This is a genomic window from Bacillus sp. DX4.1 (assembly GCF_030348195.1).
Lineage (GTDB): Bacteria > Bacillota > Bacilli > Bacillales > Bacillaceae_G > Bacillus_A.
The window spans coordinates 1-57264 of the sequence record NZ_JAUCFT010000007.1; the positions used below are offsets into that span (position 1 = coordinate 1).

The window sequence follows — 57264 nt, forward strand, 5'->3', positions numbered from 1 at the left end:
GTGAATATGTATTATGCGCGTCAAAAAAAGGAACGTGCTTTAGTAAATGATATTTGTGCAATTATTGTTTTCTGTATGGGTGGTATGATTAGTTATTATTTCTCCATGAAAACAATTGATGGAATAGCTTGGAGTATTGCAATTGTATCCTTTCTCTATTTTTTAGGTAGTACTTTTTATGTGAAAACAATGATTCGTGAAAAGCATAATCCGACTTATCGCTATGTTTCATGGGGTTACCATGCCTTTTTAATCGCGGCGTCCTTTATCGTACATCCATGGCTTTCGTTAGTTTTTATACCAAGCCTAATTCGAGCAATTGTATTGTATGGGAAGAAAATTTCAATATTAAAAGTAGGTATTTTAGAAATTGTGAATACTGTATATTTTCTAATCACAACGGCAATACTATTTCAGTATGCCATGTAAAAACACCCATTTGGGTGTTTTTTTATCAAAAAACCCACCTGTAAGAAGAAGGCGGGGAGCATTTATTCTTGTTCTAACATATTTACGGTACTGTCACATTGCTCTAGTGCACTTTCTACAGTTTGTAGCGATTGTTTAATTTGTTTTCGGTTATCGCTTTTTTCGACTGTTTGTAAGGCATTTTCTAAAGATTGCTTTGCCTCATGTAAAGAATGGTAAGAATCTTGAACATATCCACGCGCATTTTTTTGCATTTTGCGTACCTCCTTTTGTATATACATTTGTAGTATGAGCGATAAGAAAGAAAATATAACTTGTTTTGAAAGGTCCAAGTGCATGATTCTTATATAATTTGACAATTTAAATAAAAAAGACTATTATAAGCTATAAAGTGAATATTTTCTTATCCAGAGAGGTGGAGGGACTGGCCCGATGAAACCCAGCAACCGCGATGCAGGTGCTAATTCCAGCAGAACAAATTTGTTCTGGGAGATAAGATGAAGATATATACATATGTAGCTTCTTCTTATCGAAGAGGTTTTTTTTATTGCAAAAAAAACCGAAAACGAGATGAACAGAATGAGAAGAAAGGAGTTGCAATATAACTGTGACACTTGAAAAGTATATAAAACTGCGTAGTGCAGTGTATGAATACATGATTGAACAGGATAAACCGATTTCGCTTATAGATATTCAAGAACATATTGTTTCCCATCATGAGGGGAAATTCACAAAAAAAATGTTGCATCAATTTTATTTATCACGGTTGCTAGATGAACTGAAACTGGATGGGAAAATTACTTTAGCTGAAGCTGAGCACCTCTTTGGAGAAAAAGGTGTATATTATAAAGCGAGAAAAGGGAGCTAGACTTCCTTTTTTTTATGTTATAATTTATTTGAAAATTCTGTTTGAAAAGAAGGTATGTAGCGTAAAAGACTGCAAGAGCAGCCTATTTACAAGGGAATGGTGTTGAGTGTGTAGTGTCAAAAGAATATGCCCTGAAAGAGGGACTTTTTTCGGCTAGAAATGAAAAGAGACACCTTCGCCGAGTAGGTGTCAGTTGTTTTGTCAAATGGGCTTGCCAGTTGACAAGTATTAGAATAGCATGCGATAGGAATGAAAGTCAAAAGGGAATTTAAGGAAAGGTGTTGCTTCGTAATGAATCTATTAATCATATATGCACATCCCAATCCATCTAGTTTCAACGCAGCTATTTTAGAGAAGGTGCAAAAAGGACTACAGGAAACGAATCATTCTGTTACAACACTTGATTTATATGAAGAGCAATTTAATCCAGTCCTTATTTTTAATGAAGAAAAAAGAAGGCGTGATTTAGTGTATGAAGACGAGACAGAGAAATATAGAAAGTTAGTTAAAGAAGCGGATTCATTTATTTTCATTTATCCAATATGGTGGTGGGGGATGCCAGCCATTTTGAAAGGATTTATTGATCGGGTGTTTGTTACTGGATTTGCTTATAAATATGAGGGACTAATACCAAAAGGTTTGCTTATAGGGAAATCAGCATGGGTTATCAATACACTAGATTCTCCGCTATGGTATGCTGCATTACTGTATCGTTCGGCTGACTGGGTTGTTATGAAAAAAGGAATTTTACATTTTTGCGGGATACGACATATAAGGCGTTCAGTTTTTCAATCTGTTCAAAAAAGTGAACTAAAAAAGCGAGAAAAGTGGCTTGAAAAAATTCAGCAAACAGCAAAGAACATATGAACGATGTAATAAATAAAATTATGAGATGCTGTCACCGTAGTGATGATTTGTTTCAGTCCTATATCTCTTGTTTACTACAAATTAAACAGCATAGTGAAACGTTTCAGAAGGTCCAGCGAGAACTAAGATGCGACTATTTAATAAGAGGGATTTGCGAACGAGAAGTGAAGGGGCTCATCCAAGAAAGTGAACAATATGAGGCGTACTACGTCCCGAAAGTATTACATTGGGATTTTCTTCGGAGAAATCCGTCATATATAGAAAATATCTGTACGAATATATTTACATATGAAGCGTTACATTTCTCAACTAGAGAATGGGAGAATGTAATGGCATGCATAGAGAAAGAGTTATTGACGTGATGTGTATACAGAGAAATAGACGTAATTAGATGATTCTGTTTAATAAAGGGTGGCTTTGTGTTATAGGCAGTAAATGAACATAAATTATTTGGAAAGATAATGAACTATTTTTATACATGGTACAGTGGTGAAGAACTTTAGCCGAGTGCGTATTTCTTTACTATGGATAACGGTAATGATGAGACAAAAAGCAGGCCTTGCAAGGCCTGCTTTTTTCAATATTTGTATTCGAACGATTTAATAACAGAGGGTTATATAAAAAGAAAACATAATCCAATCACAGCGCCTGCATAAAGTAAATTAATGACACAAAATCCCATAATATCACGTGCACCTAAACCAGCGATTGCTAAAGCGGGTAATGCCCAAAACGGTTGAATTAAGTTGGTCCAAGCATCGCCCCAGGCAATTGCCATAGCTGTTTTCGCAGCATGTACGCCGAGTTCAGCGCCAGCTGGTATCATAATCGGAGTACGATGGAAAATAAGGCCTGCAATTAAAAGCATAAAAATGACAATATCGAGCGTAAGATTAAAGCCTTTCGTACTAAAATAATGAACAATATATATGAGACCTAACAGTCCAATACAAATTGTAATCCAAATACTGTTTTCGATTTTCTCGGCAAATGTATGATGATGAACTTCTTGCGCTGCAGCTTCTTCTTGAAAAACATTTGGATTAACGGTGATCGTATGATCTGCATCAGGATGCATTGCTTTGTTAATGAAAGGCATCGTTATGAAGAAAATAATAACAGGAACAATTGCATAAGGGGAAAATAAAGTTTCTGTAATTGGAATTGCTTCCGTAATACTCCCAGCTGTTGTTTTTATTAATGTTTCACCGCCGGTTGCCAACGTAAGTGGAATCGAAGCTGATAGGCCAGCGTGCCATATAAGAAAGCCAGAATAGGAAGAAGCAATTGCAAGTCGATAATCTAGCCCTTGTATATGTTTCGCGACTTCTTTTGCATATAAGACGGAAATAATAATGCCAAACCCCCAGTTTATGTAGGCACCTAATAAGCTAACGAGAGAAATAGCAATAATTCCTTGTCCACTTGTTTTTGGTAGTTGTGCAGCTTTAGCCAATCCTTTCCGAACGAGGGGAGCATTGGCTAAAGCAGAACCTGTCACAAGCACGAGTGCCATTTGCATGGAGAAGGCTAAAAGCCCCCAAATTCCATCTCCCCAATGAACGATCATTGCAACTGGTGATTGCTGCGTAGCGATAGTACCAAAGAAGATAACAAAGATGGTAAGAAAGCAGGATAAAATAAAGGGATCTGGTAAAAAGCGTTGTACAAGAGCGACACATCCATTTGTAAAAGTTCGAAACAAAGTTATCAACCTCCTTAATTTTGTTTATTAAAATATTCGATATCATTAAGGAATAACCTTAAGGAGTCAGAAAATTCAGATATATAAACAAAAAGACCTCTCACTCATGCGAAAGGTTTTTCAGGTGTTTTGCGATTTCTAAATACATATTTGAATAAGTAGAATGAATGTCACCACTAGGCTCAGCATTTGATGAAAAATGTACAATGACCATATTTGCTTTTGGATCAATATATAGCCTTTGCCCATAACTTCCTAATACTTCAAAAGCACCGTGCTCATTATGTGGAATCCACCACTGATTATGATAAGAAATGGATGAGCCTTCTCCAATAGAGAGTTCATCTTGTTGTACGCTTTTTATGTCTTCTGTAATAGAAGAGGGAAGAATCTGTTTTCCATTATAATAGCCATTGTCTAATATCATTTGACCAAAGCGTGCCATATCTCGTGCTGTTGCATTTAAACCTGCACTTGCTTGTTCAACTCCTGTTTCATCGACAACATAATAGGCATTTTCTTCAGCACCGATTTTTGTCCAAATTCGTTCACTCACATTGTCTGCTAATGATTTCCCAGTTACTGTCCGAATAATCCATCCAAGTGTTTCAGCTGAGCCGTTATTATAGGAAAACTGAGTACCCGGCTGAGCTGTTTCAGTTGCTTCAAGTAACATGTCATAAATTTTCATTGGGCCATCATAATTTTTACCACGAGGAAGGATATTACTAGCTAAATAGAGCTGTGCATCTTGATTTTCTAATCCTCGTTGTACATATCCATGGGTAGGATAGTTAGTGGAAATTTGCATGTCCATTAACTGCTGAATCGTCGCTTTACCGAATGGTGTGTTATGTAATTCTTTCACATATGTTTCAGCTGTTGTATTTTTATCAAGGATACTTTCTTCCGTTAAAGACTGAATGATTGCGCCTGTAAAGACTTTTGCTAAGGAAGCCATGCCATGTGGTTCGTTTTGTTTGTAGCCATTGAAATAATTTTCATAGACAAGTTTTCCATTTTGTACAACAACAAATGCATCTGTTTTATTTTGATCTAATAGTTCTTTTAAAGAAATATTATTCCCATTTTCCTGCTCAACAGAAAAATCATCTAAATTTTGCTGAGCAATAGGGAATGTTGAAACGTGATGAGCATCTTTTTTTACTTCTTTTGTTAAGGCAAGTTCTTTCATATGTGTATACGACCATCGTAAGTATGGATCTTGTAGCCAATTTGCTTTTGTTACCGATTGTTTTGAAGGTGGAACTTTATTTTGCTTAAAAAATGCAAAACCAAGCCCTGTTATAACAAATATAAGTGTAAGCATAAGTAATAAAAGGGGAGATTTTCTTACATTCATTCATGGACCTCCTTATTATTTCTAAAATAAGTATACGCTCGTTTTCTTAGAAAAACAAAAAAAGGAAAGTAAACAGAGCTGTTTACTTTCCTAATTGACATTATGCTGATAATTTTTCATCCGTATGATGCTTTTTGAATTTTTGCTTTCTACCGTGTAACCCATAATAGATTACAAGTGTGAATGCCACGATAATGGCCGCGATAAAATACATATTATGATAGCTGGATTGAGCAGCGATAATACCGAGTACGAAAGAACCGATACCGATACCACTATCAAAGAATGAAAAATAAGTAGCTGTTGCTGATCCGCGGCGATGATTTGGCGCGGCAGAAACTGCAATTGTTTGGAAACTTGGAATAAGGGTTCCATACCCTAAGCCAATTAGCATCCCGGAACCAAGGAACCAAAATGAAGTTTGGGCCTGACTTAAAACGAACATGCCGATTGTAAAAATAATGATAGAAGGATAAATAAGAACATTTTCACCGAAACGATCAAATATCTTTCCTGTAAATGGACGAGAAAGTACAACAACTAGTGCATATACGATAAAGAAGTAACTTGCAACATCTGCTAAGCCAATCTCTTTTGCATAAATAGGAATAAAGGATAGAATGCCACTATAAGAAAAAGCAAGTACAAAGCCTGTAAGAGCAATTGGTATAGTAGAAGGCTCGATTAATTCTTTCCACTTCATTCGTTCCCCTTGTTTTTTACTTGCCTTTTTCTCATGTGGGATATTTACAAATAGACCACAGACAAATGCAAGTAATGAAAAAATAGAACAAACGATAAAGAGTACAGTAAATGAATAACGAGAAATAATAGTTAAACCTAAAAAAGGTCCGATTACCATTGGTAGGCTCATAAACACTCCGAAATATCCAAGTGCTTCTCCGCGGCGATGTGGTGGTGTTACATCTGTAACAATTGTACCAGTAGCCGTTGTTGCCATTCCAAAACCAATTCCGTGAAGGAAGCGAAGAGCAAGTAATAAAAATAAGCTCTGTGCCCCAAAATACATAACGGTGGCTGCTAAAAATAAGGAAAGAGAAATAAATAAGATTTTCTTTCTTCCTAAATCATCAAGCCACTTTCCAGTAAACGGGCGGCATAAGACGGAAGAAATAAGGAAGACTGTCGCAACAAGTCCTATTTCCTCGGGTCTACCCTTTAAACCTTCAATTACGTAGACTGGTAAAGTGGTCATAAGCATGTAAAACGTTAAAAAGAGAAACAGACTACTAAAACATGTTCCAAGGAAGTCCTTCGTCCAAAGTCTCTCACTTTGCATCGTCATCCCTCCAATTAATTATCTAGATTTTTAATCACAGTTTGTAACACTTGAAAAGCACGATGTAGTTCTTCTTCACTTACATTCTGCAACGTTTTTTCTTCAAATGTATCTACTTCTTCTTGCCATACTGGAATCATTTCCATCGCTGTATGTGATAAGGAAATCAGCTTTTCACGGCGATCTTTTCCTTCTGTTCGAATAATCCATCCCATTGTTTCCATACGTGTTAACGTACGAGTCATAGTAGGAGATTCAACATTTAAATATTGACATAATTCAGTTTGTGTACATGGCCCAGTTTGATGAACCTGAAAAATAACGGCCCATTGTGCACTAAATAAACCTGTTGGTGACACGCGTTCATTAAACTTTTTGGTGAATTTCCTAGAAGTCTGGCTGACAATGTGGAAAAAATGCTGTTTTTCGGTCATGTATTTGATCCTTTCTAATTAGTTACCTAGCTAACTATATATCTTTTTAACATGATTGTCTATATAAATACAAATTAAAAAACCGGCATAAAACCCTTCTTTTAGGTGGGAGAGAGCATCCGGCCATGCATAGAAGCGGTCAGATCCTTTTCCTGCCCCATACCAAGTGAAAACAAAGAGAGAAAACGAGTGCAGGTCACCTTTTGTTATCCATAGCCGCGACTTATATGTCGAAAAATCAAAATGGATTTATATAGTGATAGACATGTTGTCTTATGTAAAAATTTTGTATAGGTTTTATATTGAGAACATACATTCTACATGGTATTCTAGAAGTAGGTTCTGAATTTTCTTTCTACTAAATTCGAATGGGGGAACGTGTGATGATTAAGCCTGCAACAATGGAGTTTGTTTCGTTATCAAATGGAGAAACAATTGCATATCAAGAAGTTGGAGAGCAAAATACAGAAATAATTGTACTCATTCATGGGAATATGACATCTTCACAGCACTGGGATTTAGTCATTGAGAGATTAGAGAAGAAATATCATATTTATGCTCTTGATTTACGTGGATTCGGTCAGTCAACCTATCATAAGTCAATAGATTCGTTGCAAGACTTCGCAGGTGATGTGAAATTAGTTGTAGATGCATTACAGTTAAAGAAATTTTCATTGATGGGCTGGTCCATGGGCGGGGGCGTTGCAATGGAATTTACAGCTTCTTATCCAGCGCTTGTGGAAAAATTGATATTGGTTGAATCAGTAGGAATGAAAGGGTACCCTATTTTTAAAAAGGATATAAATGGTCAGCCAATTCTTTCTACACTATTAAAAACAAAAGAAGAAATTGCACAGGATCCTGTTCAGATTGCTCCTGTATTAGATGCTATAAGAAATATGAACAAGTTGTATTATCGAACAGTATGGAATTTGCTCATTTACACGCATAATAAACCTGATGATGAGCGCTATGAAAAGTATTTAGATGATATGCTCACGCAGCGTAATTTTGTGGATGTAAACTATGCCCTGGTTACATTTAATATTTCAGATGAACATAATGGCATCGTGTCTGGAAACGGTGATATTCATCGTATTCAAGTACCGACGCTTGTCGTACAAGGAGATCGCGATTATGTTGTACCACAAGTTGTTGGAGAAGAGTTAGCAAAGAATCTCCCAAATGCAAAACTGGTTATTTTAGATGATTGTGGGCATTCACCTTTTATTGATTGTTTAGATGTGTTTACTCAGCACGTTCTTGCTTGGTTAGAAAATAAAGTGAAACTTTAATCATTGGTGGGTTTCCCTATGATTATTAGTTGAACCAATCGGGCTTTTACGGGCAGTTTATCCCCACCAAGCTTCTTTGGTTTCTTTAGAATCTTTAGGTGGGGATCTTACTGCCCGTTAATGCGGGATAAATAAATTGGTCACATAAAAAGAAGTTAGAAGACTATTCTTCTAACTTCTTTTTATGTTATTTCTCATGCGTGATTGTTGAAAAAAAGATTATAATGAAGATTGGTGAGCATGTAAAGGGAGAGGGAAGATGATGTCAAAAAGGTATACATTTTGGATTATGGTCGGAATTGTTGCAATTTCTGGATTATCTCAAGGAATGCTCTTACCAGCAATTGCCATGATTTTTGAGCAAGAAGGAATTCGTTCTAGTTTTAATGGCATGCATGCAACGGCATTATATATTGGGATTTTATTTATTTCGCCTTGGCTAGAAAAACCGATGCAGCGATTTGGAATGAAACCGATTATAGTAGTTGGAGGATTTATTGTTGTCGTTTCGCTATTTTTCTTTACACAAACATTTTCATTTTGGGTATGGCTTCTGCTTCGCTTCTTCGTGGGAGTTGGGGATCATATGCTCCATGTAGGAACGCAGACATGGATTACAACGACGGCCAGCCCGAATAAAATTGGCAGACAAGTGTCCATTTATGGAGCATTCTTTGGAATTGGGTTTGCACTCGGCCCATATTTGGCAAGCACGGTTCAGTACGGCATTGCAACGCCATTTATCGTGTCTACTATTCTTTGTTTATTAGGTTGGTTACTATTACTTCCAACTCAAAATGCATTTCCAGAGCAAGATGAAATGCAAAAGGAAAATGAATCATCATTTTCTCGTTATAAACAAGTAGTAGGAATGGCTTGGATTGCACTCATTGGACCTTTAGCATATGGTGTATTAGAAGCAATGCTAAATAGTAATTTACCTGTGTATGCGATGCGGAAAGGCTGGTCTGTTGCAGACGTTTCCTTTTTATTACCAGCGTTTGCAATAGGCGGAATCATCACGCAAATTCCGCTTGGTATATTAAGTGATCGCTTAGGAAGAGAGCGAATTTTGACATGGACATTTAGTGCAAGTACAATCGTTTTCTTACTTGCGGCGGTGTTTGATCAATATTATTGGATTGTGTTTGCGTGTATGTTAGTAGCCGGTATGGTCATCGGTTCATGCTTTTCATTAGGGCTTGGATTTATGGCAGATTTATTACCGAGACACTTATTACCTGCGGGGAATATATTATCGGGAATCGCCTTTAGCATAGGAAGTATAATCGGACCTGTATTAGGCGGGGTATTTATAGAGAAAATACAGTATACAAGCTTTTTTCTAGCAGTTATGATTATAATGGCAATTATTGCACTTCTTTATATCACGTATATGAAAAGTCAATCCGCAACAAGAAAAATAGAAAGTAGGTTTGGACATGACGAAACAACCTAATAAGAAGAAATTCGAAGTATTACATAATGAAACGATTACAGAGTGTATAGAGCGCATGGAAAAGGAAGGGTATGCCCCTTCACGTCGTATGGAAGAGCCTATTTTTCATGAGGTAAAGAAAGATGGACAAACAGTTGTAGAACCGTGTGGTAGGAAAATTGTTTTTGAGGGGAAATTGAAGTAGGAAGGAGAGGTGCTTGTACTGAACCCCAAAAGTTAGACTTTTTTCGGAGTGATTCCTCACTCCGATTTTTCTTTTAGTTATTATCCAGTTTCGATACTATTTCAAGTATGATTTTTGAAAATTTACTAAATCATAGTTCTATCCAGTAACGCTGAACAATTTCGCCAGTATCAGGGGAAATTACTTCATTTTCTAAGATACCTCCAACTTTTTGAATGGTTTTGGCAGAGCCGATATTTGCTTTGTCACAAGTTATCAACACTTTCTCCAATCCTAATTTTTCCGTTTCAAATAAGGAAAGCCGAAGTTGCTCAGTGGCGTAACCCTTTCGACGTTCGTCTGGGTGCACGCTATAACCGATATGTCCGCTCTCCATCAGTAATTCTGGCGTTAATCGATGGCGGATATTGATTAAACCGATTAATTTCCCCTTTTCAATGCTCAAAAACTGAGTGGATGGAACTCGATTTGGTGGTAAATTTTCTCCTTTTTCATGAATTTTGACTTTTTCAATCCATTCGTTAATGGAATCAAAATGTTGTAAGGAACAACTACCATGCGGTTGTTCTCTTGAATTTAGGAATGCCTGCCGATAAGCCATGATTTGTTTGCTATGCTGGTGTGTTGGTTTCACTAATTTCATTGTCATCATCTTTCTCCTATATCATTTTTTACATTATAGTGTCTTACTCATTTCTCCCCACTAAGCAGCTTTTCTTTCCTTAAGGAGTCGATATTGAACAGGGCTGTTTCCATGTAGTTTCGACTTAATGCGTTGATGGTTATAGTAGTAGATGTACTCGTCCACTGCTTGTTTTAATTCCTCAAAGCTACAGTAAGTGACACCGTAATACATTTCTTGCTTCATCACACCGAAGAAGTTCTCCATTGGCGAGTTATTTAAACAGTTGCCTTTGCGCGACATACTTTGAAATATATTGTCTTAAACCAAATTAGATAGCCGTTTCAACGTTAGAAGCACTATTTATTTTCTTCCAGTTTATAACATTCAGAATAAATTGAACAGAGTAAGAGCAGTTTTTCTATTTAGTCCCTCAGCACCAAATTTTTCAGACAGTTTAATTCATTGACTAACGTGTTCAAAAGAAGGAATCCGTTATTTTTTCGCAAGAGTAGAATAACCATAACCCGAATTAAGAGATTCTTCAACAATACGCAGTTTTAATTCAAAATTATATTTAACTAAAATATACACCCTAATAGTTAGATTTTTGATCTAACTATTAGGGTGCACATAAAAGGCCTCTTTTTTAATCAAATGTCTGTAAAAAAAACTGATTGGTGGGGCTAATTATCAGTGGGGATGAAGGAAATCCTCCTGATTAAAGTTTCACATTATTTTTGTAACTGGAGAGAAGAAAAGGGAATAATGAAGCATTTCATCTTAATAAATAGTGAAATAGCTATTAGTTTTTGGTAAAATATTGATATGAAAAAGATTCCTTATATGAGAAAAATTTCAAATATAATTATAAAATAGAATGATAGGGAAATATCGGGAAAATCTATTCTTTTTTTTGCGAGAAATAAAGGGGGAACAAACATGGCAGAGCACATTGTAGATTCAATCGGTAACTTTCTTCATATCGGATATACAGATAGTGAAAGAAAGCGTGATAATTACGATAAATTGTATGAATATTTAAAGGATAAAGAAAATGAGTTAAAAAAGCTAATTCACGATGTTGAATCCGCAAAGACAGCTTATGAGGGAATGGGGCAAGAATTACCACAAGATAAAATACCAGCCCGTGAGTTTGTAGTAAAAAGACGAGAAAAGGATTCAGAACTATCAGAGTTAATACGTTACTTCAAAACAACATTAGATGATGTGGCAGCTGCGAAAAATAAAGCGTACCACAAATGGACGGAATATAAGGCAAAGGCAGATGCGGAAGATAAGGAAGCAGCTGAAGCATTAAAGAAATTTTTCGGAGGCTGAAATGATCGGTAAAGCAATGTAAAGATTAAGGAAATGAGGGAATAAGAATATGCATCGTCAAGAGATTGAGATTCATGGAAGTGAAGTATCAAGTGCCATTTCTTATGCAGAACAAATTGAAAAAGGTGTGAAAGATTCGCTTGAGCAGGTGAAAGCTTTACAATCATATGTGACAGGAACTCGTTGGAGCGGGAAAACACGCGATGCTTTTTTATGTTATTTAGAATTGCTCATTCAGTATAATTCTGAAATCGCAGGTGCACTTGAAGGGCAGACAAAAGCGCTTAAGGAGCTTGATGAGAACATTCAATCCTTTACAAATAGGGCTGAAGTAGAAAATGTAAAAAAATTGAAATAGAGAGGGGGATAAAAAAGATGGGAAAAGACGTGTGGAGCTTTACACCTGCTGAACTGTACACATTAGCTGGCGCAGCTGGAGTTACGTACATATTTGGCTTACAAGAGCGTGAAATTCTTGCTTTAACTGATGAAGACTGCATAACGAAAGCAACAGCGAAATTGAAAGAGAAAGGGCTTATTACAGAGAATCATGGGTTGACACCAGCGGCTTTTCAGCTGATTGAATTACTGAAGGCATATCAAGAAAGCCAAGAGTATACGCGAATTAATAATCTATTAATTGGATTTTTACCACAAGATAAAGACAGAGTAGCTGTTTTAACAGAACGAAAACAAAATGAAGAATATGAAATTCACTACATAGCGAAGCGAGATGTATATTTTTCATTATTAGAACGGATTCCGTTTTTAATGCGAGAACCAAGAGAAATAGAAGAAACCTTTTTTACAAAGAAGATGACAGAAAAAGAGCAGCGAACATTTGAAGAAATGGATTTATCTGAAAAGGATTTACTAGCTATCGAAACAGTGTCTCGCCCGCGAAGTCGAAGAGCAGAAGATAGAGGGAAATGGGAATGCTTCTTGTACTTTACAGAGGGGAAAGATTTTATTCAAATAGAAGTAGAACGTAAGCGTTATGAATGGGCTAGTCTGTATGCGGTGAATAAGAAATTATATGATGTTTTAAAAATGCCGTATAAGAAAATAAGTGATCCACGACAATTCTCGTTAGGAGGACGAAATTAATGCAAATACCAATGGAAGATGGCGGAGCAAGTAGTAGTTCAGAAATTGTAATGAATTATGATGAGATAGAAGATATTATAAGACGTCTTCAAAGTATATATAACATTTATTCAGGTGTTATAGCGACAAATTCGAAAAATCTAGAGAAGTGTCAATTCTATCTTAAAGGAGATGCGATGCGGGTTATAGATGTGTATCCAAAAATATTAAATAAAATATTGGAACTAGCAGACCATTATAACCGAGCGGCATCCATTGTAGAGATTGTTCGCCAAGAAATGAAAACACAGGATGAAGAATTACATAATAAATTACAACCTCAAGAATAACTACGGCTGATACGGGAATGGGGGATGGAAGAAAAATGGATGTTAGTTATAAGCCGAAAGATTGGGTAGATATGAAAGATGGATTGAACCAAATCACAAAAGATACATTCGTAAAATTAGATCAAGCGAATGGTCTTGTAAAAGATGTACAGGAAAGAATACATGATCTTGATTCAGATGGAAGTATTTATTTTCATCATAAAGATCAGACTGAAACAATTGCGAAATTACATGATGCTTATACGACTCTACAAAAATATTGTGATGAAGCAGGAGGAGTCGTTTATGACCATATCGATAAACCATTTGTTGTAACAATGGATCAATTTGCACAAAAAATGAGAGACTTGTCCATTAAAAACTTTGAAACTACAAACCGAATTGGCTCCACAAAAACAACTGCAGTACAAGGTTCATATAGTTACGGTGACACACCGCAAACCATCACAACAACAAAATCTAAAATAACAGTGGATGATATTTTCAAAGATTCACATGCATTTGATGAAATTCTTCATGCGGAGTATGAAGAATGGAAAAGAAAAGATCCAAACACGAAGCTAGACTATGAAGAGTACAGAAAACGCGTTCCCTCGACGCGAGGGTTTGAATACAGATCAATAGAGGATGAGCAAAAACAGCTAGAGGTATGGCGTGACTTTGGATTAGGAGTTCTAACAGTCGGAGCAATGTTCATTTGTCCACCATTAGGGTATGGAGCATCACTAGTATTTGGGGGGCTCCAAGTAAAAAGTGCCCATGACGGAGAAGATTGGGGAACACACCGGAAATTAAGCCAAGGAGAAAAAATAGAAAGATATGTTTTTGGTGGCCTTGATGTCTTCACGGGTGGTGTCGGAGGAATTGTAAAAGGATTCAAAATTCTTGGATCATTAGGAAGATCGCAAGAGGGAGTAACGAGTTTCAATCCAAATACAGGGAAAAATATGGTACAATCATTGCAAGACGGAAAAAATATTACGCTTGACCGCATGAGACTAGCAGGCCTAAAAGTAGAAAAATCCGGAAATGAAAAAATGTATCAGCTTGGCGGAAAGATGGCCGAAGGTATGGATAATACACTTGCCTTCTTCAACAAGGGTCATGAAATAGTTGGAGACGGTGTAGTAGCAGGGAAGCAAGGTGGTGGGCCAGGAAGCGTTACCGAGTGGGTTAATACGCGCCATGCAGAGAGTACTAAGTTTATGGATGGGAAGATTCAGGGGGTTGAGGCTTCGCTTGCGGAGAGGATAAGAAAAACTGGAATAGGTGTTACTGGTGAAGGGATTCCTATAGAAGAAGTAAGTGAAAAGGTACTTAAAGAAATTCATGTTGATAAAAAGGCGGCATATGGTTATTCACCTAATGAAGGTACAACATATTCAAAGTATGATTTTACAGATATAGAGGCAACTAAAAATAATCATATTATTAGAAAAGAATACCTAGAACAATCACGGAAGATACAAGAAGAAATTGATTTAATGGTTGCAAATGGAGCCAGTAAACAAGAAATAGCCGATAAAGTGGTCGAAATGAGAAATCAAGATAAAATATTGTCAAGAGCAAAAATGAACCCAGAAGATTTAGCACCTATTGAAGCAAGGAATATGAAAATGTATGGAAATAAGGTAGGTCCGGATGCAACATGGTTATTTAAATCTAAGAAGGCTAAGTTGAAAGATTTGAAATTGAATCCTACTGATGATGAAGTATGGGATGCAGTTATAAATGGTTCTATGAAAAAAGATGATGTATTGAATACTTTGTTAGGATTAAAGCATTAAAGGAGGATATATAGTGTGATTATTTTAAGAAATTATTTTGATATAGATTCAAAAATAGTATTGCATGACAACGAGTACAAAATAGAGAATATTAATAGTATTATAAATGGAGTTGGAGGGATAACTGATAATAATATATTATATGGTTTATATGTTTATAATAAAAAATTATTTTTTGTAATAAATACAAAATCATATGAGCTTAATAAAAATAATATCAATTGTAGTAATAAATACATTACTAAAACTGATAGATTATTTATTATATTAAGTTCGAATCAAAAGGTATGTGAAATTCAATATGAACCAGTTGTTGACCCAGGAATGATGTATTATGATATTGACGAAGAGGAATTTGACGTTTTGTTATATATTAGTAGTTTGTTAAAGGATAATGAAACAATTAGTAAATTTGTTGAGGCAATGAGTAAAAGGGGTTAATTGCTAGTATAGATTTTGATAAAAAAATATAAAATAAGATGTATTATTAAGGTATGTGTGAATTTGAGTCAATATCGTGGACACAAAAAAGTTAAATCTAAGCGATTTCTTTAACCCAATTTTTTATTGCTTGAGGAGTTTTATAACGGGTGTAAATATAGATTCGCTTACAGTTATAAAATCTCTCAATGTATTGCAATGATGCTAGAGTTGCTTGCTTAAACGTAACATATTGTGTGCAGTGTACTTCTTTTTTTAGAATGGCATGAAACGACTTGATACAAGTGTTATCATACGGACACTTCCTCTTTGAAATCTATTGTAAAAAGTAAGAATTTCATGAGATTGCGTCCATATGACCATACGAATATACATGAACTTAAAGCACTTGATTGTCTACTAAAGGCAACAAGTGCTTTTTTGCGTTTAAGCATAGAATTTAAAAGGTTGATTACAATTTTATAAATGCACCAAGTGTTAAATTTTTTATAGTAATTTTTATGGTTTGTAACGGCTATGTACAGTGTATGACGGTCGTAGAGAAAATTGTAAAAGAATCAAATTAATAATTAACCTTGTGTTATGAGCAAAAAGGTGAGATGGAGAAACTGCTTTTAAACCAAATATAGTACAATTATTGCAGAACAACAAAAATAGTACGCTTGACCGCGTGAGACTAGCAAATAAAAAAAGTAGAAAAATCCGGAAATGACAAAATGTATCAGCTTGGCGGAAAAATGGCCGAGGGTGTAGATTATGTATTAGCTTCCTTCAAAGGCTATGAACTAGCTGGAAACGGTGCCTTAACATTGAAAAGAGAAAAGGGATTTTGGGAAAGGATAAAAAGTTTTTTGAGTTATTACAAAGCTTTTTAGAAAAACAGAAGGAGTGATGAGTTTTGAAGAAAATAATGCAGGAGTATTTTGAGAGATTCGTATTAAAATGGAATGAATTTAATGGAACGTTTCCTCAGATTCCAATAAATGAGGATCTTGATACTCTTATGTATATCGGACAAAAGGATGAAGAAGGGTATATATCGTGGAAACCTGTGGAAAAAAATGAATACCACGATTTTAAAGAATTTGAAGAGAAATTGAATGTTATCCTTCACCCTGATATCAAAGAATATTTTAATTCGTTTTGGTTTTTGGAGATGATTGGTTGGATAGAGGATTACAATATTAATTTATTTCCTGTAGCCCCAGGGGTGGAACCTTACTTATTTATGGAACGTGTCCAAGAGTATCTTCTTAAGGAAAGAGAAACAATATATATTCCTATAGGATTTGAAAGTAATGGAATGTTATTGGTAATAAATAATAATACAGGAGAAATTTTTATTGAAGATTTTGAAACAGAAAAACTTCAGTTTTTAGGTATAAGTTTAAAGAGTTTAATAAGTCAATTGAGTTTCCGTTAAGCTAAAAAGAGCTTAACTATGAGTTTTATATTTAAAAATATATTACATAAATAAAATGAATGAAGTGCTGAAATGTGCTATACAAAATGTACAGATTGAAAAATATTTTAGAAAGTGACTTTGATCCTGTGGTCTTACCCCTGTCAAGTAGACAGTAAAAGATTAGATGCCTTTTCATTAAGCAGCCTTAGTTCCAAATTCAGCAGGACTAAGGTTGTTTAATTTTTTTTGGAATCGTTTGTTATTGTAATACCTCATATATCTTCTAATGGCTTTGAAAACTTGCTCTTTTTCATGAAACTCATTTCTGTAAAAACATTCTGTCTTAAAATGACTAAAAAAACTCTCTACACATGCATTATCATAACAATTGCCCTTCCTAGACATACTTACATTCATTTTGTATTTTTTAAGTAATAGGTTGTATTTTTTGGACGTGTATTGATACCCTTGATCGCTATGTAATACTGTTCCGTGGACATTTCTTTTTCTTAAGGCCTTATTCACTGTGTCTATAACTAATTTTAAATTGTTGCTTTCGCTTACTTGGTAGGCTACAATTTCGTTATTATAAAGATCCATTATCACTGAAAGATACATACGCTTACCGTTAAAAGTGAGATAGGTTATATCTGTAACCCATTTTTCATTTGGCTTGCTGGCTGAAAATTCCCTGTTTAAACGATTTTTTGATACGACACATTGTTCTTTTAAGCCAAAATGCCTCCACTTTTTCTTTCGAATCTTAGCTTGTATCCCCATTTTCTTCATTAAACGGTACACTCTTTTATGATTTATCTGTAAACCACAATACTTTTTGAGCCATGTACAAACTCTTGGATAACCAAAACTACCATTTATATCTGGATCTAGTTCGCATTCCACTATTTTGGACATAATAAATTGGTCTTCCTTCATCTTTTCAGAGGGATTAGTTCTTCTTTTTTCCCATTTGTAATATCCACTTCTTGAGACCCCCGCAATTTCACAAAGAAACACAATTGGAAAGCTATGCTTTAATGTATGAATGATCTCGTATTCTATTGATTTGTCTCTTTTGACCTCATCTCCTTTTTCGCAGCTAAGAGCTTTTTTAAGTATGCATTTTCTACTTCTAATCGTTCTATTCTATCATCATGACTTGTTTTTATTGAACTTGCATTTGTTTGTCTAGATCTCCCTCGTTTTTCTTGTAGGCCAAGAATACCCTCACTATTGTAGTTTTTAATCCATCTGTCTATAACTGAATATGTAACTCCTAATTCCCTTCCAATTAATTTACTACCCATTCCTCTATGTAAGTACATTTCAATAGCTTTCATTTTAAAATCAATCGAAAAAGTTCTTCTAATTTTCCCCATAAAAAAATCCCCTCCATAATAAACAGTACAGTAACTTTCTTTCAACTGTCTACTATGAGGGGATAATACCAATATAATGGCAGTCATCCAGTACCGAATATATTTTTCTTTGAAGATGGGGGAGAAGGAGTTTTTGATTGCTTACTAAGCTATACGAATGAATATATTAGCATAACAGTTACTTATGATATTACCTCGCCATACATCCCAAAGGGAATAATCCCCTTTGCTACGGATCCATTTGGAAATAAAATATGTTTTGATTTTAGAAATGATAAACACTCACCAACAATAGTTTTTTATGATAGCGATGAGTGTGATGAACAAGCAATTGAATATATTTGCAGTACTTTTACAAATTTAATAGATTCGTTGCATTTTAGTGAAAACGAATGAGTCGGAGGTCGATGAGTTATGAATCTTAGATTTGAATATACTTTCAAACAAATTAAAGCCGAAGATATAGAAAACTTTGAAAGACTTAATGGATTAGAACTACCAGAGGACTATAAGAGTTTTTTATTAAGAGATAATGGTGGTAAATCTAATAGAAGAAGATTTACTACGAAAGATGATGTAGTTACGTCATCAATTATGATGTTCTTTCCACTATCAGAGGAAACGGAAAATAATCTGCAAAATTCTTTAGATTATTATATTAAGGGGAAAAAATTGCCTTCTAGACTTATTCCAATAGGAAAAGACCCAGTTGATAACATTATATGTATGTCAATCCATGGTAGCGATATAGGTAGTGTTTATCACTGTCATACCTATCAGATAGAAAATGAAGCGGAATTAGAAGCAAAGTTTATTAGGGAAATAGCTTCTAGTTTTACGGAATTTATTAATAAACTTTCTGAAAAATAGAATTGTATTATCAGAGAGTAAATTTGTAAAATATCCACATCAACTAGCGTTGGTTGGACTGTTGGAAAAAGAACAGTGACGGATTACTGTTACTTAAAAACATATGAATTTAAAGCACTTGATTGTCAAAAAAAGACAACGAGTGCTTTTTTATTAATAGGCAGGCTATAACTTCATAAAAAGTATTTTTTATAAATTAAGGCTAATGCAAATTACTAGTATAATTGAAATTATACTAGTAAAAACAGCAGACAACATAACCTACATCTTTAAAGATGTAGAAGTATTACCAGGTGGAAGCGTAAGAAAATACGGCGGAACGAACTTCAGCGAAAAAGTAAAAGAAGCTCGCGATACCTCGAAAACGAGTATTTAGAGTCGGATCTCAAATTTGGAGAGTGGCGGTATTACGGGTACGGTAGAATACTGGCTTGAAAATATGGAAAGTTTACTTCACAAGAATTAAACTATAGGATTAATTTACATGGTGTTTTATTGTTTTAAGGCAGGTACTAAAAGAAGATAGATTGTATGATTAAAACTTAAGAAATAGAATTCGTGAGTTTGTTGAAATTCATGAATAATATCACAATAACGCTCAAAAAGATAGTTTGAAAATCTTCAATAAACCTTACTCAAAGCATGGAGGGAAATAAATGTCTTTAGATAGAAAGATATCTACTTTAAAAAGAATGCGTTTTTTGGATCATGAAGATGATAGTATTGAGCTATTTGAAGAAATCTTAAATGAAATATCGCAAACGGCAGATAATAAAGTGATTATTGATTTGTGTAGTTTATTTCATGATGAAATAGATGAACCTTCGATTATTGGTGACTTAATTGAAACAGTTTTTTATATAATTGAAAAAAATGGAGTTGAAGATGGTTTAAGTAAACTTATTGAAGGGATAAGTATTGTTTTTCCGCAAGCTAAATATTGTGCTAAAAGGCTTTATAGAAGCTTTTTAGCTACAGATGATTTCATTATTCCATTTATTAATGTCTTGAAGAAGGTTAAAACTACGAATAAAGAGGACGTAATTAATATTTTGAAAGAAATAAGTGAGAAACAATCACAACAATATTTTGAAAAAGTTGATTTGATTTGTAAAGAGGTTATTTAATGATTTTTTGATAATTAGACAAGCAGGTGGCTTAAAAGAGCAGTGGTTATTTCTGAAAGTCTAGAATAGTGTAGATGATGAATAATTAAAGAGCTCGGTAATGAAAGTGTTAAAGAATTTAAAGCAGTTATAGGGCTAATAAAAACATATTTAAAGGGAACGATGCTAGTTTCGCAATGAAACTAGATAAGAATTTACAAATAAGTTCAGATGATGCACAAATTTAGGAATGTATAAGGAAATTAAAAGAAGTGATTGATTCAGGCAAGATCCGCAAAGAATTGTTTACTCTAGACCAATTAACTCAAATGAATGCGAGTAAGGCAAGAATAAAAGGATTAACTTGGTATCACCATTAAGTACTTGGAAGGATACAATTAGTTATTTCGTATAAGCATGGTGTAAATCGTTTAGGTGGTAATAAATTATGGGGGGATTGTATTAGATGAGTCATATAGAATGGGATAACCCAGACAAACTTGTTAGTATGGAATGTGTACAAGAGGTAGCCAAAAAAATTGGTGTTCATTTTCCACAAGACTATATTAAATGTGTGCTTGAAAATAATGGTGCAAGTGTTGAGCCAGAAGCTTTTGATGTAAAAGGAATAGAGAGGGTATTTGGTTCGTTACTTTCTTATGATGAAAACCGTATAGAGAATATATTAAAGGTTTATGAAAATTATAAAGGAACGCTTCCTAGTAATGTTATTCCTTTTGCAATTGATCCTTCAGGAAATTTAATTTGCTTTGATTATAAAAATCAAAAAGAGGATCCAATTGTTGTCTTTTGGGAACATGAAGGTGCATGGGAAAAGGAAGCGCTGATGGAAAGGGAAGGGATTACAGCAGAAGAAGCAGAGGAAGTAGCAAGGGAAAATGTATTTTATGTTGCTAATACTTTCACGGAGCTTTTAAATAAATTACATGATTAATAGAGGGTTAAAAAAAGGATTATCTCATAAGTGGTGGTTTTACTTATTCATCAGGTAACCCTTTTTGTTTTAGAATAGAACGGTTATTTAACTCGTTGAACAAAAGGATTCCAGAAGATATAAGGAAAATGATAGGAAATACTTCTTATACGTGGCATCATACTGAAGTGCCAGGTAAATGTAACTAGTTCCTTATAAAATCCATGGCATTACTGTTCCTAATGGTGGAAGGACTAAAGGGCTGTGAGCAGATGCGCCAAGATAATTAACAAAAGGAGTGTTTTTAATGGAAATAAAAAAAGAATCAGTAATTTATCCGTTACCATCTGACAGTTTAATATCTCAGAAAGAAGAATTTTGGAGAGTTGAACTACCGATAGATTATAAGAATTTCATAAAAGTTAAAAATGGTGGTTCCCCAGAAAAGAAGTCTTTTGTGTGTAATAACCATAGTTATGCAGTTATTAGGTTTTTATGTATTCTCGAAGCTCCAGAAAACATTGAAATAGGTATGTTTGATATTGATGTAACATGCACTCAACTAGATGAGAGACTTACGGATGATGGAGATTTACTGGGAGTAGCTTTATTACCAATTGCTGTATTATTTGCTGGTGATTTTTTATGTTTAGATTTTAGAGAATCAAGAAATAACCCTAAAGTTTGTGTGTGGGATCATGAAAATTCTGCTGAACTTGAACCAGTAAGTTATCATGTTGCAGATACCTTCAATGAATTTTGGGGTATGCTTCACTAATACATCTAACTAGACAAGTACGGAATAGAACTAATACTTGGTAAGTATAATCTTATTTAGGCGCCAAATAGAATTACAGGACAGCATGGTATTGAACGTTTTTAACATGTTTTTGATAAAGTGAAGGAAGTATATAGTTTTGGTGGAACTCGTGAAAAAATGGATGAAATGCCAAAGTTACTAGGTGGAGAAGCGGCATCAATGAAATAAAGATATTGTAGGAGGATTCTATGGATAATAAGGAAAAAGCAATAAAAATCTATGATTTAATTAAGAATGGTGATATAGAACAAGCGAAAGGGATAATTATTACTGATAAAGATTTGCTTGATGTTGTAACGCCTTTTGGAACGTGGCTACATGTTGCGGCTAGAGCTGGTAAACTGGATATGATAAAATTTCTAGTTGAATCTGGTATGGATATTAACATAAACGAAGGTGTACCAAAGTCAGCACCTATTGCACATGCAGCTAGTGAAGGTGAAATTAGTATTGTAGAGTACTTATTTGATAATGGTGCAATATTAGATGTTAGTGATCCAAATAGAAATCCTCTATTCTCAGCCATTTATGGTGGACACCTTGATATTGTAAAGTTTCTTGTTAAGAATGGTATTGATATGACTATAAAGTATACAGGGAATACTATGAAAGATAGGGGAGCTTATGAATTTGCTATTGAAAGAGGGCAAATAGAAATTGCTGAATATTTAAAAATAAAGATGGACGACAAAGAATAAGTCAGAGAGATTGATATTGTTTTACTAATTATGAATGATACATAAAGTATATAGAAAAAGAAAAGGTCATTTTGAAGTCATGTATTTATAATGATTTACCATTATGGTCTATCGTTTATACCCCGATTTCTCGACACAATAAAATATTGGAAAAAGACAATGATATGTTTGAAAATTAAGGCTCCATGAAGGGGAATACATCTAAGGTTGGAAGAATGGAAGACATTAGAATCAATTCCTCCCTCGATTCTCAGTGGTGGTATCGAATAGATGCAGTTGATGAACAAATCAATGAGATGATAAAAAATATATTAAAAGAACAAAGGATATACACCAATTTAAATGCAAAATTAACTTACTAGGAGTGAAGTGAACATGTTGCATGTGTTGAGTGATTTTGAGGTGAATGAAAAGGTTTCTAGTACTACAATAGATAAATATAGAAATAAAGTTCTGAACGAAATTATTGAATTTTGGGAACGATATGAATATGGTAGTTTTTTGAATGGTTATTTAAAAGTGGTTAATCCTGATGATTTTATGGAGGTTCTTCAGGAAACAAGTAAAAGGTATACTGATGGAATTGTTTTATTTTCAACAGCGCTTGGGGATTTAATTATTTGGTCAGAAGGGTATGTAAGGATACTCAATTATAGATATGGTGTTATTAAAACTATAATGTCTAAGATAAGGAGACTTTAAAATGATAATAAATGATGCGGTTTTTGGTAAAATCGAATATGAATATGTCTGGAATAGAGATAGTACTGTTGAGTTTTGCGGAAAAGAAGTCGATATTGCTTTGATGATAGATTGTGAAGAAAATGGTGAATTTAGTGAAAAACAGTATGCTTCTTATAATTCGTTAATACAGAATTGGGAGTATCTTCAACAAAGTATTTTGCAACCAATTTTAGATTATTATAAACAAAAACGATATGAGCTCGGATATGATGTTTCTTATAATGAAAATTACCCTTTAATTGAAACGGTTAGGCAGCTTCTTGAAAGGATTAGGCTAGTTGGGATTTATGTCCCATCTGCTAGGCGTTTTGAAGGTCGATATATTGGGCTAACATTTGACTGTACATGGGACATAGAAAATGGATTAGGCATTCGTTTAATAAATGAAGAAGTAGCTAGGATAGGTTACCAAGATGTTGCGATTTAAATAACATTATTTATTAGGAATATACATGAAATGGTATAAAAGATTATTTTGATGATCAATAGAAAAAAGTAGAGATTGATACTAGAAATCTCTGCATTTTTTTATATCCAAAACGAAACATTAATCTTGAATGAATCGTTATTAAAAATTGAGTTTGGTTAGTATCTTAGAGGACTTGCTAATAGGATAAATACATATGCGCAACATAAAGAAGATTTAATGTGGTGTCAAATAGAAATATTGGACAGCATAGTATCACATCTTTAGAAAATGTTGTGAATCGATTAAAAATAGTTGATGCGGTAGATGGAGGCTTAGATCATATTATTGAAATTTTATGACCGAAGGGTTTGAATGTAGTTCAGAGGTGGAAAAGGGTGGGGAATCAAATTAATATACTAAATAAAGAATATGTTATAGAACACGGGACTGATTTTGACGAAGATTTATGGTTTGCATCATATAGTGATGAGGTTTTAGATAATCCGGAAGATGAGAATGGAGAACCTTTTACGGGTTTAGTTTATGAATTATATGATAATGGTAATTTGATATATTATACAAATTATGTGAAAGGTTTTATAGAGGGCGAGTTAATAGAGTTTTACGAAGATGGAAATTTAAAATCAGTGAAAAATTTAATTCATGGACAAAGTAATGGTACCGAGAGAATCTGGTACGAAAGTGGAGATTTAAAATTTGAAGGAGAGTATAAATTTGGTATAGCTCTTCATTATATAGAATGGGATACTGAAGGTCGTATCATAAAACAAAAAATTGCTCCTACAGAAACGTAATGGTAAAATGGGATTTGTTTTTGATAAAAATATTAATAGAATTGATTTGGAAGTGGAAATAGAGCGTTTTATAAAACATAATGATTTAGGCAAACTAGATTTTTAAGATGTTTTCAAGATATCAATCGTTGGTAAATACCAATTTGCCTTGATAGTTACATCCATTTAGAAATGAAAATATTCAATATGAATTTATAATAAAAATTAAATGTATACATCAAGAGAAATAATGAAGGGGATATAAATAAGGTAACTACCTAGCCGCTAAATTGATTCAGCTGTTTAATATTTTTATTTCCATTCGGCAATAACTAGGCAGATTTGGATGTCCGTCTGATGAAGCTTCGCTAGAAAATTAGTGGTTCGTTTCGAAGTTAACGTATACTGTAACGTTCAAATAAGAGAGGACAGGGGTTATGGATAATAGAAACGTATCACTAGCAACAACAAAGACAGAAGAAACAGTCAATAAAACTGTAGAACTAGCAACAAAGAAAGAAGAAACAGGCAAAACAATAGTAGTAATTGAGTTTAACAATGTAGACTTATCAGAGAAACGCTATTTTTTGGATGGTTCATTAGAGATTGAAGTAGCACTATCTCATAAGAAAGTATTAAAACTAGTTAATGTAAACTTAGATAGAGAAGAATACATTCTAGTAGGTCGTATTAACCGACTGTGGTTGGCGTAAAGGGGGTATTCAAATGATAACGGAAGTAAAGTCAAAGCATTTTAAACTAGAAGAAACAGACTTAGGAACAAAGATAAGCCTAAGAGACATTAAACTACACAATAAAATCCCAAACCCTATATTTCTTTTATTGGAACGTATGTCATTAGGAATGTTCTTTGTACCCTTCACACCTATACAGGTATCATTTGGACTATCCTATGCAGAGTATGTACGAGTAACATCTAAGTATTGTAAGGATGTATCAGAAATGGAACTCGTAGACCCTGATAACTTTGCTATTCCTTATCCGAGTGTAGGGGCATTCAAGGTAAACTTTATAGAAGGTATTACTTTCAAATTTAGTAACGAGAGAGACAAAGAATACTTAATAAAGAAAATGGAAAAATCGTTAGATAGATTCCTTAATCAATAAACAAACAGAGGGGTATAATAGATGGAAACTAAGTTTTGGAGAACAGAAAAGGTAGAAAAAGGTACAAGAATCTTATTAAAAGAAAACTTAAACAATGTTCCAAAGACTATGATTATCTATTTCAAGAGACTAAAGGTAGCAGGTCTTTACTTATACCCTCTTACCTCTAGTCTGGTGAAATTGAGTGTAGACGAAAAAGAGTTCATAGACACACAAATTGACAAGTACGGATATATCATGAACTTAGAAGAAGTTGATTTTACAGACCACTCTATCCCCTACCCAGTAGTAGGGGTAATAAAGGTAAACTTCTCAAAAGGTATTGTAATAGAGTTTAGAAGAGATAAAGACGTAGTAAAATTAGTAGAACGGATGGATAAAGCAGTAGAAGAGTTACTAACAAGCAAATAAACAGGAGGAAATAGCAATGCAAGATGAATTATTAGACTTAATTGGAGAAAGAGCAGATAAACGGTAAACGTAAAGCAACTCCAAAATATACAATAAAAGTTGATTTTGGAGTTATTTTTTGTTTACTTCACTTTTTTTCGGCACTCTGCATCTAGAAGGTAAATCCGTTGACCACGGCAAGATTTTATCAATTTCTTCTTTATTGTTTAAATCGATATTGGGGAGTGTTTCAAACAAATAAAGAAGATAATGATAGGGACTTAAATTATTCTCTTTTACGGTTTCAACCACACTATACATGATGGCACTTCCTCTAGCACCTCGCGGTGTATTTGAGAACATCCAATTTTTTCTCCCAATTACAAACGGTTTAATAGAACGTTCACTTCTGTTGTTATCGATTTCTAAATGACCATCTAATAAAAAAGCTTCAAGATGATTCCATTGATTCAAACAATAAGTGATAGCTTTTCCTAGAGCACTTTTGGGTAGAACATGATCTTTCTGTTCATGAAGCCATGCTGAAAAAAGGTCCAGAATGGGCCTGCTTTGCTTAAGGCGCCGCTCATATCGCTCGGTAGGGTTGACATGTTTGAGCTTTCTTTCAATCGAATAGAGTTGATTACAGAAGTGTAAACCTTCACTTGCCTTCACTTTTTTCCCCTTCTGTGAATCAGGTAAAGCTTTTAAGGCTTCATCAAACTTCCGTCTGGCATGCGCCCAACATCCCACAAGAGTGACATCCGGTACTTGATGATAACCACTATATCCATCTACTTGTAAATACCCTTGAAAACCAGTTAAAAAACGCTTCGGATGTTCCCCTTGTAACTGCTAAACTAAAGTAGACAGTTTCCCCTAAACAAGTGAATTTGTTTAGGGGAATTTTTATGAAAAGTGGGAAAAAGCTAGTGGTAAAGATAATGATTTTATTATTAAAATAGATAGTGTTGAAAATCTTTGAGAGAACAAGCAAGTCACCTAGCTGATGACTATGCAACTAAGATAAGAAGTGATGAAACATGGACACAATTAACCAAGGAACATGGAGCAAAGAAACAGCCTTCTAAAATACTTGGTGAAGAATTAGAAAATGCAGGTATACCAAGACCAACAACAGCAAAGCATCAAGCACATCATATTGTTCCTGATAAACAAGGGCATTTACGTAAGTACCTAGAGAAATATGGTATAGAAGGGAATTCAGCTGCTAATGGGGTATTTCTACCAGAAGGTTATCACCTTAATTGGCCTGGGCAGGTTACGCATAGTCCATGGAGTAACTTGAATGAAAAAGGAGCTCAGATGTATAAGCATGGTAATGAGTATATTAGATTTTTAAAACGTAATTTAAATGAGATTGACATGTTATCAGTAAGTAATAAGATAAAACGTCAAAAAATACTAGATTTTCTTGAGGAAACAAGAAGAGATTTATTAACAGGAAAAATTGAATTTTTATATAAGGATTAAAAAAGGAGTGTTAACATGAAGATATGGAGTATCGGAAATCGGCTAGAATCAGATCAATTAGAGTGCTATAGTGAACAAGATGAGGAGTTGTTTAAAAAAGGACTTCGAGGTATTTCTCTGCTTGATGTATGGACACCTGTGGAGATGGTATCATCGGATCATGGGGAACAAACTGATTTGTTAAATGACATGCCGCCTATATTTACGAAAGAAGCAATAGAGACAGTATATGATTTAATAAAAGAAAAGGTCCAAGTGTTGCCTCTAGTACATGATAATTATGACTGCTATCTTATTAATGTAATAAATGTATTAGATTGTATCGATTATAATCATGCAAAGCCAAATAATCATGGAGGATTTAAAGAGTATTCTTTTAATATAGAGAAAGTACAAGGCGAGCATATTTTCCGTACAGCAAATATGAGACATGACCTAGGAGATTTTCCTATTGTATCTGTAGAAACTTTTGTATCAGACGAATTTAAAAAAAGAGTTACAAATAGTGGACTAAAGGGATTTGATTTTGATCTAGTATGGACATCCGATGAAGAAAACAATGAACAACCTATAGAAAACAACCCAATGATACGTCCGACATCGATAGAAGATTTTGAATCTCACATTCAGCACTATTATGGACCTATTACAAATCATATAGAAGCAAATACAAAAATGGTAACGGATGTAGAATTGTATGATGTTGGACCAAATGAAACAGTGGATTATCACACATTAGTAACATATCGAAATAGCTATTTTCGCATGCCAGCACCATCAAGTGTAGATAGTGGCTATGCGGAACTTGTCATGCATCTACCAAAGGATTGGGAAGTATCTACGTCTACTTTGGAGCATTCCAAATATGGCTGGCCATTACGCCTTTTACAAAACTTTGGTAAAGATGTAATGCGAAATGGATATTGGTTAGGACAGTGGCTTGTATTTCCAAACCAATCGGAGGAAGATTTAAAACAGTCATATTTAGCTCAGTTAGGGGGAGCGGAATGGAATCCAAATGCCCCAATTCAGCCCTATAGTGAAAGTACGGAGTTTTGTGGCGTTATGATTGTACCACCGCTACCACAATGTTCAGGTGCTTTCAAAATGGAGTTCCGTGAGGATGGTAAAAGAATAGAAGGGGACTGGCCAATCTATTTCCATACATTACTACCATTATATAAAGAGGAAATTCATTGTTATTTTACAGAAGGACATGATGTATTATTGCAAAAGCTAATGAAGAATGGCGTTGAAGAGGTATTTGACTTGAATCGAGAGAATACATGTAAATAAGGCTGAATAGAGCACCTAAACCATTTAAAGGATTTAGGTGCTTTATTTTGCGCTAAATAATTTTATAAACTAGAGATAGAATAATAGGGTAAACATGGAAGTCATATCAAGAAAGAATTAGAATTTGATTAGTAGCGCTTATGAGATATTGTTAATTTGAAAATGAACTGTTCAGTTGGAGTATGTAGATTTTAGACCTTTTCAAGCTCTTGGTCTTAAAACTAGAAAGTGTTAAAAATGTATATACTTGGCGGAAAATAGCGAGGGTGTAGATCATGTATTAGCCTTCTTCAAGGGCTATGAACCAGCTGGAAACGGTACATTGGCAGCGAAGCAAGGCGGTGGCCCAGGAAAGATTACCGAATGGGTCAATAAGCATCATGCAGAGAGCAGTAAGAAAATCAATGATGAGATTAAGGGGATTGAGGCTTCGCTTGCTAAAGGTAAGGATAATATAAAGAAGGCTACTATGTTGAACATTTAACTGGAAAAGTAGAAAAGTGTACAAAACGTCACGGTGTCAGTGGCGGACATAACTATGATGAATTAAAAAATACTTTGATAATAGTGATCAATATAAATTGGAGGAAGTCAAGAGAGTAGAGCACCCAGATATTAAAGGGATATATGATATAGAGTATAGATTAAAAGTTGAGACAAAAGATTATAGAGGACAAGGGACCGGGGAATTTAAATTTGTACCAAAAGAAGGAAAAGACCCCTTACGCAAGACTGTATATGATCCTAGTGTGATTTCAAATGAACAAATTATCAAACTTGGTAAAGAAGCTATGGAAGATGGTCTGCTGAAAAAACAAATAGATGAATTAGAATATCAAGATAAAGTATGGGGAACATCCAGTAACGGACTTAAAGTTGTTCTAATTTAATACTTGAATTTAGAAGAAATCATCCTAACATACAACTAAATATTTATGTTAAAAGTATGAAATAAATAATTTGTTGACAATCCAGTGTTAACAAACCTTTGAAAATCCCTATAGAAGAAATGAAGACTTCAAGGAAAGACACTTTGACGTTGAAGAAGGTGAATGGTACGATATATAGGAATAATATGGATAATGCAAACAAAAAAAGGTAGGTACAGCAATGAAAGTAAATAAACTATTATGTTTCACAATCCCATTAATGTTAATTGGAGGTTGCGGAACAGATTAAGTAGAGAAAGAAACAAAGAAAGCAGAAACTACTTCTGTTCAAAAGGAAGACAAGTCTTCAACTGAAAACAAGAAAGAAGATAAGCTAACAGTAGCTAAGGAAGTAAAAGTGGAAAGTACAGGTAAGCAATTAGCTGTTAAAGAGTATACACCTGAACTTATGACTACTGCAACTGATATGGTAAAGATTATGGCAGATGTTCAAAAGATGGCTATTTCTAAGAAACCTTTGGAAGAGACGAAAACAGAGTTTAAAGGGTTGGTAGAAAAGTTTAAAGTATCTACAAAGAAAATTAAAGAACTTAACCCTCCTAATGAATTCAAGGAAGAACATCAAAAGGTAGTTAAAGCAATGGACTTATATGATGAAGCCTATACACTTCAATTAGAATCTTTAGAAGACATGAATCAAGATAAGATGAAACATTTTTTAGAATTGATTGCAGAAGGCGGTAAGTACTGGAAAAAAGCGGCAGCAAACATAGGTGAAAAGCAAAATAAACTATTAAATGGTGGAAGTAATGAAAACGGTCTTAATTAGTAAAATTTAAAGGGGATAAATTAGTCATGAAAGCAAAGAAACTAGTAGGTGTAGCAGTTCCAGTTATGTTATTATTCGGTTGTGGCGTATCGGATAAAACTGAATCTAAGGAAACAAAGACAGAAGAGTCTAAACCCGCTAAAGCAGATGAAAAGAAGTCTTCTGTTAAGAAAGAGAAGGTATCAAAAGAAGACTACACAACTAGAGTAGTTGGACTAGTTGAAGAGTTTGATACTATATTTAAGAAGCATAATGATACAATAAGAGAACTCTTTGACGGCAAGCAAAAGAAATCAGACGTATTAGATTCAATAAAAGAAATGAATGGGGTATTAGATAAGATTGAATCTATAGACCCACCTAAAGAGTATATAGAAGAACAGAAAAACCTTGAAAAAGCGACTGGTTACTTTAGAGAGTCCTCCAAAATAGTAGAAGAAGTGTTTACTAGAAAAACAACTAGAGAAAAAGGCGAAAAGACTGACAAAGAAATGATTGAAGAGTCAGAGAAGATTCTGAAACAAGGTGACGAATACTGGTATAAAGCAATTAACTCACTTAAAGATAAGAATACAAAAGTCGGTGATGGTACAGTATCGGTTAAAGATATTAAAGACTTAGATAAGAAAGCCGGAATCGACTATGATGCGGTACAGAAGAACGTAATAGATGGTACTGAATTAATTGGTAACTGGGGAGTACAGACTTCAGACGGATTTAAACCATCATTTATTTTAAAAGGTGGAAGTCCTAAAACTTTTGAAGTTTACAATGTAGGTGAGTATCCGAGGAAGACTAACCATATAGAAGGTACGTGGGAATATGATAAGAATTCTTTAACATTAAACCTACATATCACAAAACAAATGTCAAACGGAGTAGAAGCAGAAGTTATCCATAAAGACATAGCGTATAAAGTTCAAAACTACGATAGAAAGAACTTGCAATTATTCAATGATAAGTCATTTAATACAACTAATTATGTGAAACAAAACTAAAATAAACAAGGATTAGTATTGGAGATTCAATTAGAATATGGAGTGAATAGTTTGTTTACAATAGAAAATTACACAAGTTCTTTAAAAAAGGGTCTTCAAAAAAATTCCGATGATCTTATTCGAAATATAAAAGAGACACTTCATTTTAATTATTATAAGGGGATAGATTTATTAGATTTCACAGCTTTTGTTCAGTCGTTTGAAATGTCCATTGTAATGTATTCTATGGATGGAGGAGCAAGTGAAGTCTTTTATGAAGGAAATGATAGCAGTATCTTTTCAGGCAGTCACGATTTGATAGATGATGTAGAATACTACAAATTCCCTGATGGTAAATCAGATGAATTTTGGGAGTTTTATGAACAAAACGATGAAGTAATATCTGAAATTGAAACAAAAGCCATAGTGGAATGGTTTGCTGCCTGCTGGAATAAAGCAGGTGGTACAAGCGTAAAATTACCCTCTTATTTTAGTTTTCATGATTATGATCAATGCTTTGATTTACATAACAATAAATGGATTACTGATGGTGACAAATGGTTTGATTAAACCATAGAACTTGATTGGGTTACTTGTAGTATGCTCTTTACATAAAGTGAGTATAATTCTATCAATATGAATTTATAATAAAAATTAAATGTATACATCAAGAGAAATAATGAAGGGGATATAAATAAGGTAACTACCCAACCGCTAAATTGATTCAGCTGTTTAATATTTTTATTTCCATTCGGCAATAACTAGGCAGATCGGGATGTCCGTCTGATGAGCTTCGCTAGAAAATTAGTGGTTCGTTTCGAAGTGAATACGGAGCATACAATTTTCGAATGTACAAAGAAGCTTATGATATATAAGGTGTCATATTGTTACTATAATGTGATAAAACTTATAAACTTAATGCAGCATAGAAACTTAGAATATATATAAATTTTAGGCACTTGATTGTCGACAATAGACGACAATCAAGTGCTTTTTTTGCGTTTGAGCATAGAATTTAATAGATTCATTACAATTTTATAAGTACACCAAGTATTAAATTTTTATAGCCACCTTTTATAGTTTGTAACGCCTATGTACAGTGTATGACGGTCGTAGAGCAAAATTGTAAAAAGGATTAAAATAACAATTAACCTTGGAGTATAAGCAAATAGATGGGATGGAGAAACTACTCTTCATTCAAATATAGTACAATCATTGTGAGACGGAAAAAATATTGTGCTTGACGCATGAGACTAGCAAGTAAAAATAGAAAAATCTAGAAATGACAAAATGTAACAGCTTGGCGGAAAAATGGCCGAGGGTGTAGATTATATAGCAGCTTCCTTCAAAGGCGTTGAAGCAGCTGGAGACGGTACATTGATAGGGAAGCAAGGCGGTGGACCAGGAAAGGTTACCGAATGGGTCGATAAGCATCATGCAGACAGAGTAAGAAAATCAATGTTTAAAAATAATTGATCGAGCACGTATAAGCAACCAACTTAAGCGCTAAAAAATATTGACATTTTTAGAGGGAACTAGAAATGGCCTATTAACAGGAAAAATAGATTTTCTATATAAAGATTAGGAAGGAGTAGTTTAATGAAAATATGGCGAATTAGTAGTAATTATAATTTTGACCAATTAGAGTGTGGAAATAAAGAGGAGTGGGAAACTCTTGATAATAATTTTAAAGGCATATCCATGATTGATACATGGAAGCCCCTGCAAATGAAACTATCAAATGAGGGGGAACCAACTGATTTATTAAGTTCAATGCCTCCTATTTTCACAAAGAAAGCAGTAGACGTAGTGTTTGATTTAATGAAAGGGAAGGTCGAAATTCTTCCACTTGTTCATGAAAGATATGAATGTTATGCAATAAATGTAATGAACGTATTAGAGTGTATTGATTATGAAAACGCAGAACCTAATAATTTTGCTGGATTTGACAAATTTGCTTTTCTTTCAGAAAAAATCAAAGGGGAGCATATTTTTCGCGCATTAAATACAAAGCATAAATATGGGGATTTTCCAATTGTATCGGTACAGACTTTCGTGTCAGATGAATTTAAAGAGAGGATTGTAGATAGTGAACTAAAGGGATTCGATTTTGATCTAGTATGGACATCCGATGAAGAAAACAATGAACAACCTATCGAAAACAACCCAATGATACGTCCAACGTCGATAGAAGATTTTGAATCTCATATTCAGCAGCATTATGGTTCAATTACAAATCATATAGAAGCAAATACAAAAATGGTAACGGATGTAGAATTGTATGATGTTGGACCGAATGAAACAGTGGATTATCACACATTAGTAACATATCGAAATAGCTATTTTCGCATGCCAGCACCATCAAGTGTAGATAGTGGCTATGCGGAACTTGTCATGCATCTACCAAAGGATTGGGAGATATCACCAACTACTTTGGAACATCCAAAGTATGGATGGCCATTACGTCTTTTTCAAAACTTCGGTAAAGATGTAATGCGAAATGGATATTGGTTAGGACAGTGGCTTGTCTTTCCAAACCAATCAGAGGAAGATTTAAAACAGTCATATGTAGCTCAGTTAGGGGAATCCGAATGGAATCCGAATGCCCCAATTTATCCTTATAGTGAAAGTACGGAGTTTTGTGGTGTGATGATTGTGCCACCACTGCCACAATGTTCCGATGTTTTCAAAATGGAGTTTCGTGAAGATGGCAAAAAAATAGCAGGTGACTGGCCAATTTATTTCCATACATTACTACCATTATATAAAGAAGAAATTATTTGTTATTTTACTGAAGGACGCGATGTATTATTACAAAAGTTAATGAAGAATGGCGTTGAAGCAGTATTTGACTTGAATCGAGAGAATATGTGTAAATAAGATTGAAGGGAACACCTAAACCATTTAAAGGGTTTAGGTGTTTTATTTTGTGCCAAACAATTTTATACATTAGAGATAGAATAATAGGGTAAACATGGAAGTCATATCAAGAAAGAGTTAGAATTTGATTAGTAGCGCTTATGAGATATTGTTAATTTGAAAATGAACTGTTCAGTTGGAGTATGTAGATTTTAGATTTTTTCAAGCTCTTGGTCTTAAAGCCAGAAAGTGTTAAAAATGTATATACTTGGCGGGAAATAGCGAGGGTGTAGATCATGTATTAGCCTTCTTCAAGGGCTATGAATCAGCTGGAAACGGTGCATTGGCAGCGAAGCAAGGCGGTGGCCTAGGAAAGATTACCGAGTGGGTTAATAAGCGTCATACAGAGAGTAGTAAGATTATAGATAATGAGATCAAGGGGCTTGAGGCTTCACTTGCTAAGGGGCAAGCGCAAAATGCGAACCGGTTATCTGGGGAGAAAGTTCCTGAAGAGGGGATAAGAAAAGCTGGAGTAGGTAAAACTGGTGAAGGAATACCCTTAGAAGAAGTAAAGCCAGATGTACTTAAGCAGATACACCCTGATGATAATGGAGTATATGGGTATTTACCAAATGAAGGTACTGCATACCATAAACCAGAATATGATTTTACTGATGTTGATTGGGTAAAAGGAATGCAAAATGTTAGGAAGGATTATCTTGAAGCATCTAAACAATTAGAAATTGATATTAAAAGAATGACTTCGGAAGGATTTTCTAAAGAAGACATAGCAAAACATGTTGTTGATGCACGTAATCAACAGAAAGTTACAGCTAGAGCAGACATGACAGCAGAAGAAAGAGCAGGATTAGAAGTGAGGAATATGGAAAAATATGATAATCCAATAGGTCCAGATTCACAATGGTTATTTAATAAAACTAAGAAGAAATTAATTAAAGAAGGCACATATATAAATGACGACGAAATTTGGAGTAGTATTATTAAAAAATCCATGAAAAAAGATGATGTAATAAATACACTATTAGGGTTAATTCATTAGGAGGAGTTAGTTATGATATTTTTAGATAATTATTCTAAAAAGAACACATATATTAATATAACACCAGAAGGATATTCACTAGTTGATGCAAATAGTATAAATGATATAGAAAATGGAGAAGGTGGATTTAGTGAAGATGGTGAGCTATTAGGGCTATATATTGACGATGGCAAATTATATTTCCAATATAATGATAAAAGGTATGAAACTAAGCCAGATGAAATAAATTGCACAAATGAAATATTAGATGATGGTAAGCGTAATTTCAGAATGAAAATAAAGGAAGTCCTTGTCTGTAATATTATATACAAACCATATATAAGTCCATTCGTTTTAACCTTCGGAGATGATGAAGATGAATTTGATTTTTTACTTTATTTAAGTAATTTAATGGCAGATGAAAATTCTATTAAAAATTTTATTAAGGGCATAAATAATTTAAAGCAATATTATTCTAATATCTAAGAAAGAGAAATTCTATTTTACAAATAGTTTTTTACTGCAAAATTAAGTAGTACCTAGATGCATAAACTAACAGAATTAATAAATGGTATAAAAACTAGGAGAATACTATATATAAATGAATTCATAATTGTAATAATGCAGTGAAAAGATTAAATGAATCAGCTGAAATTTAAGTAGGCTGATTTATTGTTTTTTTAGTAGTTAACATATGCTATAAATATGGACAGTTTCATAAAAGAGTTTTTAAGAATATGAATAAAAAATGACTTTGGATTATTGTTCCAAAGTCATTTTTACATTTATGCAATTGAGAAATGACTAGTTAAAAGTTATTAGATTATAACTCCAATTTCAGGATGCTAACAGATAAAAAATTGGCATAGAAATCATATAATAAATCCAAATATAGGGAGTATGCTCCCTTCATATGAGATTTAACGATTGATAAATATAAAACTCGAAATATCATCGGCATAAAAGAAACAATTGCTGTTCCTATGTCCAAACGACAGAGCGCGTCAAAGACAAAATCACTATGAATGATATCTTCATTTCCAACAATGTGTTTACGACCATTATGATAATTTTATGATTAGAACGGAAAACCTACAAGGTGGCTTTGCTGAACCTTGTGATAATTGTAGTAGAACGTTTTCTGGATTCTATAACATTGATTACTAGGAGGAATGAAAATGAAAATGAAAATATCAAATAAGACAATAGAAGAATTAAAAAAAGCGGGATGGTATGAGGGGAGAAAAATAGACATATCAGAAAATGTAAAGTTTCTTGAAGAAAGAGGCTTTGAGATTTTTGAAAGTGCAAAAAAATTTATGGAGGAGTTTGGAGAATTACGAATCAATGTTGAAAAAATTTGGCCAGATGGATTGGTCATATCTAAACATACCACTTGCATTAAGGAAGTGATAGGTGTGTTAGATAGTTCGTGTTTTGGTTTAGAAAAATTTATTGATGATAAAGTTATTCCTGTAGGCTCACTCTATAATTTTGAAATAGATTTATACATATCAGAATCAGGAAGAATATTTGAATCAACAGGTTGGGCAGGAGAGAATGCTTTAGAAGCATTGGATAATATTTTTCGTGAAAAAGGAACATTGATTTGGGATAAATTTGAAGGATAATAATAATTTTCTAATGAAAAATTATGCCCTAACCTAACCTACTGCATAATTGTAATTAAGCAGTGAGTAGGTGGAAGAGTAATAGATAAAAATTAAAAAGTGATTTTAAGTTGATGGAACTGAAAACTAGTTTTAAAATACCTTGTCACTTAATCATCTTTTGCTCTAAATGAAAGATGTAATGAAAAGAAGAAATAGATTTATATTATAACTAAGAATAGAACCAATGTTTCTAATGGAAGAAGCGTTGGTTCTATTTTTATGCAAAGAAATTGAGAGGAGTAATAACAATATATCTGAATGTAGGAAGAAAAATAGGTACGATCCACGTAAATATAAAAATAAATGCAGAAAATACTTATAGCGGGAGAGGCACAAGCTAAAGTTTTAGTAGATGAAGGGAAACAGTTTACCAATGGAAGAAGAAATAAGTTGAAACCGAATATTAGGTATAAAACCGTAGAGTATGACTATTTTTATGAAACAGATAACCTTGGAAGAATTGAAAAATTTGAAACAGATAAGTTACAATTAACTGAAAGAGAGAAGAGATTATCACATAGCAAAAATACACCAGGAAAAGTAAAAGGTCAGGACCATGCAGGACATTTGGCAGGTGATAGATTTGGAGACTCACCTAAAATTGATAATTTGGTTTCGCAATTATCTGACGTTAATTTGAAGCAATATAAGAAGATTGAAGAAGAATGGGCAGCAGCTTTGAAAGAAACACCTCCCAAAAAAGTAACAGTTAATGTTGATATAATTTATGCTGGGAATGATATGCGTCGAAAGGAATTTATAGTTAATTACTCTATTGATGGTAAGCCGGCCTTTAAAATTCTTGAAAATTAATCTAAGGAGTGAAAAAGTAGTATGAAAGAATTTGAAGATAGATTTAGTGAATTGCAAGCGGATATGATCTCCATATGTATGGAATATGTTGAAGATAGAGCGGATAAAGTGTATGTTTATGCTTCACGTGAAGAAGGAGTTATTTCGAGCAGCTTCTTTTATTTGATTAATAATAAGTATGTAGAATGTCATAAAGTGAATGATGCATTGGAGAATGGAGACGAAAGATATGATGTGTCTCCAGAGCGAATGTTTATGGTACTGCGCATAATATGTGAAGATATCAAAAAAGTAAAAGTATTATGCGAAGAATATGAGAGAGACATGCCAACGGAGATGAAATTAATTTATGATGTTAAGAGTGGCAACTTCAAAGCTGAATACAAGTATGACTTAGTATATACGAATGATGATATTAAAACGGCGGATCATATCGCTGATGAGTGGTTTGAGGAGATAAGTAAAAATAACCTTTAAAATGTTTACAGTAATAGATATATCTAAATTGAATTAATAACTCATGAAGGTTATACAGTATGGAGGTATATAACCATATTCTGTTAAGAGAATTAAACATGCTCGTTGGTTTTAAAATAGGATTAGTAATCAATTAATTTATATAGCTAACAAAAAGCACTTGATTGTGAAGTGAACCCAAAAAGTTAGACACATATTTTAAGCAGCTAATGAGGAATGCGTTCTGTATTGTACAGGGCTCATTCCTTTTAATTTTGTTTTAATTCGGTCATTATTGTAGTAGTGAATATATTTTTCTAATTCTAATTTAAAATGTTCCATGCTTTCGAACTCTTGTAAGTAGAGTAATTCAGACTTTAATAAGCCAAAGAAATTTTCGATGACTGCGTTATCTAAACAATTCCCTTTACGAGACATACTTTGTGTAATTCCTTTTTCTTTCAATACATGTTGGTATTCCTTCATTTGATAGTGCCATCCCTGATCCGAGTGGAGGATAGGAAATTCACCATCTTTTAATTGTTGAAAAGCCTTATCCAACATCTTTGAGACTAATGGGTAAACAGGACGTTTCTCTACGTTATACGCAATAATTTCACCATTATATAAATCAAGTATCGGGGATAAATATAACTTCTCACCATGTATGTGAAATTCTGTCACATCTGTAACCCATTTCTCATTTGGTTTCGTTGCTCCAAAATCACGTTTTAGTATGTTTGGTGCAATATTACCAACTTTCCCACGATATGAGCGATACTTCTTCATACGGACAAGAGATTTTAAATTCATTTCGCTCATTAAGCGACGAACTGTTTTGTGATTTAATATGATACCTTGATTGCGTAATGTCCACGTAATACGACGATAGCCATATCGACCTTGGTGCTTATGAAAAATCTGTTGGATCATTTCTTTCACTTCGTGATATTTATCTGGGCGATCCATTCGTTTCACCCAGTAATAATAGGTACTGCGCGGAATATCAGCGACTTTTACTAAGTCAATGACTTTAAATTCGTGCCTCAACTCATAAATTATTTGCGCTTTGTCTTGTTCTGTGACTTTTCCTTTTCTTGAATTAAGGCATGTAACTTTTTTAAATACGCATTCTCCATACGTAATCTCTCAATTTCCGCTTTTAATGCTTCTTCTGATCCTTCTACTTGTTGATTGTTCTCTGGCTTCTTTTTCATAGGTGGACGCCCCTTTTCCTTTGGTTGAAGAGCGTCAATCCCTTGTGTTTCAAATAAATGTTTCCACTTCCACACAGTGCTAGAAGTAGGAATATTAAATACCGTAGTGGCTTCTGCGATGGACGCTCCCATCTCGTTTATAAATTTAAGTACGTCCATTTTAAACTCAACAGAGTAATTTGTATATGTCTTTTGAAGACCTGCCAATCCATGTTTTCGAAACTTAGCTACCCATTTTTTTAACATCGTCATATCTACACTATGTTTTTGAGCTATATCTTTAAAGGATTCTATGCCGTTAAGATAAGCGGTAACTGAAGATAATTTGACTTCTAAAGAGTATTTCGTCATAAAAAAATTGCACCTCCAATTGTTAGTCGTGTCTAACAATTGGGGTGCAGTTCAAGGAAACAAGTGCTTTTTTGCGTTTTAGCATAGAATTTAAAAGATTCATTATACTTTTATAAGTGCACGAGGTGTTAAATTTTTTATCGCCGATTTTATAGATTGTAATGGCTGTGTATAGTGTACGACGATAGTAGAGAAGAAAATTGTAAAAGGAATCAAAATAACAACTAACTTTGGATTATTAGTAAAAAGATGAGATAGAGAAACTATTTTTCATTCAAATTTAGTACAATCATTGCAAGACGGAAAAAATATTACGCTTGACCGCATGAGACTAGCAGGTCTAAAAGTAGAAAAGTACGGAAATGAACAAATGTATCAGCTTGGCGGAAAGATGGCCGAAGGTATGGATAATACACTTGCCTTCTTCAACAAGGGTCATGAAATAGTTGGAGACGGTGTAAGTAGCAGGGAAGCAAGGCGGTCCAGGAAAGGGAATGTTGGTAGATTAGGTGAGGAAGCGACTGGAGATAATAGGTTAGAGGATATAAATAAAGTATTTGATTCTAAGATAGAGTGGACAGCTATTAGACCTAAAGGAACTCAACAAACATATGAGGTGTTTAAAAGAAATGATATTGACTGGAATCATATAAGGACTACGGGCGATAAGCGATTTATTGGTAAAACAAATGCTGAAGCTGCAGCAAGTGGATTAGCACCACAACTCCCGGATGGTGGGTTTGCTACATTGCATCACATTGGACAGGATTCAAGGGGGCCATTAGCTGAAGCTAGTACAAGGTATCATGATGTTGGAAAATATGGTCAAGATATTTTACACAGTCAATTTGGTAAAAGTAAACCTAATCCTAGTTTTCCAATTGATAGGAAAAAATTTGGAGTAGATACAAGAGAATATTGGAAATGGAGAGTAGAAAATAAATAAATTATAGAGAGAGGTATTAAAATGGGTGAGAAAATCCCTGGAATGAAAAAAAGATATGAAGCACTATACTCTAACGAAGGAATTAAAGATGAAGATTTAGTGAAAATAGAAGAGAAATTGAATATAAAATTACTAGAAGATTTTTGTGAGATAGCTACATTTTTCAGTGGGGGATATTTTGGGGGAATAAGTAACCACTCATTTTCGAATGTAGATAACAGTCTAAATATCATAGATGAAACAATTAGATTAAGAGAGGTTGTTCATTTACCCTCTAGATTTATTGTTTTAGCTGAACCGCCTGAAAGTTTAATAGTAATGGACACTCTAAATAATCCTGCAATTATCTGGTTTGATGGAGTGGAAATTTCTGAATTAAAGAAAAATTCTTTTACGTCCAAACCAGATGAATGGGAGACTTATGCAGATTATTTTGAAGAATTGTTGGAGGAAGAAGAGGAAGAGCAAGGAATATAGGCAATAAATCTTTGTAAGGTGTGGTATAACTAGATTTATAATGAGTTTGAAAAGTTAAGTTGAAAAATATAAATTTTAGTAATTTATCGAAAGTGTAAAATTGATGATTTTTATTGACAATTTTATATTTTGTATAATAAGAATTATTTGTGAATAATGAAAAAATACTTTAATGATACGGCTGGCACGATAGAATGTGTTAAGTCTCGATCTAATTCAACTTTGAAAGATGCCTAACATTATCCATACGATATGGTGCATTATCAAGAGAAATAAATATAAGAATCCACAGTAGAAGATTTTTTAACTGTGGATTTTCTTTATTTTTTAAACCTTTCATTGTATTACTTAAGTATAATATGAGAAAACTGATAGCTAGATTATCTAAAACTAGCAAGTAAAAAAGTAGAAAAATTCGGAAATGACAAGATGTATCAGCTTGGCGGAAAAATGGCCGAGGGTGTGGATCATGTATTAGCTTCCTTCAAGGGCTTTGAACCAGCTGGAAACGGTGCATTGGCAGCGAAGCAAGGCGGTGGCCCAGGAAAGGTTACCGAATGGGTCAATAAGCATCATACAGAGAGTAGTAAGATTATAGATGATAAGATCAAGAGTGTTGAGGCTTCTCTTGCTAAGGGTACGGGGAATCTTAAATTTAAAGAAGGTTACTATGTTGAACATACAACAGGACCAGTTGAAAAGTTTACTGAACGTAAAGGTATTAGTGGTGGACATAATTATGATGAGTTTAAAAATTATTTTAATAGTAGCTCTAACAAATATGAGTTGGGATCTGTTGTTAAAAAGGAACATCCAGATATAGATGGAATTTTTGATATAGAATATAAAGTAAAATACGAAAAAATGGATTATACAGGGAAAAATGGGACAGGTGAATACAAAGTAATACCTAATGGAGATAAAGTGTATAAAAAGACAGTGTATAATCCAAAAATTATTTCAAATGATGAAATAATAGCTTTAAGCAAAAAGGCTATGGAAGAAGGTTTAAACAATAAAAGAGAGATTCCACTATTAAAACAAAAAAAGATAAAAATACAAGGCCAAACAGACTATAATGGAAAAAACTTAAAATTTGAAGGTATTATGAATTCAGAAACTGGAGAGATAGAGAATGCTTATCCAGTATTAGATTGGGTGGATTAGTATGAACGTATATGAAGAATTTATTGAGAAAATGAAACAGAGAAATTTGAATAAAGAGGCAGTTATTGATGTTTTGAATATATATGTAAATGGACGTAACTTCCTACAACACTTAGAAGATTTTAAAAGTAAAGAGGGAGAGCGTCGGGAATATAATGGAGTAATTTATTCAGATGAATATGAACAAGATGATGAGGAGTATTTTGGACAAAATAAAGTTTTATTTTATTCTGGCGATGGTGATAATGACTACGATATTGTGAATTATGATCAATTGTACCAGTATTTAAGTGTTGCATGTGAATTTTATATAGGAAAAAATCCTGAAAAGAAAGAGATTATTGAAGAGTTGTTGATGAAAATCAAAGAAAAATATAATATTAAATAAGTAATAGTATAAGCACTTCTGAATAAATCTAGAAGTGATTTTTTCTTGAAAACTATAAAAATCATTACGGCAAAAATTACAGCAAGGGGAAATATGATTGTTGAGGAGAGAGCTGGTTTAGAGGAAAGAAATATTAAAAGATACGGTAATCCAATAGGAACAACAGCTGAGATTATGTTTAATAATATGAAATATTGAATATATAGATAAAGAAGTTTGTAAATCAGATGAATAAATATAGAAAATTATAATTCAACAATCGATGTAAAAAGATGATGTAATAAACACACTATTATTAATATGTTATGGCGTTGATGAGTTAAGGGTAAAAGACTGGAATAAGGAAATAGATTAATTCATAGGGAGGATGCAATGATAAACCAAAAAAAGTTAGAAATGGCTTTTAAAAGATATAGCAAAAATTTTGTGGATGGAATCAAATTTGAAGATGTTAAAGATAAATATAATGTCAGTAGAAGAAAGATTGAGAAAATCGTTGAGCAAAATGAAACAGAGAAAGATCACATACTATTAATAAATCTAGGCAAAATTTCCTCATATTACTTGTCACTTTGGAAAAACGATGTATTGATCAGCGGTGGAAACAATGCAGAAGGATTAAAGAACATGCAGAAGGTTTTATTTTACCAGTGCATGGGACAGGATCTCTATACAATCAGGTATCCTGGGATGATCTTGGAATATTCGTTTAGCGAAGTCGTCCTCACATTAGTTCATTTTGCAATGTATGGATGGGAGAAAGAAGAAAATATATTATATGATTTTATGGCTCATCACTTCGGTGGACATTTAATGGATGCCAATGAAGAGAACAGACATATTTGGTTTTTGCTAGAGCTGTACTTGCAGTATAAAAATAAAACCATCATGGGAACGAATAAAAAATTGCATCTAGCCGTGAAAAATAAGTTTGAGGAAGCTGAACTGCGATGCGACGCAATCCCTGAAGACCTGAACATTTATGATGAAGTGCTGGGACGTTGGTCGACTGGTGATTTAGAAGAAATAGAACATCTAATTTCGATAATGTCTCAGTATCATTCTGCATTAGCTTCTGAAATCGGACAGCTAGGTGAATTTGGCGATTTCGGATACGGATTTTATCCTTTTGAAATCTTATTCTTGATCCATGTAAGGAAACAACTAGGGTTGCCAGTACCTACTCAAATCGATAATTTTCTGATGAATACTCCAGAAGCGAAAATGGTATTTGGAGAACGTGAGCCATACCCTGAATGGGACCCCGTGCTTCAGATGATCGATCAATTTTATCGTAAAAACTACCCGGAATATATTCCTAACAAGCATGGAGAATTATTTCAATAAAAGGGAGGAAGCTAATATGCCTGATCAAGGGATAGCGCAGAATATATTTCCTGATAGCAAGGATTTGGAAACGTTTTTGAAGGAACAAGGAAGTTATGACTTACATGAAGATCTATTAAAATATGGATTGACGACGAAACAGTTTTTATACGTTGACTATAAAGGTGAGCAATACCAAGAAATTGTCAATTTTATTCTTGATTACGAATTTGCCCACCAAATTGAATTAGCAACACAAGAAGAACTCGAGAAATTAGAAGCATTTAATTATGAATTTTTACCTGAAAAGATCAAGGAGGCCAACAAAATACTGTCACCAAAGGGGTATGGACTATTTTCATATCCAAATTCGGGCGACTTCTTCGCACTATTCATTGTAAAAATAGAGAATATAACAAAATTGCTGCAAGAAGAAGTGCTGCTCGATGATAGAATCCCTTTCCAAGAAAGGTGTATCAAGTATTATAGATAGACCTAAGATTGTACGTCTTCAACCTTGACTCCGGTCAAGGTTTCCTTATAAGTTAATATCAAGATTGCATAGCCATCTAGAATGTGCTATTTTTGGCCATGTACGATTGTAATAACATCATGTGTTACGGATCGTTCATGTTCTTGCAAAGTTATTTAAAACTTTTCGCATGAACATGTTACACTTGCTCCAAATCTGAATATTTATATAATAAGAACGTTGAACGGGAAAAGATAATACAGAAGTAATCAGAAGCAGTAATGGGAAAGAAAATCAGCAAGTACGAAGTGAAAATATACATGAAGTAAATGACAAGAATTAGAGGACAAAACACCGAACGCACAATTGGCGTTTTGTCTTTGCAGATGATTGTTAAAAAATCCTCCTCCTTTGCGTTTAATATAGCTAAATTGCAAAAGACAAAGAGAGAGGACGACCACATGGCTGAAAATGGAAATATTACGATGTTCAAGAATGTAGAAAGTAAAAGGCAAGCGCTGTGCGATTTATGTCTGACGGATGATGGACGAATTGTAACCACAGCACAATGGGAAGAAGAGCAGCGGCGAAGAAAACGGCAGAAAATCCAAGCTAAACGATTCCAAGAAGAACAGGAGTCGAAGCAAAGCTGGGAAAGACTTGAATGGGAAACGCTCAACTCATTGCTCATTCAATACAAGCTCGATGGCAATCCTTTGTATTTCAATATGGCTTGGCATCGTTATCTGAACAAGCTAACAAAGCAATATGTCTAGCTAAAGGCGTCGGAAAAGCCTTCTCTAAAATGCCGAAGAGCTCAGTCGAAAACCCTGGATTTCTCATGAATATGGCCAGTACTGCAAGCTAGCTCGCCCAAAACAGTCTGAAATATGCCCTAAAAATGATCAATTCCGTTAAGGGTCCAGTAGTGACAGGGGCTAAGATTGTTAAGGAAAAAGTAGCTAAAGACCTGCTTGAAATCAAGGGTTTAATGAAGGCTGCAGCAGAAAAGCTTGGATTGACTAAATTAATGCAAGCACCGAAGTTGCCGTTGAGGTAGGCACGGAAGCCGCAGCAGGCTATATTCAACAAAAGACGGGAATATACCTTTCATCCGTTCTTATGTTTATGGGAATAGGGAAAGGCGGTAAAGGAAAAGGAGATACAACTCCTGAAAATAGGAATCTTGATCATTTTAGGGGGAATTCTCCGCCGCCTGATCCGAAAAGTGGCGGGAGAGGGGATTCTACTAAGGGGAATTATTTATTCCTGGAACTGTACTATCAGAGATTTTTTATCCTGCTTTAGGACAAAAGAAAAAAGGTACTTCATACATTAATGAATCATTTAGGAAAGATCGTAGATGTCCAGGGATGATGATAATTTATTAATTATTGCAGACCTTAATTATGGTGATTCTATCTGCTTCTACTTAATAACAAATAATGACCAAGATGCTGAAGTTATTCAATGGGATAATGAAAGTAAATCAGTTTCACGTACTTGGAGTGGTTTTGAAGAGTGGATTATGGATGTTTTAGAAGAGGGTTCAATGTTAGTAGATTATGAGGGAAATGAGAAAGAATTAGATTTTTAATTAATTTAAGACCTTGATTGAGTGCTTAATTCAGTCAAGGTCTTTCTTTTTACATTTGCTTTGAAGCTCATTTTAGTAAGCAGACGTACGAGATTGGTTGCAGTGCTATTTATATAAAACGACAATCTTAAGAATCGATTTATATTTACACACGAGAATGACAAAACTCGTAGTAATAAAGGCGGAAATACACTGGTGCATAAAGCAAGTGCACAAAAAAAGAAATAAAGGAATTATGTAAGTGCAACATGAACGTTACTTTCTTGAAATTCATAACTCATGAAGGTTGTACCATCATGGAGTAGCGTTTTAATACTTGGAGGAACGGAATAAGAACGAGAAATGGGTGAGATGACATTTTATATGGCAGAGGTAGTTAGGACTTGGAATTGCTAACAAACTAACGAGAATGACAAAGTTCGTGGCGATAAACTATAGGTAACGTGAAAGTGTGAAACAAAGGTTAAATTTAAAAATAGCCAATTAGAATTTATTGGAATTTATCGATATATAATAACTGTTGATGATAGATGGTGAATTTCTAAATGTAATTAATAACGTGATGATTTAATAATTAAAATAAAAAGGATTACCTTATGAACAGGTGAAATGGACTTATGGGATAACCCTTTTGCTTTAGAATAGTATGATTATATAACTGATTGTCAAAATGCATATAAACAAACTAATGCCGTAATTATTTTTGAAATAGCGGATTAAAATATAAAAAATCCGAAAATGAAAAGCTGTATCAGCTTGTTGAAAAAATGGAAAAAAATATAGATCACATGCTGAGGAAATAGCCGGTTTAGAGAAAAGAAATATAAAAAATGCGATAATCCAATAGGATCAACGGCGGAGAGTATGTTTAATAAGATAAAAGATTCATACATTGATAAAGGAATTTATGAAAGGGATGAACAAGTATGAAAAATTATAACGCAAAAATCAATGCAAAAAGATGATGTAATAAATACACTATTAGGATTAGAGCATTAGGAGGGGGAACTTATGATAATAATGAATAATTACCCCAAGATAGGGACATATATCATATTAGAACCTAGCGGATATTCAATAGTTGAAAAAAACAAAGTACAGTTGGTTAGACAAGGTGTCGGAGGATTTAGTGAAGATGGACAGGTAGTTGGTATTTATGTTAAAGATAACAAACTATTTTTTTTCTACAATGGAAAATCATTTGAAACATCTGTAGACGATCTAATTTGTACAAATAGTTATATTTCCAAATTGGAAAGATGTTTTAGTGTACAAATAGGGGGACAAAATATATGTAATATAGTTTATGAGCCTTTTATCGATCCAGGAATGATATATTATGATGCAGACCCTGAAGAATTTGATGTATTGTTATACTTAAGTGGATTAATGAAGAATGAGGATTCTATTAAGAAATTTATGAAGGGTATGGAAATAATTAAAGCACAGAATAAAAGCTAGTGTTTTAGAGAAAGAAAATTAAGCTTATAGCAATGTCTATATACATCAAGTGCTATATTTGTGATAAGACAGTAAAATGTTTTTTTATAAATCATAGATAAAATAAATCTTTAAAATTATATAATTGAAATTATAAGAGGGAACCTTTTAGAACGTAAATTAGGGAACAATAACACTGGTGATGTTGTTACGTATACATCTAGTGAAGGGCATCTTACGCGTCCAGATAGCATTGGGCGTAATGATAAGGGTGAAATTGATTTGGTTCATGATCACAAACACAAAATGGGTGAAAAAGACCAAACTGTTCATAACGACAGGCAAATGCGAGCTGAAAGAGAAATGCTCGAAGATAAAGATGGAAGTCATGTTGTGACAATATCAAGCGATAAACCTGATTTAAATGGGATTCCTCCTAAGCCAAGACCAAGTGGGCCTTTAGGTAAAGATAGTGATGTTTACTATACTGACCCAAGTAGTGGTAAAGTGACTCGCATATGGGAGGCTAACCCAATTCTACCTGGTGGAGGTAGATGGAAAAAATTATAAATATAAATTATTATGTAACTTTATTTTTTAGTATTAAGGAGGATATAAATGAAACCTAATTATTTTTCAATTGCAATGTATCCCACAGTATCTTTTAATCAGGAAGAGATACTAGGGCGTATTTTGGATGTGTTTGAGTCAAATGAAAAATTTACTCCTACTCATTGGGGCAACTGTGAAACGGTACGGGTAGAATATAATCGTGAGGAAATTATTGAAAAAGTGATTTCGGAGCGTAGAGTATCTGAAGTTCACCTCTATCGTGATAAATCTGTTAACTATAGAGGGAGTTTTGAAGTTAACTTGAGCCATGGCTCATTTTTAAAGTTTGAGTTTCATAAATCTATACCAAAAAAATTATGGCCAGCTTTTTTTGAGTTATCTGACCAAATTGCAAAAATTGTGAAACCACGTTATGGAGTGGCGCAAATTTGTTGGCCAGTACCCTATCCGTGGAATACGGAACGCGAACGTTTATATATGCTGATGAATATATCTTCGCTACCTATACCAGTCAGGTTTCTTCCCAACGGTCCCTTGGGGCTAGGAGCTAGAACATACTTTAGTGGTCATATTTTAGAGATGTTTGATAAGGAATTATTACTAAATAGTCCAGCTGTAGTATCAGAACTGAATTGGGGTGGTATTCGCATGGATCTTTTAAATAACCCATTAGAGGCTGATGGTGACATATTACTTGATAGTTGGTTACATGTCATGAAATATTTAGAACCAGCTCAAGTTATAGCTATACCAAGTTTTGATGAGGATCGGATGGGTGTTACCTTTTCTCCAAATGTTGCTTGGAAGGAGTATCTAAAAAGATAAATGAAAGGTGATTGTAATCATGAATGAGAATAATAATGATAGAATAAGAGTCATGGAAATATTAAATAGATCTCAATACAATGATGAGATTATCGATCAGTTAGATATGAGTGATTTAGACCTTACTTTTTCAGACCTGTCAGAGGTAATGGGAAAGCGTATTATGGCAAAACGAGTTATGTTAAGGGCTTCCTCATTAATGGGAGCAGCGTTTCGTGATTGTGATTTTGAGCTGGCTGACTTTAGAAGTTGTAATTTAGAGGAAATCAACATTGCAGATTGTAGGTTTGGTGAAGCGGATTTTTCTAAAGCAAATATGAAATATGCAAAGGTAAATATAAGTAGTTGCTTCGAAACTTGTTTTGATGAAGTTGATTTTTCATATGGAGAATTAGTTGGAACAATTTTAAATCATGCTACTTTTCGCCATGCAAATTTGTCAGGAATCGATGCGGAACAGGCCGACTGTACGGGAACGGATTTCAGCAACGCGAATCTTACAGAAGGAAACTTTGAAAAAGCGTATTTAGAAGATGCAAATTTATCAGAAGTAGATGCTAGAAATGTCGATTTTACAAATGCAGAATTAACGGGTGCTATCCTTCGTAGTGGAAATTTTATGGGGGCGGATTTTACTAACGCTAAACTTGACAATGTAGATTGGACAGGAGCAAATGTAGAAGGAGCTAAGTTTGACGAAAATGTGAAGGAACAAGTGTTGAAAATGATATAGACGTTTATTGATATACGTAGAAGGCTTATTTCAACTTGAACGATGAGGAGGTAGATAGTAATGGCTTATGTATAACAGGTGAAAAAGGTGTCTATATACAAGGGTTAATGGATAAGAGTAATGAAGAGTTTGATAATGGAAATTTAGAAGAGTCTGTTTTTTTATTGGAGCAAGCATGGGGAGAACTTCCAAGTGATAAGGTAACTTATGACGAGAGCTTTTTAATAATATGGAGTATTTTGGATATCTCTATTTTATTAAATGATGTTGAACGAATGAAAAAATGGGTTGATAAAATTTTTGTTGCAGATCCTGAAAGAGGAGATACCGGATTAACCCCCTAATTTTGGACACATACTACTCTTAACTCGTTATTTCATAGAATTACTCAATATTTCATTTGAGGTAAGAAAATTCTCTCACCTCAAACCCGCACTTCGTTAATTTTTAACTTTTCTTTTTGAATGCGTTGATAGAAATCGTTTGGTGATAAGTCTAAAATACTGGAATGGATTCGACGATTATTGTAAAAATCCATGTACTTAGCTACTTCACCATAAGCTTCCGCATAAGATCCAAACACGAATCTTCTTAAACATTCATACTCTAGTAAACGATGAAATGACTCGATATGGGCATTCATATTTGGTGTTCTCGGTGGAATCCGTTCGTGCTCAATTTGGAATGTTTCACATGCCTTCTGAAATGTTAATGAAATAAATTGTGGGCCGTTATCTGTTCGAATAACTGGCTTTGATCCTTCATCAAACTGTTGCCGTTTAAACAAAGCACGTTGAACGAGCTGACCAGCGTCACAGCCAGTGCACTGTAAACCAATATGATAATCAATAATGGAACGATCATATACATCGATAAGGAACAGGATAAAAAAGAAACGCTCTTCGCCTTCAATATACCCGTATTTGATATCTGTTTCCCAAAGCTGATTAGCCCCCGTGATGATTCTGTTCCGCGAAAGTTTCCTTGGATATCGAAGCTTTATTTCTCGTTGCGGTTGTAAGATATCAAGTTCTTTACACAACCGATACACTTTCTTTTTGTTAATCTTTAATTCATATATTTTTTGAAGGAGAAGACATAACTTTCGATAGCCATAGATACCAGCTTCACCGGAAATTAGCTCCATCAACCATTCCTGTATTTGCTCATCGGGTATCTTTTTTCCTTTCCTAGTACATGAATAACCTGGAATTGGTCGCCCCTCACTCACAGATTTTTCTTCTCTTTTACGCTGATAATAGTACGTAGAAGGGGAAACCCCTAAAATCTTTAAGACTTTACGCACAGAATAGCCTTTCGCAATCCACTCGTCCGCTACTTCAAGCGTTTCAGTAAGTGAGGGTTCTTCTTTTTTAGCACGTCACGAAGAATAGAAATTTCTAGGTCTTTTTCGCCTAATAACTTTTTAAGCTGGTCGTTTTCTGCCTCTAGTTGTTTAAGTTCTGAAGGGGAAACTCCTTCTTGAACACTGGAAGTATTTAAAGATCTGCTTTCTTGAAAAGCTTTCACCCATTTGCTTACAAGGTTAGGACTAAGTTCATAACGCCTTGCCACTAAAGCTCTATTTCCGGTATCAATCACCTCTTGTACCACCTGTTGTTTGAATTCTGCAGAATGTTTTCTTCTTTGCATCAAAAAGCCCCCCTTCATTTTTGGCTACCTTAAGTATAAAACCACTCTTAACAGGTGTCCAAATTCATTAGGGGGCTAAATAGAAACATGCTCTTACACTCTTAATACAAATAATTTATTTTACTAACTTATATCATGCTTTCACACCAAATAACAAACGTAAAAAGTGCTTTAGATTTATTCCTCAGGATACCGTTCTTTTACAAGTTCTTCGATGCTATTACTTTTTTGGATTTCTTCTGATGATATCCAGGCTTTCATTCTTGTTCCATCCTTGTTGGTTAAATATATGGTAAATTCTTTATTATATAGTTCCTCTTTAAGGATAGTGGTCACCTTTGTCAGATCCTCAATTAAATGGGGATTGTTTTTAAATTGCATACTACTGTCATTAATAACTAAAGTCACCTCATACTCCGGACACTCTCCGTCTTTCGGATGTGGACAAGTAATACCTTCAATTACAAAATGGTCGTTTTGAATTTCTTTTAATCTGTCACCTACTTTTGTTTGAGTTTGAATCAAATATGTCCAATAACTGTCTAAAGTGTTTTTCATTGTTAATAGCAGTTCTTCTTTCGTTATAACTTTTTGCACATTTTTAAAAGGGAGACCTATAGATTCACCATTATGATCCTTAATTTCAAGTTCTGTTATCTTTCTATTACTCTTCTGAATGAGTTGGAATAGAGCATATAAACGATCTAATTCTGCTGATTCAAATTGACTATAATCAATCTTGTTACTCGTTTTTAAAGTTAATAACAACTCATCAGTTGGTTTGTCTTCATTATAATCAACTATATACTGAAGAACATTTTCTTTTTCAAATTCCTCGTAGCCTAACTTTTTAATTTCTTTTAAAATTGGTTTAAATTTCTTATATTCCTCATATGTATTTTTTCCGTATTGATATTCATCACCTTTTATCGTTGAATGAAAGAAGCCATCTACCTCTACTCGAAATTGAATATTTTTGTTGTTTTTTGCTTGAACAGTATGATATGTATGTCCCATATTCCCTTCATTTATACCGCCCCAATCTGTTACAACAACATCAATTCCATGTTTTTCTTTTATATATTTTTTTACCTCTTCTTTATTCTCATAATTACAGCCACTCAAAAATAAGAAACATACCACTAATAACATTACATTTTTCATTCTTTTCATATAACCCCTTATACCCCTTCCTTATGTAAGAAATGATTCCTAGTTGTGCAGCAAATTCAAAGCCATTTTTTCCCTAGTCAGGATTTATATTCATTATACTCTGATATACTGAAAACTATAAAGCATATAGTTCATCATCATTAGTGATAAAATTCTTTTAAATTAATGGAGGAGATTTTATGTCGAAGTATGCAGACTTAATTGCACATTATGGTTTAGATGGAAATGGGAAATATATTAAAGAGTTTCAAACCGAAGAGGTTAGGAACTTAGCAGACGATTTAATGAGACTGCTTTATGCTATTAATCAAAATGATGCGACAGATAATTATAAAGCTGAAAAACTTGAATTAATCCTTGAAAACTTAAAATCCATTGATACTAAATTAAATTGAATTATAATTCAAATGATATAAAGAAAAACACCTATGATATTTATATAGGGGTTTTTTGGTTTTGGTGCAAAAAGAGAATAAGATGCATATATTCCTAACGGAATCGTATCTTATACTGCAAGTTCAAACAATTGATGGATGAATTCTTTCTGTTTTTGGACAGACTGGCCCCGTGAATCAATTTGTTCTTTTTTAATCATATGCATGGCTTCTACTCTAGAAAGAATGGTTGTAGCTGTGTCAAAAAATTTGAACCCTAGCATAGAACGGATTCGCTTTTTTATAAAGCGCTTTGCAGCCTTCTGATCTCTTGTTTTACTTAGGAAAAAATCGATTGTGTTTCCTTTCGAATCAACAGCACGGTACTGATACATTCATTGTCCTTTAACTTTGATATATGTTTCATCGACTCTCCAAGAGTCATTGGTTTGCTTGAGGTGACGACGAATTCGTTTGTCCAATTCAGGACCATACTGATGAACCCAACGCATAATCGTTGTATGAGAAATGGATAAGCCCCGTTCCTCCATCATTTCCACCATCTCACTGTAAGAAGGATAATCTCAGGCTGGTAATGCTTCCATTTGAATACATTTTCCTTTTCCATACTGATCACACACCTTTTGTAGAGTAGTAATATCAGTATGTCCAAGTTTAAGAGATTTTTTGCACCAGAACCATTTCACCGCCTATGTTCTTAATATGCTAAGAATCACGAAAAAATATTTATTCCTTTTTATAGTGTTTTTAATTTAGGGATGAGTGAAAAAACATTTAAGGAATAATCAAATTTGACACTTTTTAAATCCAGCTAATAAAAAACTTTGTAAAAACCCTCAACTTATACGAATGTCCTTAAACTCTAAATGTAATTTTTTCGAATATGATTTTCTATGCTTCCATATCTATTCATAAAAGTGTACATTGTGGATTGTTTCAAGATTTATAGAATATTATTCGAACATTTTGTGAAAAACAACAAAAAACACAACAAACTACTAGGATCAGGTATTAATTACCTAGTGTTTATTAGAAACGCTGTGCTACAATAAGGATGCTTTAAAGGTACACTCTAAAAATAGTAATGAAATGGGGTATTTACTTGAACTTTCCACAGTTAAAAATCGGTCATATGATACCAAAGGTTCCAATTATGCAGGGAGGTATGGGCGTAGGTATTTCATTAAGCAAACTTGCATCTGCTGTTGCAAATGCTGGAGGAATTGGGATTATCTCAGGAACTGGAATTTCCATCGATGAAATGAGACTACATATAAGGAAGGCGAAGGAAAAGGTACATAATGCCGGTTATATTGGAGTAAACGTTCTTTTCGCGATGAATGATTTTGCTGAAAAAATGAAAGCGGCCATTGAAGAAAAAGTTGATTTCATCATATCAGGTGCTGGAATTTCAAGAGATATGTATACTTGGGGCAAAAAAGCCGGCATACCAGTTATTTCAATTGTTTCTTCAGCGAAGCTTGCTAAATTATCTGAACGTCTGGGTGCATCTGCAGTTGTTGTAGAAGGTCATGAAGCTGGGGGACACCTTGGAACAGAAAGACCTTTATTCGATATATTACCTGAAGTAGTTGCAGCGGTTAAAATTCCCGTAATTGCTGCTGGAGGAATTATGACCGGAAAAGATCTTGCTCGTGCCTTAAGTATGGGGGCCTCTGGAGTACAGATGGGGACGAGATTCGTTGCAAGTAATGAGTGTGACGCACCTTTATCATTTAAAGAAAAATATGTACATGCCCGCCCGGAAGATACTATACTGCTCAAAACAACTGTAGGTCTCCAAGGTCGTGCTATTAAGAATAACTTCACTGAACTGGTAGCTGATGATAAAAAGATAAAAATAAAGAAGTGCATTAATTGCCTAAAAAATTGTTCTTATCGTTTTTGTACGCTAGATTCTTTAATAACATCAATGGATGGTGATTGTGAGAATGGTCTTGTTTTTGCTGGCGCAAGAGTTCATGAAATCAAAGAGATTCTGCCAGTCAAAACAATCATCAACAATATCATGACAGAATATAAAGCTTGTATTTAAGCTAGAATTATCGTCTGATCCTCTTAAGGAGATGAACTTAAAATAGGTACTTGCATCACGGGGTGAATACAGAATATTTATATCTTTATGTTAATTTAAAAAACCGAGATATCTCAATCTTCTTTTAAAATTCGTAATACAGGTATGTCCGAGATACGTGTAAAAATGGGTCATTGGATTCTATTTATATTTAAATTCACATCCAAAATGCAATGCGAATAATTTATAACACTCATAACAAAAAAGTACATTTTAGTAATCAAATTAAAAAAAGGGACTCTTATACCAGTCCCTCTTTTAATTATTACGTTCTGTTGTAAAGTTTTTTTACACATAGAGACATAGGGAGATTGTGGTCAAATTTTATGAAACCGTTAATAAATTCTGTAATTCGTTATAAGCCGAAAAGACGGAGTCTGATTGTGGTCTTACCCCTGTCAAGTAGACAGTCAGAAAAAGACTAAGCTACCAGTGTGTTTCGATATTCAATCGGGGCACACTGGTTTAATTTCTTTTGAAATCGTTTATTATTGTAGAACCATATATATTTTTCAATAGCTTGGATCAATTGTTCTTTTGAATGGCACCCTGAAAAATAAGATGTCTCTGTTTTTAAATGAGAAAAGAAAGATTCGATACAAGCATTATCTAAACAATTTCCCTTACGGGAATGACTTCCTATCATATTGTAAGCCTTTATACATTGGGAATAGTTCTTAGAAGTGTATTGAAAACCCTGATCAGAATGCAGGATAGCGTCTTGGATCGGCCTTTTCCGTGCAAGTTCATCTATTGTATTTATAACTAAAGAGACATCATGTCGATGAGACAATTTCCAAGATACAATCTCATTATTGTAAAGATCTTGGATAACAGATAAATAATAAAATCGATTTTGACAGGATAAATAAGTAATATCCGTAACAAAAATACGGTTAGGTCTATCAGTTTTAAATTTTCGATTTACATGGTTTGGATATAAAACGGATGGCTTCGTACCAAAGTAACGTCGTTTGATTCGGATTACAGATTTGATACCTAGTTCTCTCATTAAACGATATACACGTTTATGATTCACACAAACCCCTTCTTTTCTAAGTGCTACTTGTATGCGAAGATAACCATAAAAAGGATAGGATCGATGAATCGCCATGATATGTTCCTTTAAAATGTGTTCTTGTTGTTTACGAATCTTGCGTTTTTGGTGTGTACGACACCATTTATAATATCCCGAACGGGATACCTGCGCGATTTCAATTAGCCACCTGAATGGATATATCTTACGTAGCTTATGAAGTATACGAAAACGATTTACTTTTGATATTTTCCCTCCCCATGTAGATTTGGATACTGCTTTTTTAAATAATCTACTTGTGCTTTTAAATAATCACGCTCTTCTTCTACACTTTGAAACTTCTGTTGTGAGCAACCATTAGTACTCAAAAGATACGTGTTTCTTTTATCTGTAACAGATTCACCATTACGAATTTGCTTTACCCACATTTTCAATGGTGTAGCACTTGTCATTCCTAGTTCTTCAGCAATTGCATCATAACTCCGTCCGCCATTTTCATACAAATGTACAGCTTTCAATTTAAACGCCTCTGTATATTTTCGGAATGTTGTTCCTTTTTTCGCCATAAAAATATCCCCTCCAAGTATAGTGTAACATTCCACATTAAGAATGTAGTCTTTTTACACTGTCTACTTAAAAGGGATAATACCAATTGAAGACTTCGTCTTTTCGGCTTATATGGCATGAAGCGTTTCTATCCCTTTTATCGTACGTGAGGCTCTTGTCGTGCTCCTACTCATTTTTTCTAAAATGTAACGTGGTTTAGAGAACTTTGCAACAGAACCGACAAAGCAATATATTGTTGTTCGTAAGATTGTAGATAATATTTATATTAGCATTCGTTCCTGATCCCTACTTTGTGTGGG

At 33.9% G+C, this 57264-nt stretch carries 71 protein-coding genes, 5 pseudogenes and 1 riboswitch; of the genes and pseudogenes, 59 read left to right on the top strand and 17 right to left on the bottom strand.

Features of this window, described 5'->3' with window-relative positions:
* A partial coding sequence (locus tag QUF99_RS01955) for a YwiC-like family protein (RefSeq protein WP_289368387.1) occupies positions 1-429 on the top strand: 429 nt, incomplete at its 5' end.
* Between the two features lie 62 nt (positions 430-491).
* Here the strand turns inward: QUF99_RS01955 and QUF99_RS01960 are convergent.
* Positions 492-683 (bottom strand): hypothetical protein, encoded by a 192-nt coding sequence (locus QUF99_RS01960; RefSeq protein WP_289368389.1) that lies wholly within the window; start codon positions 681-683, stop codon positions 492-494.
* A 146-nt stretch (positions 684-829) separates the two neighbouring features.
* Positions 830-928: riboswitch (SAM riboswitch) on the top strand.
* Between the two features lie 108 nt (positions 929-1036).
* On the opposite strand from QUF99_RS01960, the gene QUF99_RS01965 reads away from it, so the two are divergent.
* The 3 genes from QUF99_RS01965 to QUF99_RS01975 all read left to right on the top strand — a co-directional run bounded on the left by QUF99_RS01965 (position 1037) and on the right by QUF99_RS01975 (position 2526).
* Positions 1037-1297 carry a hypothetical protein gene (locus QUF99_RS01965; RefSeq protein WP_286120940.1) on the top strand — a complete coding sequence of 87 codons (261 nt, stop codon included), beginning with the start codon at positions 1037-1039 and terminating at the stop codon, positions 1295-1297.
* A 291-nt stretch (positions 1298-1588) separates the two neighbouring features.
* Positions 1589-2164: an NAD(P)H-dependent oxidoreductase gene (locus QUF99_RS01970; RefSeq protein ID WP_289368392.1), complete on the top strand. Its 576-nt coding sequence runs from the start codon at positions 1589-1591 to the stop codon at positions 2162-2164.
* Entirely contained in the window at positions 2161-2526 is a 366-nt protein-coding gene (locus QUF99_RS01975; protein ID WP_289368394.1) for a hypothetical protein, read from the top strand. The genes QUF99_RS01970 and QUF99_RS01975 overlap by 4 nt, the downstream gene beginning before the upstream one ends.
* A gap of 251 nt (positions 2527-2777) precedes the next feature.
* On the opposite strand, the gene QUF99_RS01980 is transcribed toward QUF99_RS01975, so the two are convergent.
* The 4 genes from QUF99_RS01980 to QUF99_RS01995 form a co-directional block, all read right to left on the bottom strand.
* On the bottom strand, positions 2778-3869 hold the full coding sequence (locus QUF99_RS01980) for a short-chain fatty acid transporter (protein WP_289368395.1): 1092 nt from the start codon (positions 3867-3869) through the stop codon (positions 2778-2780).
* A gap of 100 nt (positions 3870-3969) precedes the next feature.
* Positions 3970-5232 (bottom strand): serine hydrolase domain-containing protein, encoded by a 1263-nt coding sequence (locus QUF99_RS01985; protein WP_289368397.1) that lies wholly within the window; start codon positions 5230-5232, stop codon positions 3970-3972.
* Between the two features lie 100 nt (positions 5233-5332).
* The gene (locus tag QUF99_RS01990; RefSeq protein WP_289368398.1) at positions 5333-6532 is read right to left on the bottom strand and encodes an MFS transporter; all 1200 of its coding nucleotides are present in this window, start codon (positions 6530-6532) and stop codon (positions 5333-5335) included.
* A 14-nt stretch (positions 6533-6546) separates the two neighbouring features.
* Positions 6547-6966: a MarR family winged helix-turn-helix transcriptional regulator gene (locus QUF99_RS01995; RefSeq protein ID WP_289368399.1), complete on the bottom strand. Its 420-nt coding sequence runs from the start codon at positions 6964-6966 to the stop codon at positions 6547-6549.
* Positions 6967-7349: 383 nt separating this feature from the next.
* Between QUF99_RS01995 and phaZ the strand changes: the two genes are divergently transcribed.
* The 3 genes from phaZ to QUF99_RS02010 all read left to right on the top strand — a co-directional run bounded on the left by phaZ (position 7350) and on the right by QUF99_RS02010 (position 9904).
* Positions 7350-8261, top strand: a complete 912-nt coding sequence (gene phaZ / locus QUF99_RS02000; RefSeq protein ID WP_289368400.1) for an intracellular short-chain-length polyhydroxyalkanoate depolymerase — start codon at positions 7350-7352, stop codon at positions 8259-8261.
* 262 nt (positions 8262-8523) lie between these two features.
* The gene (locus tag QUF99_RS02005; protein WP_289368401.1) at positions 8524-9720 is read left to right on the top strand and encodes an MFS transporter; all 1197 of its coding nucleotides are present in this window, start codon (positions 8524-8526) and stop codon (positions 9718-9720) included.
* A complete protein-coding gene (locus tag QUF99_RS02010; RefSeq protein WP_289368403.1) occupies positions 9704-9904 on the top strand; it encodes an NETI motif-containing protein in 201 nt (66 codons plus the stop codon). The genes QUF99_RS02005 and QUF99_RS02010 overlap by 17 nt, the downstream gene beginning before the upstream one ends.
* A 130-nt stretch (positions 9905-10034) precedes the next feature.
* Here QUF99_RS02010 and QUF99_RS02015 read toward each other — a convergent pair whose 3' ends face one another.
* The gene (locus QUF99_RS02015; protein WP_353958379.1) at positions 10035-10547 is read right to left on the bottom strand and encodes a GNAT family N-acetyltransferase; all 513 of its coding nucleotides are present in this window, start codon (positions 10545-10547) and stop codon (positions 10035-10037) included.
* A gap of 60 nt (positions 10548-10607) precedes the next feature.
* Positions 10608-10841 (bottom strand): annotated as a pseudogene (locus tag QUF99_RS02020) (IS3 family transposase); the annotation flags it as partial.
* A gap of 627 nt (positions 10842-11468) precedes the next feature.
* Here QUF99_RS02020 and QUF99_RS02025 point away from each other — a divergent pair.
* From QUF99_RS02025 to QUF99_RS02050, 6 genes are read left to right on the top strand one after another with little or no spacing between them, the layout of a single operon-like run.
* A complete protein-coding gene (locus QUF99_RS02025; RefSeq protein WP_289368405.1) occupies positions 11469-11867 on the top strand; it encodes a hypothetical protein in 399 nt (132 codons plus the stop codon).
* Between the two features lie 49 nt (positions 11868-11916).
* Positions 11917-12225 carry a WXG100 family type VII secretion target gene (locus QUF99_RS02030; protein WP_289368406.1) on the top strand — a complete coding sequence of 103 codons (309 nt, stop codon included), beginning with the start codon at positions 11917-11919 and terminating at the stop codon, positions 12223-12225.
* Between the two features lie 17 nt (positions 12226-12242).
* Positions 12243-12974, top strand: a complete 732-nt coding sequence (locus QUF99_RS02035) for a DUF5081 family protein (RefSeq protein ID WP_289368407.1) — start codon at positions 12243-12245, stop codon at positions 12972-12974.
* Entirely contained in the window at positions 12974-13303 is a 330-nt protein-coding gene (locus tag QUF99_RS02040; protein ID WP_289368408.1) for an MFS transporter, read from the top strand. Before QUF99_RS02035 ends, QUF99_RS02040 begins: the two co-directional genes overlap by 1 nt.
* Positions 13304-13338: 35 nt before the next feature.
* On the top strand, positions 13339-15090 hold the full coding sequence (locus QUF99_RS02045) for a hypothetical protein (protein WP_289368410.1): 1752 nt from the start codon (positions 13339-13341) through the stop codon (positions 15088-15090).
* A gap of 15 nt (positions 15091-15105) precedes the next feature.
* Positions 15106-15531 carry a hypothetical protein gene (locus QUF99_RS02050; RefSeq protein WP_003209504.1) on the top strand — a complete coding sequence of 142 codons (426 nt, stop codon included), beginning with the start codon at positions 15106-15108 and terminating at the stop codon, positions 15529-15531.
* Positions 15532-15628: 97 nt separating this feature from the next.
* On the opposite strand, the pseudogene QUF99_RS02055 reads toward QUF99_RS02050, so the two are convergent.
* Positions 15629-15844: pseudogene (locus QUF99_RS02055) on the bottom strand (IS3-like element ISBce13 family transposase); the annotation flags it as partial.
* Positions 15845-16429: 585 nt separating this feature from the next.
* On the opposite strand from QUF99_RS02055, the gene QUF99_RS02060 reads away from it, so the two are divergent.
* On the top strand, positions 16430-16954 hold the full coding sequence (locus tag QUF99_RS02060; RefSeq protein ID WP_289368413.1) for a SecY-interacting protein Syd: 525 nt from the start codon (positions 16430-16432) through the stop codon (positions 16952-16954).
* Positions 16955-17131: 177 nt separating this feature from the next.
* Here QUF99_RS02060 and QUF99_RS02065 read toward each other — a convergent pair whose 3' ends face one another.
* Both QUF99_RS02065 and QUF99_RS02070 read right to left on the bottom strand, forming a co-directional pair.
* Positions 17132-18073 (bottom strand): IS3 family transposase, encoded by a 942-nt coding sequence (locus QUF99_RS02065; RefSeq protein ID WP_353958373.1) that lies wholly within the window; start codon positions 18071-18073, stop codon positions 17132-17134.
* Positions 17995-18315 carry a helix-turn-helix domain-containing protein gene (locus QUF99_RS02070; RefSeq protein WP_289368028.1) on the bottom strand — a complete coding sequence of 107 codons (321 nt, stop codon included), beginning with the start codon at positions 18313-18315 and terminating at the stop codon, positions 17995-17997. The genes QUF99_RS02065 and QUF99_RS02070 overlap by 79 nt, the downstream gene beginning before the upstream one ends.
* An 81-nt stretch (positions 18316-18396) precedes the next feature.
* Here QUF99_RS02070 and QUF99_RS02075 point away from each other — a divergent pair.
* From QUF99_RS02075 to QUF99_RS02140, 14 genes and pseudogenes are all read left to right on the top strand, one after another.
* A pseudogene (locus QUF99_RS02075) lies at positions 18397-18711 on the top strand (SMI1/KNR4 family protein); the annotation flags it as partial.
* 18 nt (positions 18712-18729) lie between these two features.
* Positions 18730-19185 carry an SMI1/KNR4 family protein gene (locus QUF99_RS02080; protein WP_289368414.1) on the top strand — a complete coding sequence of 152 codons (456 nt, stop codon included), beginning with the start codon at positions 18730-18732 and terminating at the stop codon, positions 19183-19185.
* 205 nt (positions 19186-19390) lie between these two features.
* The gene (locus QUF99_RS02085) at positions 19391-19561 is read left to right on the top strand and encodes a hypothetical protein (RefSeq protein WP_289368415.1); all 171 of its coding nucleotides are present in this window, start codon (positions 19391-19393) and stop codon (positions 19559-19561) included.
* A gap of 280 nt (positions 19562-19841) precedes the next feature.
* A complete protein-coding gene (locus QUF99_RS02090; protein WP_289368417.1) occupies positions 19842-20312 on the top strand; it encodes a hypothetical protein in 471 nt (156 codons plus the stop codon).
* Between the two features lie 445 nt (positions 20313-20757).
* Positions 20758-21246, top strand: coding sequence for an SMI1/KNR4 family protein (locus tag QUF99_RS02095; protein ID WP_289368418.1), 489 nt, complete (start codon positions 20758-20760; stop codon positions 21244-21246).
* A 286-nt stretch (positions 21247-21532) separates the two neighbouring features.
* Positions 21533-22003 (top strand): SMI1/KNR4 family protein, encoded by a 471-nt coding sequence (locus QUF99_RS02100; RefSeq protein WP_289368420.1) that lies wholly within the window; start codon positions 21533-21535, stop codon positions 22001-22003.
* 230 nt (positions 22004-22233) lie between these two features.
* Positions 22234-22743, top strand: a complete 510-nt coding sequence (locus QUF99_RS02105) for an ankyrin repeat domain-containing protein (RefSeq protein WP_289368422.1) — start codon at positions 22234-22236, stop codon at positions 22741-22743.
* Between the two features lie 215 nt (positions 22744-22958).
* On the top strand, positions 22959-23105 hold the full coding sequence (locus tag QUF99_RS02110) for a polymorphic toxin type 15 domain-containing protein (protein ID WP_289368424.1): 147 nt from the start codon (positions 22959-22961) through the stop codon (positions 23103-23105).
* Between the two features lie 13 nt (positions 23106-23118).
* Entirely contained in the window at positions 23119-23445 is a 327-nt protein-coding gene (locus QUF99_RS02115; protein ID WP_289368425.1) for a GAD-like domain-containing protein, read from the top strand.
* Position 23446: 1 nt separating this feature from the next.
* Positions 23447-23914 carry a DUF6985 domain-containing protein gene (locus tag QUF99_RS02120; RefSeq protein ID WP_289368426.1) on the top strand — a complete coding sequence of 156 codons (468 nt, stop codon included), beginning with the start codon at positions 23447-23449 and terminating at the stop codon, positions 23912-23914.
* Positions 23915-24291: 377 nt separating this feature from the next.
* Positions 24292-24711, top strand: a complete 420-nt coding sequence (locus QUF99_RS02125) for a toxin-antitoxin system YwqK family antitoxin (protein WP_289368428.1) — start codon at positions 24292-24294, stop codon at positions 24709-24711.
* A gap of 416 nt (positions 24712-25127) precedes the next feature.
* The gene (locus tag QUF99_RS02130; protein ID WP_289368429.1) at positions 25128-25403 is read left to right on the top strand and encodes a hypothetical protein; all 276 of its coding nucleotides are present in this window, start codon (positions 25128-25130) and stop codon (positions 25401-25403) included.
* A 13-nt stretch (positions 25404-25416) separates the two neighbouring features.
* Positions 25417-25818: a hypothetical protein gene (locus QUF99_RS02135; protein WP_289368430.1), complete on the top strand. Its 402-nt coding sequence runs from the start codon at positions 25417-25419 to the stop codon at positions 25816-25818.
* 21 nt (positions 25819-25839) lie between these two features.
* A complete protein-coding gene (locus QUF99_RS02140; protein ID WP_042983496.1) occupies positions 25840-26229 on the top strand; it encodes a hypothetical protein in 390 nt (129 codons plus the stop codon).
* Between the two features lie 111 nt (positions 26230-26340).
* Here QUF99_RS02140 and tnpC read toward each other — a convergent pair.
* Positions 26341-27051 (bottom strand): annotated as a pseudogene (gene tnpC / locus QUF99_RS02145) (IS66 family transposase); the annotation flags it as partial.
* Positions 27052-27189: 138 nt separating this feature from the next.
* On the opposite strand from tnpC, the gene QUF99_RS02150 reads away from it, so the two are divergent.
* The 14 genes from QUF99_RS02150 to QUF99_RS02215 all read left to right on the top strand — a co-directional run bounded on the left by QUF99_RS02150 (position 27190) and on the right by QUF99_RS02215 (position 38555).
* The gene (locus QUF99_RS02150) at positions 27190-27702 is read left to right on the top strand and encodes an AHH domain-containing protein (protein ID WP_289368431.1); all 513 of its coding nucleotides are present in this window, start codon (positions 27190-27192) and stop codon (positions 27700-27702) included.
* A gap of 15 nt (positions 27703-27717) precedes the next feature.
* Positions 27718-28998, top strand: a complete 1281-nt coding sequence (locus QUF99_RS02155) for a suppressor of fused domain protein (RefSeq protein WP_289368432.1) — start codon at positions 27718-27720, stop codon at positions 28996-28998.
* 247 nt (positions 28999-29245) lie between these two features.
* The gene (locus tag QUF99_RS02160; protein ID WP_289368433.1) at positions 29246-29482 is read left to right on the top strand and encodes a hypothetical protein; all 237 of its coding nucleotides are present in this window, start codon (positions 29246-29248) and stop codon (positions 29480-29482) included.
* Positions 29483-29579: 97 nt separating this feature from the next.
* A complete protein-coding gene (locus QUF99_RS02165) occupies positions 29580-29888 on the top strand; it encodes an EndoU domain-containing protein (protein ID WP_289368434.1) in 309 nt (102 codons plus the stop codon).
* 397 nt (positions 29889-30285) lie between these two features.
* Entirely contained in the window at positions 30286-30717 is a 432-nt protein-coding gene (locus QUF99_RS02170) for a DUF7018 domain-containing (lipo)protein (RefSeq protein ID WP_289368436.1), read from the top strand.
* 26 nt (positions 30718-30743) lie between these two features.
* Positions 30744-31715: a DUF3994 domain-containing protein gene (locus QUF99_RS02175; protein WP_289368437.1), complete on the top strand. Its 972-nt coding sequence runs from the start codon at positions 30744-30746 to the stop codon at positions 31713-31715.
* A 51-nt stretch (positions 31716-31766) separates the two neighbouring features.
* Positions 31767-32264: a hypothetical protein gene (locus QUF99_RS02180; protein WP_289368438.1), complete on the top strand. Its 498-nt coding sequence runs from the start codon at positions 31767-31769 to the stop codon at positions 32262-32264.
* 741 nt (positions 32265-33005) lie between these two features.
* Positions 33006-33170: a hypothetical protein gene (locus QUF99_RS02185; RefSeq protein ID WP_289368439.1), complete on the top strand. Its 165-nt coding sequence runs from the start codon at positions 33006-33008 to the stop codon at positions 33168-33170.
* Between the two features lie 123 nt (positions 33171-33293).
* Positions 33294-34574, top strand: coding sequence for a suppressor of fused domain protein (locus tag QUF99_RS02190; RefSeq protein ID WP_289368440.1), 1281 nt, complete (start codon positions 33294-33296; stop codon positions 34572-34574).
* Between the two features lie 322 nt (positions 34575-34896).
* A complete protein-coding gene (locus QUF99_RS02195) occupies positions 34897-35613 on the top strand; it encodes a hypothetical protein (RefSeq protein WP_289368441.1) in 717 nt (238 codons plus the stop codon).
* 12 nt (positions 35614-35625) lie between these two features.
* Positions 35626-36078, top strand: a complete 453-nt coding sequence (locus QUF99_RS02200; protein WP_071746605.1) for a hypothetical protein — start codon at positions 35626-35628, stop codon at positions 36076-36078.
* 698 nt (positions 36079-36776) lie between these two features.
* Positions 36777-37223, top strand: coding sequence for an SUKH-3 domain-containing protein (locus tag QUF99_RS02205; protein WP_289368647.1), 447 nt, complete (start codon positions 36777-36779; stop codon positions 37221-37223).
* A 345-nt stretch (positions 37224-37568) separates the two neighbouring features.
* Positions 37569-38078: a DNA/RNA non-specific endonuclease gene (locus tag QUF99_RS02210; RefSeq protein ID WP_289368443.1), complete on the top strand. Its 510-nt coding sequence runs from the start codon at positions 37569-37571 to the stop codon at positions 38076-38078.
* 21 nt (positions 38079-38099) lie between these two features.
* On the top strand, positions 38100-38555 hold the full coding sequence (locus QUF99_RS02215) for an immunity protein YezG family protein (RefSeq protein WP_289368444.1): 456 nt from the start codon (positions 38100-38102) through the stop codon (positions 38553-38555).
* 198 nt (positions 38556-38753) lie between these two features.
* On the opposite strand, the gene QUF99_RS02220 is transcribed toward QUF99_RS02215, so the two are convergent.
* A protein-coding gene (locus tag QUF99_RS02220; protein WP_289368445.1) for an IS3 family transposase occupies positions 38754-40102 on the bottom strand; the annotation gives its coding sequence in 2 pieces (ribosomal slippage) (positions 38754-39646 and positions 39646-40102; 1350 coding nt in all).
* Positions 40103-40394: 292 nt separating this feature from the next.
* Between QUF99_RS02220 and QUF99_RS02225 the strand changes: the two genes are divergently transcribed.
* From QUF99_RS02225 to QUF99_RS02295, 15 genes are all read left to right on the top strand, one after another.
* Positions 40395-41048: an HNH/ENDO VII family nuclease gene (locus tag QUF99_RS02225; protein ID WP_289368447.1), complete on the top strand. Its 654-nt coding sequence runs from the start codon at positions 40395-40397 to the stop codon at positions 41046-41048.
* Between the two features lie 21 nt (positions 41049-41069).
* The gene (locus QUF99_RS02230) at positions 41070-41525 is read left to right on the top strand and encodes an SMI1/KNR4 family protein (protein WP_289368448.1); all 456 of its coding nucleotides are present in this window, start codon (positions 41070-41072) and stop codon (positions 41523-41525) included.
* 429 nt (positions 41526-41954) lie between these two features.
* Entirely contained in the window at positions 41955-42692 is a 738-nt protein-coding gene (locus QUF99_RS28665) for a CdiA family toxin C-terminal domain-containing protein (RefSeq protein ID WP_289368450.1), read from the top strand.
* A 1-nt stretch (position 42693) separates the two neighbouring features.
* Entirely contained in the window at positions 42694-43080 is a 387-nt protein-coding gene (gene cdiI, locus QUF99_RS02240) for a ribonuclease toxin immunity protein CdiI (RefSeq protein WP_289368451.1), read from the top strand.
* Between the two features lie 45 nt (positions 43081-43125).
* Positions 43126-43278, top strand: a complete 153-nt coding sequence (locus QUF99_RS02245) for a hypothetical protein (RefSeq protein ID WP_289368452.1) — start codon at positions 43126-43128, stop codon at positions 43276-43278.
* A 174-nt stretch (positions 43279-43452) separates the two neighbouring features.
* Positions 43453-44427 carry a hypothetical protein gene (locus QUF99_RS02250; RefSeq protein WP_289368453.1) on the top strand — a complete coding sequence of 325 codons (975 nt, stop codon included), beginning with the start codon at positions 43453-43455 and terminating at the stop codon, positions 44425-44427.
* Between the two features lie 16 nt (positions 44428-44443).
* Complete coding sequence (locus QUF99_RS02255) at positions 44444-44899, top strand: DUF6630 family protein (protein ID WP_289368455.1); 456 nt, start codon at positions 44444-44446, stop codon at positions 44897-44899.
* Positions 44900-45339: 440 nt separating this feature from the next.
* Positions 45340-45654: a hypothetical protein gene (locus QUF99_RS02260; protein WP_289368457.1), complete on the top strand. Its 315-nt coding sequence runs from the start codon at positions 45340-45342 to the stop codon at positions 45652-45654.
* A 152-nt stretch (positions 45655-45806) separates the two neighbouring features.
* A complete protein-coding gene (locus tag QUF99_RS02265) occupies positions 45807-45938 on the top strand; it encodes a hypothetical protein (protein ID WP_289368458.1) in 132 nt (43 codons plus the stop codon).
* 303 nt (positions 45939-46241) lie between these two features.
* Positions 46242-46475: an SMI1/KNR4 family protein gene (locus QUF99_RS02270; RefSeq protein WP_289368460.1), complete on the top strand. Its 234-nt coding sequence runs from the start codon at positions 46242-46244 to the stop codon at positions 46473-46475.
* A 1011-nt stretch (positions 46476-47486) separates the two neighbouring features.
* Entirely contained in the window at positions 47487-47936 is a 450-nt protein-coding gene (locus tag QUF99_RS02275; protein ID WP_289368462.1) for a hypothetical protein, read from the top strand.
* A 261-nt stretch (positions 47937-48197) separates the two neighbouring features.
* On the top strand, positions 48198-48485 hold the full coding sequence (locus QUF99_RS02280; protein WP_289368464.1) for a hypothetical protein: 288 nt from the start codon (positions 48198-48200) through the stop codon (positions 48483-48485).
* Positions 48486-48533: 48 nt separating this feature from the next.
* A complete protein-coding gene (locus QUF99_RS02285) occupies positions 48534-49313 on the top strand; it encodes a hypothetical protein (RefSeq protein ID WP_289368465.1) in 780 nt (259 codons plus the stop codon).
* 19 nt (positions 49314-49332) lie between these two features.
* A complete protein-coding gene (locus tag QUF99_RS02290; RefSeq protein ID WP_289368466.1) occupies positions 49333-50046 on the top strand; it encodes a pentapeptide repeat-containing protein in 714 nt (237 codons plus the stop codon).
* A gap of 35 nt (positions 50047-50081) precedes the next feature.
* Positions 50082-50390 (top strand): hypothetical protein, encoded by a 309-nt coding sequence (locus tag QUF99_RS02295; protein ID WP_289368467.1) that lies wholly within the window; start codon positions 50082-50084, stop codon positions 50388-50390.
* Between the two features lie 80 nt (positions 50391-50470).
* Here the strand turns inward: QUF99_RS02295 and QUF99_RS02300 are convergent, their stop codons facing one another.
* The 3 genes from QUF99_RS02300 to QUF99_RS02310 form a co-directional block, all read right to left on the bottom strand.
* A complete protein-coding gene (locus QUF99_RS02300; RefSeq protein WP_289368648.1) occupies positions 50471-51370 on the bottom strand; it encodes an IS3 family transposase in 900 nt (299 codons plus the stop codon).
* Between the two features lie 11 nt (positions 51371-51381).
* The gene (locus QUF99_RS02305) at positions 51382-51699 is read right to left on the bottom strand and encodes a transposase (RefSeq protein WP_289368250.1); all 318 of its coding nucleotides are present in this window, start codon (positions 51697-51699) and stop codon (positions 51382-51384) included.
* Positions 51700-51876: 177 nt separating this feature from the next.
* Positions 51877-52872 (bottom strand): hypothetical protein, encoded by a 996-nt coding sequence (locus QUF99_RS02310; protein ID WP_289368468.1) that lies wholly within the window; start codon positions 52870-52872, stop codon positions 51877-51879.
* A 179-nt stretch (positions 52873-53051) separates the two neighbouring features.
* Between QUF99_RS02310 and QUF99_RS02315 the strand changes: the two genes are divergently transcribed.
* A complete protein-coding gene (locus QUF99_RS02315) occupies positions 53052-53267 on the top strand; it encodes a hypothetical protein (protein ID WP_289368470.1) in 216 nt (71 codons plus the stop codon).
* Between the two features lie 110 nt (positions 53268-53377).
* On the opposite strand, the pseudogene QUF99_RS02320 reads toward QUF99_RS02315, so the two are convergent.
* Positions 53378-53874, bottom strand: a pseudogene (locus tag QUF99_RS02320) (IS6 family transposase).
* Between the two features lie 477 nt (positions 53875-54351).
* Here QUF99_RS02320 and QUF99_RS02325 point away from each other — a divergent pair.
* Positions 54352-55323, top strand: a complete 972-nt coding sequence (locus QUF99_RS02325; RefSeq protein WP_289368471.1) for an NAD(P)H-dependent flavin oxidoreductase — start codon at positions 54352-54354, stop codon at positions 55321-55323.
* Between the two features lie 460 nt (positions 55324-55783).
* On the opposite strand, the gene QUF99_RS02330 is transcribed toward QUF99_RS02325, so the two are convergent.
* A protein-coding gene (locus tag QUF99_RS02330) for an IS3 family transposase (protein ID WP_289368472.1) occupies positions 55784-56964 on the bottom strand; the annotation gives its coding sequence in 2 pieces (ribosomal slippage) (positions 55784-56673 and positions 56673-56964; 1182 coding nt in all).
* Between the last annotated feature and the right edge of the window lie 300 nt (positions 56965-57264).

What these genes read in the sequence shown, in the direction of transcription:
- QUF99_RS01985 (WP_289368397.1), bottom strand. Translation starts at nt 5,232, where the DNA reads ATGAATGTAAGAAAATCTCCCCTTTTATTACTTATGCTTACACTTATA.
- QUF99_RS02200 (WP_071746605.1), top strand. Translation starts at nt 35,626, where the DNA reads ATGATATTTTTAGATAATTATTCTAAAAAGAACACATATATTAATATA.
- QUF99_RS02110 (WP_289368424.1), top strand. Translation starts at nt 22,959, where the DNA reads ATGGAAGACATTAGAATCAATTCCTCCCTCGATTCTCAGTGGTGGTAT.
- QUF99_RS02230 (WP_289368448.1), top strand. Translation starts at nt 41,070, where the DNA reads ATGGGTGAGAAAATCCCTGGAATGAAAAAAAGATATGAAGCACTATAC.
- QUF99_RS02105 (WP_289368422.1), top strand. Translation starts at nt 22,234, where the DNA reads ATGGATAATAAGGAAAAAGCAATAAAAATCTATGATTTAATTAAGAAT.
- QUF99_RS02070 (WP_289368028.1), bottom strand. Translation starts at nt 18,315, where the DNA reads ATGGGGAAAATTAGAAGAACTTTTTCGATTGATTTTAAAATGAAAGCT.
- QUF99_RS02080 (WP_289368414.1), top strand. Translation starts at nt 18,730, where the DNA reads ATGAATCTTAGATTTGAATATACTTTCAAACAAATTAAAGCCGAAGAT.
- QUF99_RS02085 (WP_289368415.1), top strand. Translation starts at nt 19,391, where the DNA reads ATGCAAATTACTAGTATAATTGAAATTATACTAGTAAAAACAGCAGAC.
- QUF99_RS02095 (WP_289368418.1), top strand. Translation starts at nt 20,758, where the DNA reads ATGAGTCATATAGAATGGGATAACCCAGACAAACTTGTTAGTATGGAA.
- QUF99_RS02130 (WP_289368429.1), top strand. Translation starts at nt 25,128, where the DNA reads ATGGATAATAGAAACGTATCACTAGCAACAACAAAGACAGAAGAAACA.
- QUF99_RS02140 (WP_042983496.1), top strand. Translation starts at nt 25,840, where the DNA reads ATGGAAACTAAGTTTTGGAGAACAGAAAAGGTAGAAAAAGGTACAAGA.
- QUF99_RS01990 (WP_289368398.1), bottom strand. Translation starts at nt 6,532, where the DNA reads ATGCAAAGTGAGAGACTTTGGACGAAGGACTTCCTTGGAACATGTTTT.
- QUF99_RS28665 (WP_289368450.1), top strand. Translation starts at nt 41,955, where the DNA reads ATGTATCAGCTTGGCGGAAAAATGGCCGAGGGTGTGGATCATGTATTA.
- QUF99_RS02015 (WP_353958379.1), bottom strand. Translation starts at nt 10,547, where the DNA reads ATGAAATTAGTGAAACCAACACACCAGCATAGCAAACAAATCATGGCT.
- QUF99_RS02175 (WP_289368437.1), top strand. Translation starts at nt 30,744, where the DNA reads ATGAAAGCAAAGAAACTAGTAGGTGTAGCAGTTCCAGTTATGTTATTA.
- QUF99_RS02035 (WP_289368407.1), top strand. Translation starts at nt 12,243, where the DNA reads ATGGGAAAAGACGTGTGGAGCTTTACACCTGCTGAACTGTACACATTA.
- QUF99_RS02250 (WP_289368453.1), top strand. Translation starts at nt 43,453, where the DNA reads ATGATAAACCAAAAAAAGTTAGAAATGGCTTTTAAAAGATATAGCAAA.
- QUF99_RS02270 (WP_289368460.1), top strand. Translation starts at nt 46,242, where the DNA reads ATGTCCAGGGATGATGATAATTTATTAATTATTGCAGACCTTAATTAT.
- QUF99_RS01970 (WP_289368392.1), top strand. Translation starts at nt 1,589, where the DNA reads ATGAATCTATTAATCATATATGCACATCCCAATCCATCTAGTTTCAAC.
- QUF99_RS02310 (WP_289368468.1), bottom strand. Translation starts at nt 52,872, where the DNA reads ATGAAAAGAATGAAAAATGTAATGTTATTAGTGGTATGTTTCTTATTT.
- QUF99_RS02315 (WP_289368470.1), top strand. Translation starts at nt 53,052, where the DNA reads ATGTCGAAGTATGCAGACTTAATTGCACATTATGGTTTAGATGGAAAT.
- QUF99_RS02120 (WP_289368426.1), top strand. Translation starts at nt 23,447, where the DNA reads ATGATAATAAATGATGCGGTTTTTGGTAAAATCGAATATGAATATGTC.
- QUF99_RS02135 (WP_289368430.1), top strand. Translation starts at nt 25,417, where the DNA reads ATGATAACGGAAGTAAAGTCAAAGCATTTTAAACTAGAAGAAACAGAC.
- QUF99_RS02100 (WP_289368420.1), top strand. Translation starts at nt 21,533, where the DNA reads ATGGAAATAAAAAAAGAATCAGTAATTTATCCGTTACCATCTGACAGT.
- QUF99_RS02210 (WP_289368443.1), top strand. Translation starts at nt 37,569, where the DNA reads ATGCAGAAAATACTTATAGCGGGAGAGGCACAAGCTAAAGTTTTAGTA.
- QUF99_RS02045 (WP_289368410.1), top strand. Translation starts at nt 13,339, where the DNA reads ATGGATGTTAGTTATAAGCCGAAAGATTGGGTAGATATGAAAGATGGA.
- phaZ (WP_289368400.1), top strand. Translation starts at nt 7,350, where the DNA reads ATGATTAAGCCTGCAACAATGGAGTTTGTTTCGTTATCAAATGGAGAA.
- QUF99_RS02040 (WP_289368408.1), top strand. Translation starts at nt 12,974, where the DNA reads ATGCAAATACCAATGGAAGATGGCGGAGCAAGTAGTAGTTCAGAAATT.
- QUF99_RS01995 (WP_289368399.1), bottom strand. Translation starts at nt 6,966, where the DNA reads ATGACCGAAAAACAGCATTTTTTCCACATTGTCAGCCAGACTTCTAGG.
- QUF99_RS02030 (WP_289368406.1), top strand. Translation starts at nt 11,917, where the DNA reads ATGCATCGTCAAGAGATTGAGATTCATGGAAGTGAAGTATCAAGTGCC.
- QUF99_RS02115 (WP_289368425.1), top strand. Translation starts at nt 23,119, where the DNA reads ATGTTGCATGTGTTGAGTGATTTTGAGGTGAATGAAAAGGTTTCTAGT.
- QUF99_RS02185 (WP_289368439.1), top strand. Translation starts at nt 33,006, where the DNA reads ATGGCCGAGGGTGTAGATTATATAGCAGCTTCCTTCAAAGGCGTTGAA.
- QUF99_RS01960 (WP_289368389.1), bottom strand. Translation starts at nt 683, where the DNA reads ATGCAAAAAAATGCGCGTGGATATGTTCAAGATTCTTACCATTCTTTA.
- QUF99_RS01975 (WP_289368394.1), top strand. Translation starts at nt 2,161, where the DNA reads ATGAACGATGTAATAAATAAAATTATGAGATGCTGTCACCGTAGTGAT.
- QUF99_RS02275 (WP_289368462.1), top strand. Translation starts at nt 47,487, where the DNA reads ATGATAATAATGAATAATTACCCCAAGATAGGGACATATATCATATTA.
- cdiI (WP_289368451.1), top strand. Translation starts at nt 42,694, where the DNA reads ATGAACGTATATGAAGAATTTATTGAGAAAATGAAACAGAGAAATTTG.
- QUF99_RS02325 (WP_289368471.1), top strand. Translation starts at nt 54,352, where the DNA reads ATGAAATGGGGTATTTACTTGAACTTTCCACAGTTAAAAATCGGTCAT.
- QUF99_RS02255 (WP_289368455.1), top strand. Translation starts at nt 44,444, where the DNA reads ATGCCTGATCAAGGGATAGCGCAGAATATATTTCCTGATAGCAAGGAT.
- QUF99_RS02090 (WP_289368417.1), top strand. Translation starts at nt 19,842, where the DNA reads ATGTCTTTAGATAGAAAGATATCTACTTTAAAAAGAATGCGTTTTTTG.
- QUF99_RS02285 (WP_289368465.1), top strand. Translation starts at nt 48,534, where the DNA reads ATGAAACCTAATTATTTTTCAATTGCAATGTATCCCACAGTATCTTTT.
- QUF99_RS02260 (WP_289368457.1), top strand. Translation starts at nt 45,340, where the DNA reads ATGGCTGAAAATGGAAATATTACGATGTTCAAGAATGTAGAAAGTAAA.
- QUF99_RS02190 (WP_289368440.1), top strand. Translation starts at nt 33,294, where the DNA reads ATGAAAATATGGCGAATTAGTAGTAATTATAATTTTGACCAATTAGAG.
- QUF99_RS02290 (WP_289368466.1), top strand. Translation starts at nt 49,333, where the DNA reads ATGAATGAGAATAATAATGATAGAATAAGAGTCATGGAAATATTAAAT.
- QUF99_RS02010 (WP_289368403.1), top strand. Translation starts at nt 9,704, where the DNA reads ATGACGAAACAACCTAATAAGAAGAAATTCGAAGTATTACATAATGAA.
- QUF99_RS02005 (WP_289368401.1), top strand. Translation starts at nt 8,524, where the DNA reads ATGTCAAAAAGGTATACATTTTGGATTATGGTCGGAATTGTTGCAATT.
- QUF99_RS02305 (WP_289368250.1), bottom strand. Translation starts at nt 51,699, where the DNA reads ATGCAAAGAAGAAAACATTCTGCAGAATTCAAACAACAGGTGGTACAA.
- QUF99_RS02215 (WP_289368444.1), top strand. Translation starts at nt 38,100, where the DNA reads ATGAAAGAATTTGAAGATAGATTTAGTGAATTGCAAGCGGATATGATC.
- QUF99_RS02155 (WP_289368432.1), top strand. Translation starts at nt 27,718, where the DNA reads ATGAAGATATGGAGTATCGGAAATCGGCTAGAATCAGATCAATTAGAG.
- QUF99_RS02205 (WP_289368647.1), top strand. Translation starts at nt 36,777, where the DNA reads ATGAAAATATCAAATAAGACAATAGAAGAATTAAAAAAAGCGGGATGG.
- QUF99_RS02025 (WP_289368405.1), top strand. Translation starts at nt 11,469, where the DNA reads ATGGCAGAGCACATTGTAGATTCAATCGGTAACTTTCTTCATATCGGA.